Below are 57,671 nucleotides of genomic sequence, written 5' to 3'. Positions count from 1 at the left end.
ACAAGCATTTGGGTTGAGTTTTATACCCGGAACTTGGGTGGAGAGTATTCAAATAACAAAAGGAGCAGGGAGTGTAGTAAATGGTTATGAAAGTATAGCGGGACAAATAAATGCAGAATTAGTAAAACCAGCAACCGATGATAAGTTGTTTGTTAATCTGTATGGAGCTACTAGCGAACGTTTAGAATTAAATACCCATATAAATACTAAAGTGAGTGACAAATGGCATACAGGGTTGTACTTACATGGTAATACACATAATGAAGAACATGATGTGAACCATGATGGTTTTTTAGATATGCCTAAGTACCATCAAATTAATGTTATGAATCGTTGGCAATATACCAATGCAGAAAAAGGTTTTGTGAGTTTTATCAATCTTAAATTTTTAAATGATGAAAAACAAACAGGACAACTTGGTTTTAATCCAGATACAGATAAATTAACAACAAATAATCCTGTACTGAGTGGAGATGAGGTATGGGGAAGTGAAATTGATACAAGGCGTTATGAGATATCCGCTAAATTAGGCTATGTGAACCCAGAAATTCCATACCAAAGTTTAGGAGTTCAAACAGCATTTAGTAGCCATAAGCAAGATTCTTATTTTGGGTTTAATCAATACGACATTACTCATAATAGTTTATATGCCAATGCTATTTATAACTCTATTATTAGTGATTCCAGACACAAAGTAAAAACGGGAGTTAGTTATACCTACGATCATTATGATGAGTTTGTTAACACGATAGATTATGAAAGGACAGAAACATCTGTTGGTGCATTTTTCGAATACAATTACGATAATTTAGAGAAGTTAAATTTAACAGCGGGTTTGCGAGTTGATTATCATAACTTGCTAGGTACATTTGCAACACCTCGTTTTCATGCCCGTTATACACCTTGGGAAAAATCGGCATTAAGAGCATCTTTTGGACGCGGAAAACGAAGTGCTAATATTTTTGCCGAGAATCAACAACTGTTCTCAACATCGCGAGCCATTAATATTATAAACACGACAGGAAATATTTATGGTTTAGATCCGGAGATCGCATGGAACTATGGATTGTCTTATTTGCAAGGCTTTAATCTTTTTGGAAGAAAAGCAGATATTACTTTAGATTATTATAAAACCGATTTTGAAAATCAAGTGGTAGTCGATTATGAAAATCCACAAGAAGTGAGTTTCTATAATCTGGAAGGAGATAGTTATGCGAATAGTTTTCAGGTGGAATTAAATTATAATGTATTTGAGCATTTCGATTTACGAATGGCCTATAAATATTATGACGTTAAAACAGATTATAATTCAGGAAAATTGTCAAAACCATTAGTGCCAACACATCGCTTATTTGCAAATACATCGTATGAAACACAGAAACAAGAAGGAGGTGGCCAATGGAAATTTGATGCGACGTTTAATTGGTTGGGAGAACAACGTTTTTCATCAACAGAGGCAAATCCTATAGCGTATCAATTACCAGATAAAACACCAACACTCGCTACTTTAAATGCACAGATAACTAAAGTATTTTCTCCAAAATTTGAAGTATATTTAGGAGGTGAAAACATAACTAATGTGAGGCAGTCTAATCCTATATTAGGGGCTGACGACCCTTTTGGAGCGAATTTTGATACAACATTTGTATACGGCCCCATTTTTGGAAGTATGTATTATGCAGGATTTCGATTTAAGATTTAAATTCCTGCGAAGGCAGGAACCCATTTTATAAAATTAAATTTCAATATAAAAGATTCCCTCCTTCGAGGGAATGATAAAAAAACATGAATTATGAAAAAAATAATAACAGTATTAACAATATTAATAACAACAGTAACATTCGCACAAAACAAAAACGCTAGAGCCTCTATAGAGGTCGATGGTGTTTGCTTAATGTGTAAAACCCGTATTGAAAAAGCTAGTTTGAATACTAAAGGTGTTAAATCTGCGGTATGGAATGTGAAAACTCATGAATTAAAATTAATTTATGATGAACGTAAAACGAATATAGACACTATTCAATCTAAAATTCTTGCTGTTGGTCATGACGTTAAAGATATAAAAGCAACTGATGAAGCTTATGCTACGGTGCACCCATGTTGTAAATACCGAGATGAAGTTGTGCAAGATGAGCATAAGGGAGAAGAAAAGCACAAAGAAGATGATGAGCATAATCATTGAAATTCTATAACATTGAATGACAGTTTTTTATCTCATTCTTAATGTGATATTTTTAAAACTTCAATATAAATTAGGTTAATTTGTTGTTTAAAAGCGACAGATTAAAATATGTTAAAAAATAACAAAAGGGCATCTAAAAAGTAATTTTAGATGCCCTTTTTGCTGCAAACTCATTAATAGGAATATAGCTATTTTTTAATGAGTTTCATTGTTTTAATATTTTGTTCATTTATAACTCTAACAAAATAAATTCCAGCAGATAAATGGCTTAGGTTAACCGAAGCGTTGCTCCTGGAAACGTTGCCAGAAACAACCATTTCTCCAATAGTATTAAATATTTTATATGTCGTTGTTTCTGAATTGTTTATGGATATTTTTAAGTGATTAATAACAGGGTTTGGGCTTATGTTTATAACAGCGCTATTTTCGTTTTTATCGAGAGGCAATTTAGTATTAACGCTCTTGGAAAAACTAGAAGTATAGCTCCCAAAAACTTCAACTTCTGCTAAAGATAGAGCCGTATTTGTTAAATTAGTACTCACCCTGACCGTTCTACCAGACACCCCTCCGGTATTAATGGTAAAAGATTGATTAGGCGTACTGGTAAAGGTTTGATTATAAACGGTATTGTTATTATTGTCGGAAATAAGCACAGTAAAGTTGGACAATCTATTGGTGCAGCAATCTGTTCTGTTGTAAATAACTATATCGTTAATATGAGCTTGCTGAGCAAGTACGACCTGCCACCAAGAACCTGTAGTAGCAGAAGTGTGGGTTACAGAACCATTATTGTACACCCCATTGGTATTGCCATCAATAGCTCGGGAAGCCGCGCCGTTATATGCCGTAGTAGACTGAGAGGCTGTACCATATAAGGCCAGATTGTCATCAGTATCAGTGACTTCGGAAATAGAAAACGATTCCCAAGTACCATTACTGTTAGTAGAAACCATTTTAACAGCCCCACTATTATTTACTTGTAGCCTTTTATAGTTGGTAGGGCCATCGGGTAAAGTAAAGAAAAAGGTGTTATTAGAAGCCCCTTTGGTAAATTCATAATAAGTCCAACTGCCATTCCATGCAATCCCTTGCATATCTGCATTGGCAGAATTATCGGTACGTAATCTAGGAACAGAACCTCCGGCTGCACGTTGCACGTGCCAGTATCCATTCCCTTTGTCAACAAATTTCCATTCGACATCATCTCCTGTCGTATTGGTGCTTGTTGTATAAGGATCTTCGCTTTCTCCCGTTGCTGCAAGTCTTAAATTATGATGTGGTACGTCTATATAATAGGTTTTATTAGGGTCTGGAATAAAATTTTCTTCAGGAGATCCATCGGGAAAATATAAATCGATAATATCTTGCAGCGCCTGTTTACCTAAATTACCATACGATTCATCATATACCTGAGATAAAGCATAATACCAGCCGTTACCATGACGTGTATCAGCAGTACTTGACAAACCTCCGGGATATAAATCCAAAGCATGATCTAAAAGTTCTGCATTGTCGGCAGGAAGTATTTCTTTATAATAAAGTAATTGGTCGTAAATAAGCTTAGAAGGCTTTAAATCATTCGCTTCAATATCTGTTGCTAATGATTCAAAATCATCTGGTTGTACGCCCCAAAAATGAATCAAAGGTCTTACATCAACACCAGCTCCTTTAGACATTCGTAAAATTCGTGCGTCTGCAGATTCTCCGGTATGTGCCGTCGGATTAGGAGAAATAGCATGTTCTTCATTAACCAATTCCCAAAAATTTTCGAGAGATTCCCAACCAAAAAGATTTACCATTTCAACATATCTACCAAATCCTCGGTGCTGATATGCAACTTCGTGTCGGTAATTTCCAGAAATAATACTCATTGAGTTTCCCTGCCTAAAGTTTTCAGTAACCATCCACATTTTTGCTGCATCGTCTAAATTAGCGTTTAATGCAGGTGATAGACAGTTTTCAAAAGCCGTATTTAAATCTACCCCAAACTTTTTATTCATTACAGCTACATAAAAAAAGTTTACTATACCTTCTTGCTCTCCATAAAATTTTGATACATAAAACTGATGCCCCCACTCGTGAATATCTTGCCAAATTGTTGCAGTAGGGCCTTGTAAATATCTATGGTCGGATCCGTCTCCATTAGCAGTCGCTAAAGGGTTGTAGTTTGTATTGGACATTGGGTATCCGGGGAAATAAGCCCCTCCTCTAAACGTTCGATCTACTTGCATATAAATAGGGGGTTTGGCATCTGATAAATTAGTTTGTCTTGCCAAGAGTTCTAAACATGCATCTACGGCGTCATCCCATTCCTCCATCATTGTTTCAGGGTCATTAAAGTTATTGATCCAGCTGGTAGGAACTTGCAGTATGAATTTTTCACTTTCAAAATCTGCAAAAGCCCCCGGATAGTGACGTTGTGTGTTTTGCCAGTCCGATAGTGATGTTTTGTTGGCTTTTGTATTAGAAAAAAAAGGTGAGCGTACTACATTTTTTAAAGAAACACTAATCACACCTGCATTTGCCAGATAAGGCACTTCGATATATATGTTACCTCCCAAAGGGTTTCCTACGATTATTGTTGTACTGTTTATTGGATAGGACAAAGACACTCTATCCAGACGTGTTGCTGATGCTTTATTTTCCAGATTCCATGTATGTGCCCCTACACGAATGCCAAACCCATTATTGACTAAGGAGTTTGGTACGGTAATAGTTGCTAGGCTACCTGGTGCTAAATAACAACCAGTAGCTCTTACTGCATCAACTGCTTCTGCTCCAGAAGGTCTTCCTACGGTTGCTTGTTGGGTGGCATTGATGCTAACCTGAACCGTAGTATTGGAATTTGAAGGAGCTGCTACTGCTCCAGGAAAAAAATCGGCAGTTTTATATCCTTCATTTTCAAAAACACTTGTATAGTTTTTAAGGTTGTCGACGGTATACGAGTAATCAATAATAGATTGCTGTAAATAAAACATGAATTTTTCAAGTTCAAGGCCTGTTGCTGTTCTTGAAAAGGAACCTTGGGTTGTAGATCCTTGAACAAATAATGGGCCTTTTACTGTTTCAAATAATTCTACTACCTCAAAAGATTTTTCGATAACTGTAGAACTATAAGACAATACATCGATAATTGCTTCTAAAGCTGTTTGTTGGGCTTCTATCTCGGTTCCTGATAAAATTGAAGCTCCAGAAATATGATCTTCAATTGTATTTAAAATTGAAAGAAATTCAGTTTCGGTAAAAGCATTATTGTATGCTATCTTATTTGTGGCGATTTCGTTTTTGTATAATTTCAAAGCGTTTGCACTTGTACTTAAACATAGTGCTATTAGTAATATTGAAATTAGTGCGATGTTGTGTAATAATTTGTACATAATTTATTATTTTAAGTTTATTTTCCTTGGTATAGATGTAGATGAAGGCAATCTCTTCCTTAACTAATAGAGTTTAAACCTGCATTATCATTTGGGTCTATAATATGCTAGGTGTTTTTACAATTTTTTCTATAGGAAAAAACCGGTAGTATTAGAATATTATTGGGGTCACCTCTGCATTGATAAATTGTATTTACCTCATTACGACTTTTTAATACGTCTCTTGTATAATAATTACCTCTTGAATATATGCCAATAGAAGTTGTGTCATGAATATTGTATAGTGGGGTGTCTAAGTACTTAGAAGAATAATATTGTAACTGTGATCTGTTACCCCAATTACTGGTTTCATTTGAAGTAAAAGTAATAGTGGAATTTATGGTACTAATAGTAAATAGCTTAAACGTAAAAACGGAGCTGCTACTTGATAATTGACTGGATATATAGTCAGTAACATCTATATAATAAGCACTACCGTCTTTACTACCATAAGCAAAAGATGGTTTTATTGAAGGTATTGAATTCCATGTAACTGAGCTTTTAGAAAATTTTAGAAGAACGCTTCTTTCACTAGCTTCAGAAACTGTGTGCTTTATTTTTAATACGATGTGTAAATAAAAGCTTTGGTTCGGATTGGCTTTTTCTGTGTAGATGCCTATTGATGGGTGTGCTATAGAGCTTTGGCCAAAGGAAATAATAGACAACGAGGTCACAAAAATTGTACCTGTAATTGTTTCCGTATTCATAATTAGGTTTTAGTTTTTTCATAATTACTAGTTTTGGGATTTCAATTTTTTAGTTGTCTTAATTGTTGTCTTTTTTTGTGATAAATACTTTTTATAAAATGTTTAAGTTGTTTATGTTTAATACTATAAGTTGTTTAATTATTTTCATAGAAAAATACTAATCGATTAATAACAGGGTTCAAGCCTAATATTAATGTTATTCTCACTTTCTTAAGTGATAGATTACTGAAGCCTTCTACAGAGTTAACTGTATACGTGGTTGCAGATAGAATAAATGGAAAAATCAATGAAACCAACTAGAAAGAAAAAGCTCGTTGTTTTCGTTTTTCACATAAAGTAGGTTGTTGGTTTTTTGATTTGGTAAACCAAATTCACCTCTTTAAAGATATTAATAATTTATTGATTTTTTAACAAAAAAAGTAATAAAAATACTATTCATTCATGTTATTGATAAGATTATACTTATTTTTTTGTAATAATTTTGATAAAAAATAATTCTGTCATTATTGATAATATTGGTTTACGACGTTTTTAACTTCTTTGTTTTGTAAACAGCACTAAATGAGTCTTTTAGAGAGGAAGGGTTTTGTTTCAATTTTTTTATGACTTGTTAAAATATTTTTACCATAATTTAGTAGTTGTTTTTTTTGATAGATTCAAGAAATATAAAATGTATTTTTGTTAAAATTCAGCTAAATAGTTAATTTAACAAACTCTTATTGTGGTAAAATATTCTTGACTAGTTCTGATGCTGGTTTTTGCAACCGGTATGGTATTAAGTAAGAATAAACAATATGATGTTATTTTAGTTATAGAGAAGTCTTTTCTATCTTTTAATTTTATGCGTAGAAACTGTATCTCAATACAGAAGAGAATTAAACATATTATTTAAGATATAGTTGATGATTTTATAGAAAAGCTATATGCATAACAAAACCCTAAAATTAATATAAACCTATTAGAAGTTGATTAAAGCAAGTAACAAAGACAAAGAAATAGTAATAGATATATTAACATCGGCTTTTGAAAGTTATAAGGAAGATAGCTCTATCAACTTAATCGTAAAACAGGATGAAAAACGTGTAGAGCGTATGCGGGTTTTAATGGGGTATTTATTTGAAAGAGCCATGCTTTTTGGAGATGTTTTTTTATCAGACGATAAAGAAGCTTGTGTTTTGATTAAATATACTGAAAAAGAAAAAGTCACACTTAAAACTATATGGTTTGATATAGGCTTGGTATTTAGATGTATTGGGGTTAAAGGCTTGATAAAAGTTATTAAACGACAGTATATAGCTAAGCGACATTATCCAAAAGAAAATCATATTAGACCAATGATAATAGGGGTAAAAAGTGGGGTTAAAGGAAAAATAAAAGCAGGGAAATTAATGCTAAGTGTACTTAAATATCATTCAGCTAATAAACTGCCTGTGATTATAGATACAGTATCGGAATATAATTTGAGATTATACCAGAAAATTGGATTTAAAATAATTGAAAAGGAAACTTCATTAGGATTTCCAATCTATTTTTTGCGTATAAATTAATAGAATTTTTAAGACTCAGATATTTAAACTTCGAAGGATCTTAAAAGCAGATAAGAAGCCAAGTGAATAAAACAATATTTGAAATTACTAAAATGGACTGTCCTTCGGAGGAAAATATTATCCGAATGAAATTGGACGGAATTTCAAGTATTGCAAATTTAGACTTTGACATTCCTAACCGAAAGTTAACCGTTTTTCACAAAGGAGAAATAGACCAAATTGAAAAGTCTGTTATCGAACTGAATTTAGGTGGAAAAAGAATATCGACTGAACAGACCAGCCAAACAAATTTTAAAGAAAATACAAATCAAAAAAAGTTACTTTGGTCTGTACTTATAATCAATTTTACTTTTTTTATTATTGAGATGGCCACAGGCTTGATTTCAAAATCTATGGGGCTTATTGCCGATAGTTTAGATATGCTTGCGGATAGTTTTGTTTATGGAATTAGTCTTTTTGCAGTTGGTGGGACATTGATTAAGAAAAAACAGATAGCCAAACTTGCTGGGTATTTTCAACTCACACTTGCGATTATAGGATTTTTGGAAGTTTTAAGACGGTTTTTCGGAGACGAGAAACTTCCTGATTTTTCAACTATGATTATCATCTCGATTTTAGCTCTTATTGCAAATGGAATTTGTATTTACATTTTGCAAAAGTCGAAGAGCAAAGAAGAGATACACATAAAAGCGAGTATGATTTTCACCTCGAATGACGTGATTATTAATTTAGGAGTGATAATCGCAGGAGTTATGGTAAGTTGGCTGAATTCCAATAAACCTGATTTGATTATTGGAACAATCGTATTTATTTTGGTAACTCAAGGTGCATTTCGAATACTGCAATTAAGCAAATAAAAGCACTCACTATATAGTGATGTTATGCAATAACCCTACACTTTTGTTTTTAGTAGCGAAACGTAGCTATGCTATTTGAGTAAACTTAATTACGTAAGTATCTGGATTTTGGGTAATTCCGGGAAGGGCAATTGGATAACTATGTCCACCATCTAGAAGTTTGCCTTCTCCATGACTTCCCTGGACTGCATTAAACCCATTTAAACCTGCCATTTTTACTATCAATTTGTTTTCTGGTCTTCTTTCTAATAGTTCACAAGGGTAACTATCACCATTTGGAATCTGTATTTGTGCCATTATATTAATGTTTAATCCTTACTCTGTTTAATACAGGCTTTTCGGGTTCCGCCTTTGTAATTAAAAGAAAACATAGAAGTTGCTAATCGAAAACCTCTCTTTTGATTATGTTTCGAAATTATTTTAACAACTTAGTTTTTACTTTTAACAATTTAAAGATGGGGAATAAATAAAAGGAGATTTGAAAAAATGTAATGAGTAGCAATTTTAATGTCACAAATGATTGAATTTAGTGTACAAAAAAAGGTATAATAAGAAGAAATATGAGTGTAATAATGGTTTAATGCTCTAGTGATTGCCAGTTTGAAATAGAAGGAGCCAGAGTCTTAAAATAAAGGCTTTTATTATCTTAGAAAACGCCATAAAAAAACCTCAATCTGAATACATATCCCAGATTGAGGTTTTTTAATATAATTTGAGTGTTCGAAATTTTCGACTTACATCATTCCTGGCATACCGCCACCGCCCATTGGAGGCATAGCTGGAGCCGCTTCTTCTTTAATGTCAATTAAAGCACATTCGGTAGTAAGAATCATTCCAGAAACAGAGGCTGCATTTTCTAAGGCAATACGTGTTACTTTTTTAGGATCGATAATACCTACTTTAAGCATATCTACGTAAGCTTCAGATTTAGCATCGTAACCAAAGTCTTTTTTACCTTCTAAAACTTTGTTTATTACTACGCTACCTTCTCCACCTGCATTTTCTACGATGGTACGTAATGGCGATTCAATTGCTTTATTTACAATTTGAACACCAGTAGTTTCATCTAAATTATCGGTAGTAATTTTTTCTAAAACCGATTTTGCTCTAACTAAAGCAACACCACCACCTGCAACAATGCCTTCTTCAACAGCAGCTCTGGTAGCATGTAAAGCATCGTCAACACGATCTTTCTTTTCTTTCATCTCCACTTCACTGGCAGCTCCAACATAAAGTACGGCAACACCACCAGCTAATTTAGCTAAACGCTCTTGTAGTTTTTCTTTATCGTAATCGCTCGTTGTAGTATCTATTTGAGCTTTAATTTGGTTTACTCTGGCTTTAATGTCTTTAGCAATGCCGGCACCATTAACAATAGTTGTATTGTCTTTGTCTACGGTTACAGTTTCAGCAGTTCCAAGCATAGATAAATCTGCATTTTCTAAAGTAAATCCTCTTTCTTCAGAAATCACAGTACCACCTGTTAAGATGGCAATATCCTCTAGCATAGCTTTACGTCTGTCTCCAAAACCGGGTGCTTTAACAGCAGCAATTTTAAGACCACCACGTAATTTGTTTACTACCAAAGTAGCTAAAGCTTGTCCGTCTACATCTTCTGCGATAATTAATAACGGACGACCAGATTGTGCAACCGGTTCTAAGATTGGAAGAATTTCTTGTAAGTTAGAGATCTTTTTATCAAATAATAAAATGTATGGATTCTCTAAATCAGCAATCATTTTGTCAGCATCTGTTACAAAGTAAGGCGATAAATATCCTCTGTCAAATTGCATACCTTCAACAACATCAACGTATGTTTCCATACCTTTTGCTTCTTCAACAGTAATCACACCTTCTTTACCAACTTTTTCAAAAGCTTGAGCTATTAACTCTCCAATAGTGTCATCGTTATTTGCAGAAATGGCAGCTACTTGCTTTATTTTCTCAGAAGAGTTACCTACTTTTTGAGCTTGTTTTTCTAGGTTGGTAGTAATAGCATCAACGGCTTTATCAATACCACGTTTTAAATCCATTGGATTTGCGCCAGAGGCTACATTTTTTAAACCTTCTTTTACAATGGCTTGTGCTAAAACAGTAGCAGTTGTAGTTCCGTCACCGGCTAAATCGTTAGTTTTACTAGCAACTTCTTTTACCATTTGGGCACCCATATTTTCATGAGCATCATCAAGTTCTATTTCTTTAGCAACGGAAACCCCATCTTTAGTTACTTGGGGAGCCCCAAAACTTTTACTAATAATTACATTACGTCCTTTAGGGCCTAAAGTTACTTTTACTGCATTAGCTAATGCGTCAACACCACGTTTTAAACCATCGCGTGCTTCAATATCAAATTTTATATCTTTTGCCATTTTTAAAAATTTTGTTGTTATTCCCGCTAAGGCGAGAACCTGTTTTATTAAAATTTAGTTTTTTGATAGAATTCCCTCCCGATAGTTATCGGGATTCGGGGAATAAAAAAAGCAACTAATTATATAATTGCTAAAATATCGCTTTCACGCATAATTAAATAGTCTTTACCTTCCAGTTTAAGTTCGGTTCCAGCATATTTTCCGTATAAAACAGTGTCACCAACTTTTACAGTAATAGGTTCGTCTTTGGTGCCTTTTCCAGCTGCTACTACATTTCCTTTTTGTGGTTTTTCTTTAGCGTTATCTGGAATAATAATTCCCGATGCCGTTGTAGTTTCGGCTGCAGCAGGTTCAATAAGAACACGGTCTGCTAATGGTTTAATGTTTAATGCCATTTGTTTTATTTTTTAATTTATTAATTATTATTTTCTGATGCTTATGCGTTATACTAAAAATGTGCCAATACTTGAGAACTGACAAACTTGCAGACTGACCTAACGTATAGGCAGAAACAAAAAATGCCAACTTTTAAAGCTGGCATTTTTTGTTTCTTTTATTAAGTGAAATTATTCTTCTGTAGAATTTTCAGGTGTTGCTGTTGCAGGATCGTTAGCTGCTGGTAGTGGAGCAGGTAAAGCAGGTGCAGTTGTTGCTGCATCTTCATCTAAAGCTTTAGAGTCTATACTTTCCGCCCCTCTGTTAATGGCTAAATTAGAAGCTAATATTAAAGCTAATAACAGGGTTGCTAAAGTCCATGTACTTTTATCTAAAAAGTCTGTTGTCTTTTTTACACCACCTAGTTGTTGTGTGCCACCGCCACCAAAAGATGATGATAATCCACCTCCTTTAGGATTCTGAACCATAATTACCACAACTAGTAAAAATGCTACTACTACAATTAGTATTAAAAATATTGTAAACGTACTCATTATTCTGTATTATTTTGTTCTTGTAATTGTTCTATTGCTTTGATTTGGTCTGCAAAGAAACCACTTTTTTCTGGATATTTCAAACTTAAAATTTTATAAGATTGAATTGCTTTTTTATAGTTTTTCTGTTCTACATAGATACGTGCTAAGGTCTCAGTCATTAAGGCTTCAGGTTGTATCATTTGCGTTTTTGCAATATTGCCTTTTTTAATTGTAGCTTTAAAAGGATTTATTTTCGGGTTTGTTGTAATAAATTTATCAATAAGCTCAAACTTTTTATCCTTGTCTAAAACATCTGGAGATGTATCCTTTACGGGTTCTGTTTCTATGAGATCTTTACTTTTGTCCTCGCCTCTTTCAATGGGTTTATAATGTGCTAATTTTAACCATTCGTTAAAGGAATGTGTTTCTGCTTTATCAAATTGAAGAGGTTTACCAAGACTTAATATATCGTTAATGGATATCTCTTGTGTTTTTGTTTCTTTAGTAACGTTTTCTATAGTTTCAGATTCGTCTAAAGTAAAATTTGCTGTTTTTTCAAAACGATCTTCTTTAGGTTGAAATAACGATGGATCCAACACGCCCACAGTGTCTTTAATCTGTCGTTTTAAAGAATGGTCTACCTTAACACTTTTATTTATCGAAATATCTTCTACAGTAACATTAATGTCTTTTAAGTGTGCTGTATTTTGTTTTATAGATTGCGAAATTTCATTTTGAATGAATGCTTCCGATGTAATGAAATCAAACAAAATACTCCTGTCTGTTGTATAAGCTGCCGTAATTTTAAGTTCTTGATTGTACTTAAAACTGCTTACGTTTTTTAAACCTTTAAGATATACGGCACGAGCCGATTGAAAATAAGGAAACTCATTGATAACAGATTTTATGGCATCTGTTTGTTGATGCGTTATGGTTTGCGGATGCTGCAATATGTTTACGAAATCTGTAGAGTTCATTAGGCTACCATTTGGCTAAAGTTGCATTAAAAATATCTTGTGTTAAACGTTCAAAAATTTCTTCGTGAGCTGTTGTTTTTATTGTACCAACTAGTTGAGAGCTCCCGGGGTAATCATAAAAAAATGAAAAACTTTGCTCCAAATCATCTTCTGTTTTCTTTCTGTTAAAAAAACGTACCTTAACACTAATCGTTAATCTGTTTTGAGCAGCTGTGTTCTCAGATGTTGAGGTAGTTGGCGAGATTCTATAATTAGTTATTTCTCCCTCGTAAACTAAATCACCATTTGAAGTAACAAGGCTGAGGTTGGTTTGATTTTGTATTAAATCTTCAAGAGCTAATTTAAAATCTCTTTCTAAACCAGGTTCTATTAATAATGAGGTATTCTCAAAACGATTGACTTGAAATGTTTTAACATTTGCAGGAATGGATGCTCCTGTAAATGAATAAAAACCACAATTTGTAAGTGTTAGTATAATTGACAGTAAGGATATATATTTAGCTATTTTCATGTGTTTTTACTTCATTTAATTTTTCAGTCTACCATTTAGCAGTTAGTGTAGCATTAAAGACATCATGTGTTATGCGTTCAAAAATTTCACTAATAGCTTCGTTTTTCAGATTTCCTATAAGATTTTTGTTTCTGGGATAATCATAAAAAAACGAAAAAGTTTGTTCAAAATTACTGTCTTTTTTTAATTTATTAAAAAATCTAACTCTTATACTTATATTTAATCTGTTTTGATCTGTTGTATTCTGAGATGTAGCGTTAATTGGTGAAATTTTATAATCTGTAATTTCTCCTTCATAAACCAAATCGCCATTAGATTTTACTAGACTTAATTTTGTTTGATTTAGTAATAATTCTTGCAAAGATAATGTGAAATATCTACTTATATCTGGCTCAACTAAATCGGCAGTATTACTAAAATTATTAATTTGAAATGTATTTGCATTTCCTATATTAATATTATCTAATGAGTATTTTGCTTTGCACCCAAAAACTATTACCGATATACTAGCACTAAGAATAATTAATTTGAAAAACGTCATCTAATAGTTATAAATACTTTTGTTACACTCCGGCTTGTACTCAATAAGGCATATTAGGTGTGGCACTTAGTTGATATTTGCAAAACGAATAGTTCGTAGTTTTGTTGTAATTTGGACTAAAAACTGCAACTGACCACTACTAACTAACCTAAAGATCATACTGCTTAATTTTTCTATACAAAGTACGTTCACTAATACCAAGTTCGGCGGCAGCTAATTTACGCTTTCCGTTGTGACGTTCGAGCGATTTTTTTATTAATTCTAATTCTTTGTCGTGTAATGATAAGGTTTCTTCTTCTTCAATCTCTTCAGCAAAATGGTATTTGTCTTGAATATTTACTATTTCAATGTCACTAGGTGTATGTTCCGGAATAGAGATCACATCATTGTTTTCGATGGGTTCTTTAAAGCTCGTATCATTGTCGTCATCGTTACCATAAATTTTCTGAATTAAACTTTCGTTATTTTTCTCAACATCTTTTGTGTTACCATTTTTCATGAGCTCCATGGTAAGTTTTTTTAAGTCGTTTAAATCGCTTTTCATATCGAAAAGGACTTTGTACAAAATTTCCCGTTCACTACTAAAATCACTTTCAGATTTTGATGTTTTAATAACTGCTGGTAAATTAGTATTCGCACTAGGTAAATAGTTTTGAAGTGTTGAAGCACTTATAGTACGATCTTGTTCTAAAACCGATAATTGCTCTGCGATATTGCGAAGCTGACGAATATTACCGCCCCATCGATGCTTTGTTAGCATTTGTACGGCAGGATCTGTTAGTTTAACAGTTGGCATTTTATATTTAAGAGCAAAATCACTGGCAAATTTTCTGAATAATAAATGAATATCTTCTCGACGCTCTCGTAATGGGGGTAAATGTATGTCTACCGTGCTTAGTCTATAATATAAATCTTCACGAAACTTTTCCTTATCAATGGCCTCAAACATGTTTACGTTAGTTGCGGCTACAATACGAACATTGGTTTTTTGTACTTTACTAGATCCTACTTTTAAAAACTCTCCATTTTCCAGAACACGTAATAAACGTACTTGAGTGGTTAAAGGAAGCTCACCAACTTCATCCAAAAAAATAGTACCACCATCGGCTACTTCAAAATAACCTTCTCTAGTTTGAGTGGCTCCTGTAAAGGCTCCTTTTTCGTGACCAAAAAGTTCACTGTCTATAGTTCCTTCGGGAATAGCACCGCAGTTTACAGCAATATATTTATTGTGTTTTCTATGAGATAATTGGTGTATTATTTTGGGAATACTTTCTTTACCAACCCCACTTTCTCCAGTAACTAAAACCGAAATATCGGTGGGAGCTACCTGAATCGCTTTTTCAATAGCACGATTTAAAGATGGTGTATTACCAATAATGCCAAAGCGTTGTTTTATAGATTGAATTGATTCCATTTAATTATTTTCTTTGTCATTCCCGCAAATCCCGATAACTCCCGATAGCTATCGGGACGGGAGGGAATCTTTTTAATTTTTATTGCTCAATATATTCAGAAACACCTGTTTCTTTTTTACCATTTAACCACTCCCAATGGAGTGTGAGTTTAATTTTATTATGTTTAGCTAAGCTTATATTAGCAATTGCCTTTCCGGCCTTTAATTCATTTTCTGTTGTTATGCATTGGTATAGCATGTTGAGCTTGTTCTCTTCTAAACTAGCAATTATTTTTCCATATTTAATGGTGCCTCCATAATAATTTGCTGTAACCAAATGGCCTTCCTGTTTATACTTAAATATGGTTTCAGAACTCACTTTCCCGTTTTCAGAATTTTCTGTTAACGAAAATATTTTGTTGTTAAAATTGAATTCTGTCATCTGCATTTAATTGTTTTCAGAATATCCAATTGCTTCACCGATAAGTGTTGCGCTGGTACAGCTTGTAGTTTTTACCATGACCAAATCGCCAATTTTGTAATGAGCTTTTGGAAAAACAACCACCGTATTTTGTGGGTTTCTTCCAGACCATTGTTGGTTCGATTTTTTAGATTCTTTTTCAATTAATACTTCCACAACAGTGTTTAACTGAGCTTCGGTTCTTACTCTGCTATGTTCTTGCTGAAGCGCAACCATCTCTGCAAGTCTTCTTTTCTTTACAGGTTCTGGTATATCGTCTTCCATTTTACGTTCGGCCATAGTTCCCGGACGTTCAGAGTAGGTAAACATATATCCGAAATGATATTTTACATAATCCATCAAAGACATAGTGTCTTGAAAATCTTCTTCAGTTTCGGTAGGAAAACCAACTATCATATCCTGACTTATGGCACAATCTGGAATGATTTGACGAATGTTATCAATTAAGGATATGTATTCTTCTCGCGTGTGCAGGCGATTCATTTCTTTTAAAATACGATCGCTACCACTCTGTACAGGTAAGTGAATATGGTTGCAAATATTATCGTATTTAGCCATGGTTTTAACCACATCTAATGTTAAATCTTGTGGATTTGATGTTGAAAAACGAATACGCATTTTTGGCTGTGCTTTAGCACATAATTCTAATAACTTTGAAAAGTTTACAGATGTTGCTTTTTGAATTTCGCTAGCTTTTTCAAAATCTTTTTTCAATCCACCACCGTACCAAAGGTAACTATCTACATTCTGACCCAATAGCGTAATTTCTTTAAAACCTCTGTTCCATAAATCATTTACTTCTTCCAAAATACTTTGTGGGTCTCTACTGCGCTCACGCCCACGTGTAAAAGGAACGACACAAAAAGTACACATATTATCGCAACCACGTGTAATTGATACAAAAGCGGTAACACCATTTGTGTTTAAGCGTACCGGTGAAATATCGCCATAGGTTTCTTCTTTTGAAAGAATGACATTAATAGCGTCGCGTCCTTCGTCAACTTCAGCTAAAAGGTTTGGTAAATCTTTATAGGCATCCGGACCAACAACCAAGTCGACAATTTTTTCTTCCTCAAGAAACTTTGTTTTTAATCGTTCTGCCATACAACCCAAAACCCCAACTTTCATTTTTGGATTATGTGTTCTTTTTACAGCGTTGTATTTCTCTAAACGCTTACGTACGGTTTGTTCTGCTTTGTCTCGAATGGAGCAGGTGTTTACCAAAACCAAATCGGCATCTTCTAAATTCTGTGTTGTATTAAACCCCTGATCTGCCATAATAGAAGCTACAATTTCGCTATCGCTGAAATTCATAGCACACCCGTAACTTTCAATAAAAAGTTTACGGTTGTTACCTTCTTTTTGGTCTAAAACAAGAGATTCACCTTGTTTATTTTCATCTATAATTTTCTCCATAGTATATCGAAACTGATAGCAGTCAATAAGTATGCAAAGATACAATTTATTTGTATTTTATGACAAAGTGGCAGTTTAATTTTTTTTGATTTTGAGAAATACTAAACAGCGTTTACGCAACCAAAATGTACTTTTAGTATCTATTTAAAAAACAAAACATTAAAAATGCTTTTTATTATGAAAAAGATTTTCTTTGTTGTTTCTGTTATGTTGTGCTTTTTGAACATGCAATGTGCAGATGATGATTCCATTACTTCAGACCCGGATAATTTATTAATAGGTAATTGGGTAGACCCGATATACGATGGTGAAAAAATAACATTTGAAAGAGCAGTGTCCTTGCCTGAAGAGGGTTACGGAATTTTATTTAAAGAAAATGGTGATTTTGTAGAGCGTTCTTCTGGTTGGTGTGCAACACCTCCATTGTTTTTTTTCGATATTGATGGAATATGGCAATTAGATGATACACTTATAAAAATAACGAAAGATAATTACCCTACAAACTATGGTTGGCGTATTGTATCAATTACTGCGAACGAATTGGTTGTACAAAGGGAACTGACAGATCAGGAAAAGGATTATAGGGAACTAATGGATTTATTTGATGAGATTTATAAGTTGTCAATAAGTGTTGCTTGTACCGATGCTAACGACTGGACTTTTACCGCTTACGGTGCTAAAGCCTGTGGCGGACCTAAAGGATATATAGCTTATTCTACAAAAATAGATACAGCAAGTTTTTTACAAAAAGTAGAAACTTATACAAATTTAGAAAAAGCTTATAATATAAAATGGGGTATTGTTTCCACATGCGATTTACCGAAACATCCGGTAGGGGTAATATGTGAAAACGGACATCCTGTACTGGAATATTAATTTAAAATAAGTTTTACCATGATAAAGAAGACTCTTTTTACTGTTTCGGTGATATTATGCTTTGTAAATATGCAGTGTGAAGATAATGATACTAACCTTCCTAATGAGTATTGTGATAAGGCAACTGTTATAAATGAGGATCTTTATAATAATCTGGTTTCTGATCATTTTGACTTAATTGATGCAGACATAAATAATGATTGTATAGCTATAAAAATAGCTGCTTCTGGTTGCGATGGTAGTACATGGGAGTTACATTTAGTAGATTCAGGTGCTGTTGCAGAGTCTTCACCAGAACAACGTTATCTCAAGCTTCAATTATTAAATACCGAATTATGTGATGCCTATTTTGAAAAGGTGATTTCATTTGATTTAACACCACTTCAAATTAGTGGAAGTAATGACATTATATTACATCTTGAAGGTTTAGAATCTTCATTAAATTATACATATTAAAATAAAATTATTTACTATGAAATTAAGATATCTTTTTTTGCCTCTGGTTTTTATAAGTGTATGGTCTTGCGATAAAAAAGATCTTGATTTTGAGCTTGTTCAAGTAGCCATTCCGGAGCTAATGACTAAAACCGATTTTAGAAATTCTATAGCTGTTACCGTACCTAAAAACATGGAAGAGGTTGGTAAGATTTATGCTTATAAAGATTACATTTTTGTTAGCGATATTAATGAGGGAGTACATGTTATTGATAATTCTAACCCAGTTTTACCAAAAGCAATTAAATATATTAATATTCCCGGAAATGAAGATATTTCTGTAAAAAATGATTTTTTATATGCAGATAGTGCAACAGATTTGGTGGTTTTTGATATCTCTGATATTAATTCCATTTCTTTGGTTGAGAGATTGGAAGATGTGTTTAATGTTTATGATTATAATATCCCTGTTGAAGCTGAGGCTGTTGACTATAGTAAAATAGATCTGGAAAATAATATTATTGTAGGCTGGACAGTAACTACCGAGAGACGCAAGAAAGTAGATGACCAATTTATTGATATTGCGTTACAGGACGGGATTGTTTTCTCTGCAGCAGAATCAGTTACGGGGCAAGGAGGTTCTTTAGCACGTTTTCAAATAGTAGATAATTATTTGTATACCGTTGGAAATTATGAAATGGCTATATTTAATATTCAAAGTTTGTCATCACCAGTACTGGAAAATACACAAATTGCAGGGTGGAATATAGAAACCATGTTTCAGGCAGACAGTTATTTGTATTTAGGAAGTACTAATGGGATGTATATTTATAATATAGAAAACCCATCGTCGCCAGAATATATTTCTGAGTTTACGCATTGGGAAGGTTGTGACCCAGTGGTTGTTGATGGAGATTATGCGTATTTAACTTTGCGTGGAGGAAACGAATGTGGGCAGTTGGAAAGTGTTTTAGAGGTGATTGATATTAGTAATAAATCAACACCAACATTAGCGGGTCGCTACAATTTAGAAAACCCTTATGGGTTAGGCATTAAAGACAATACTTTATTTGTATGTGATGGTACTTCTGGGCTAAAATTATTTGATAAAGCAGATCCACTACAAATAGAACTAACAAAAGCATATAGTAACATTCAGTCTAAAGATGTTATTCCGTTAGAAAATAGCTTACTTATGGTAGGGGGTGACATTTTGTATCAATATACATATGTAGCCGATGGTGTAGAATTAATAAGCTCGTATTCATTAAAATAATATTATCGGTATTGTGTATTGGATACGAATTTTACGAATTCTCACTAATTAACCTGTAAATTGGTAAATTTTAAACCTAAGCAGGTTTTTGGTTTAGTCAAGTATTGACGTAACCATAAGGCAATCGATTCGTGTAAATTCGTGCAATTCGTGTCTAAATTTATTATTCATAATAGAGATTAATATCTGTAACCAAACAATTAAGCTATCATGTGGTTTTTTTGTGATATATACTGGCTATTTTTGAAAAATCAATTACCTTTAAATCCACGAACCTTTTTAACCAACCAAAATGCATACCTTAAACTCTCTATTACAAAAAATAAGTCATGCCAAATCTTTAGATTTTGGTGATATTATTAATAACTCTATAGAATTATTTAAAAAGGTATGGCTTAAAGGGTTTTTAGTTATTTTGTTTCTAGGAATTGCAGCTTTCATAATAAGTTTAGTCTTTCAGCTTATTGGACTTGCGCCTAAAGCCTTTGATATTAATAACGGTTTTGACATAGAATCGTTTTCAGATTTTTATTTTCAAAATATACTTTACAGTATACCCCAAAATATTTTAGTTAGTACTTTAACGTTAGCTTTTGTTGCTGCTTTTTACAGAATTTGTAAGCAAATAGATTCTGGAGAAACAGCAAATGATGACTATTTTTATTTCCTTAAAAAAGAATACTTCACAAAGGTTTTTATGTTGGGGATTATTTACACTTTAATAGCAGCAGCTGCACAACGATTGTTTCTTATACCCTATATATATGTATTTGTTCCTTTGTCTTATTTTGCGGTTATTTTTGCTTTTAATCCGGATTTAAGTGAAACAGAAATAGTGAAAGCAAGTTTTGCGTTAGGGAATAAAAAATGGTTAATCACTTTTGGGACTATGTTTGTTATGTTGATTATAGGGGGGTTAGGAATATTAGGCTGTGGCATAGGGATACTATTTACAATATCTATTGTTTACTTACCTTCATTTTTAATTTATAAAGATGTAGTAGGTTTTAAGGCGCATAGTGAGATAGACAAAATAGGACTTAATGATGATGATGATGATGATTCTGATTATTAATAGTTGATGAAATTTCATAAATAAATTTTTATTTTTATATAAGAAAAACGGCTTTTAAAGTGTTAAAAGCCGTTTTTTTTGATTAAAAAATGAACAGATAAGCTGTAAAATGCAGCAGATAAACTTTTTTTCATATACATTTGTAGCTTCAAAAATTGAAGTATGGCGAAGAATTTAGTGATAGTTGAGTCACCAGCAAAAGCAAAAACCATTGAAAAATTTTTAGGAAAAGACTTTAAAGTAGAGTCTAGTTTCGGACATGTATCCGATTTGCCTTCCAAAGAATTAGGAGTAGATGTAGATGGTGATTTTAAACCAAAATATGAAGTTTCTAAGGATAAAAAGGCTATTGTAAAAAAACTAAAGGACTTGGCTAAAAAAGCAGAATGGGTTTGGTTAGCAAGTGATGAAGATCGAGAAGGAGAAGCTATAGCATGGCATTTGGCAGAAACTTTAAAATTAGATAAAGAAAAAACAAAACGTATTGTTTTTCATGAAATTACGAAAACTGCTATTCAAAAAGCAATTGCAAACCCAAGAGGTATTGATTATGATTTGGTCGATGCGCAACAAGCCCGTCGCGTATTAGACAGAATAGTTGGATACGAACTGTCGCCTGTACTCTGGCGAAAAGTAAAAGGAGGTTTGTCGGCAGGTCGAGTGCAATCTGTTTCAGTAAGGTTAATTGTTGAAAAAGAACGTGACATACAAGGGTTTACGCCTGTAGCTTCATATAGGGTTGATGCTGAATTTTCAAACGAAGATGGGCAAACTTTTAAAGCAAAGCTTCCAAAGAATTTTTCAACCAAAGAAGCAGCACAAGAATTTTTAGAAAAGAATAGTACCGCTAGTTTTAAAGTTTCAGATTTACAAAAGAAACCTGCAAAAAAATCACCAGCGGCACCATTTACAACATCTACATTACAACAAGAAGCATCACGTAAATTATATTTTTCGGTAAGTAAAACTATGACGATGGCGCAACGCCTTTACGAAGCAGGTTTAATTACTTATATGAGAACAGATAGTGTTAACTTATCTGACGAAGCACGACAAGGTGCCCAAGCAGAAATAGAGAGTGCTTTTGGTTCAAAATATAGCAAGCCAAGAAATTATAAAGGAAAAACAAAAGGCGCACAAGATGCGCATGAGGCTATACGTCCTACGAATTTTTCAACACATTCGGTAGATATTGACAGAGATCAAGCACGCCTATATGATTTAATTTGGAAAAGAGCCATAGCATCACAAATGAGTGAAGCAGAATTAGAGCGTACCAATGTAAAAGTTAGTGCATCTACACATAATGAATTATTTACAGCAAATGGAGAAGTTATCACTTTCGATGGCTTTTTAAAAGTATATTTAGAAGGAACCGATGATGAAGATGTTGAACAAGAAGGCATGCTTCCGGCAATGAAAACCAATGAAACACTTCTTAATAACTATATAGCAGCAACAGAGCGCTACACACGTCCACCGTCAAGATTTACAGAAGCTTCACTTGTTAAGAAGTTAGAAGAGTTGGGTATTGGACGTCCGTCAACATATGCACCAACAATTTCAACAATTCAAAACAGGAATTATGTAGAAAAAGGAACTGTAGAAGGTGAAGAAAGAAGCTATACACAATTAAGACTTCAAAATGGCCAAATAAGTGATAAAAAATTAACTGAAAAAATTGGTTCAGATAAAGGGAAACTAGTGCCAACAGATATTGGTATGATTGTCACCGACTTTTTGGTAAATCATTTTGAAACTATTTTAGATTATAATTTTACAGCTAAAGTAGAAGAGAATTTTGATGAGATAGCAGAAGGAAATGAAGATTGGACTAAAATGATGAAATCATTTTATAAAAACTTCCATCCAAAAGTAGAAGATGTAAAAGAGAATGCAGAAAGAGAATCTGGAGAGCGTATTTTAGGAACCGATCCGAAATCTGGAAAACAAGTTAGTGTTCGTTTAGGTAAGTTTGGACCCATGGTGCAAATTGGTACTGTTGATGATGACGAAAAACCACAGTTTGCTAGTTTAAGTCCAGACCAGCAATTAACAACCATTACCTATGAAGAAGCTATGGATTTATTTCAGCTTCCAAAAAGTTTAGGAACTTATGAAGGTGAAGATATTATTGTTAATAATGGTCGTTTTGGGCCTTATGTTAAGTTTGGGGATTCATTTGTTTCGTTACCAAAAGGTGTAGACCCTTTAAGTGTCGAACTTGATGATGCTATTGTTTTAATTAAAGAAAAACAAAAAGCAGATGCTCCTATATATATGTATAAAGAGTTACCTGTGCAAAAAGGGAAAGGACGTTTTGGACCATTTATTAAATGGAACAATATGTTTATTAACGTAAATAAAAAATATGATTGGGATAACTTATCCGATGAAGATATTGTTGAATTAATAGAAACAAAAATTCAAAAGGAAATAGATAAAGTAATTCACAATTGGGAAGAAGAAGGCATTCGTGTAGAAAAGGCACGTTGGGGCAGACATAATGTTATAAAAGGAAAGGTTAAAGTAGAAATTGCTAAAACAGTCGACGTTTCAGAAATGACTTTAGATGAAGCAAAAGCAATTATAGAAGCCAATGCTCCAAAGAAAAAAGCAACCAAGAAAAAAGCACCGGCAAAAAAGAAGTCGTAAAGCATAAATACATACCAGATGTTTTATACCAAACTATTAGGTAGTGAGAACAGCATATAGCGAATAAACAAAGAGAAGAATCATAATAAAATGAATTTTAATTTTTTAACGCCTGTTTCAGATTTAGTTTTAGCTCATAATGAGTTGCTTTCGTCTCAAGCTTTAGGAAAAAAAATAAAAATTCATTCTGCACAAAATGGCATTCCAGATTTAGATGATGTAGATATTGCTATTCTAGGTGTATTAGAAAACAGAAATGATGTTAACTATATAGGAGAAGAATTTCAATTGGATGATATTCGAAAATCTTTATATGGTCTTTTTTCCGGAAGTTGGAATACAACGATAGCAGATTTAGGAGATATAGATAAGGGGGAGAGTGTAGAAGATACCTATTTTGCATTAAAAACAGCAATAAGTATTTTAATAAAAAAAGATATTATACCAATTATAATAGGTGGCTCACAAGATCTTACTTATCCTAATTATAGAGCGTACGATAACGTAATACCTATGGTTAATGTCGTGAATGTAGATAGTAAGTTTGATTTAGGAGACTCCAACAAGCCCATAAAAAATAATAGTTTTGTTGGTAAGATAATTTTAGACCAACCTTATAATCTGTTTAATTATGCAACCATTGGCTATCAAACTTATTTCAATTCGCAAGAAGAGATAGATTTGATGGATAATCTTTATTTCGAATCTTATAGACTGGGACAAGTATCTAAAGATATTACTATAGTAGAACCAGTATTAAGAGATGCTAATATTGTTAGTGTCGATTTAACTTCGATAAAAGGAGCAGAAGTTAGTTTAAATCAAAAGTATTCGCCCAATGGGTTAGATGGAAAAGAGATTTGTGCTATTTCACGTTATGCAGGTATAAGTAATAAGGTAACGTCTTTTGGTATATATGAATACAAGCCATCTAAAAATGATGAAATGACATCCATGTTAGTTTCTCAAATAGTTTGGTATTTCATAGAAGGTGTCAATTATAGACTAGATGACGATGACTTTTCTGAAGATAAAAACTATCAAAAGTTTATCACTTTAGTAGATTCACAGGAATTAGTATTTTACAAAAGTAATAAGACAGGAAGGTGGTGGATTGAAATCCCTTTTTTAAACGAAGTAAATAATAAATTGAAAAGACATACGTTATTACCATGCATGCATCAAGATTACTTGGATGCTTGCAATAACAAGTTGCCAGACCGTTGGTATAAAGCATTTCAAAAGAATTGTGTTTAGAGCTAAATAAGATCAAATGTTTATTTCATCGGTGAAATGTTATTTTTTTACGACGAAATGTATTTTTTTTGTTGAAAAAGTTGTTTTTTAAAAAATATATAAATATGTTTACGCTCTTAAAATGAAGCTTAAACTAATTAACCTCGAGTTTTCTATGGATATGAAGAAATTTATATTATTAATCGCAGTAATAACAATGCTATCCAGTTGTGGCTCTAAAGATAGAGGCGAGCTGGTAGGCGTACAAGGAAAAAAATGGCACCCAGAAAAGCCTTATGGAATGCAACTCATTCCTGGGGGGGCATTTATTATGGGTAAGGCAGACGATGATCTTGCTGGTGTACACGATGCACCTGCAAAGACAGTTACCGTAAGAGCCTTTTATATGGACGAAACAGAAATAACAAATAGCGAATATCGTCAATTTGTTCATTGGGTTAGAGATTCCATAGTTAGAATGAAACTTGCTATATTAGCCGATGAAGTTGGTAAAATTCCAGATGATGGAGGAATTGGTGAGTATGCATTTAAAGATGCAGATACAGCTAATATGTCTGTTTACGAAAAGTATATGTTCGAAAACTATACAGGTTTAGGGCCTACTGGGTATGAGGGAAGAAAAATCAATCATGATGTCGATTTGGTTTTTGATACCGCAGAATATCCAGATGAGTATTATACAGAAGTTATGGACACGATGTATCTTCCTTTAGAAGAATCATATAATGGTCAACGTACCTGGGATGTAAAGAAATTCAAGTTTCAATACAATTATATGGATATTCGTGAAGCTGCAAGAAACAGAGGTATTAAACGTAAAGATGCTATCGTAAAAGAAGAAATTGAAATATATCCAGATACGACTGTTTGGATTAGAGATTTCGCTTATTCTTATAACGAGCCAATGCATAACGATTATTTTTGGCATGATGCTTACAGTGCTTATCCAGTTGTAGGAGTTACTTGGAAACAAGCAAAAGCATTTTGTGAATGGAGAACCATAAACAAAAATTCGTACCAAAAATCTAAAAAGGGATCGAGTCCTGTAAACAGATTTAGATTACCTAATGAAGCAGAGTGGGAGTATGCAGCGAGAGGTGGTCTCCAAGCGGCAACTTACCCATGGGGAGGACCTTATACTAAGAGTGATAGAGGTTGTTTTATGGCAAACTTTAAACCTGTAAGAGGGGATTACGCTGCAGATCAAGCATTATACACAGTAGAAGCAAAATCTTACGATCCTAACGATTATAATTTATATAATATGGCAGGTAACGTGTCTGAATGGGTAAATGCATCTTATGATCCTTCATCTTATGCATACACATCAACAATAAACCCTAGTGTTAACGATAGTGAAAACAAGCGTAAAATTGTAAGAGGTGGTTCGTGGAAAGATGTTGCGTACTTTTTACAAGTAAGTTCCAGAGACTATGAATATGCAGATTCTGCAAGAAGTTATATAGGATTTAGAACAGTACAGGATTACATGGGGACACAGGTGACAAAAAATTCTAATAAGAAATAAGAATAATCAAATCATAACAATAATAAATACTATTAATTAACCTACTTAAGTATTCATACTTAAAATTAAAAAAACCGAAATTATGGCAAAGTCAAAAGCAAGTAAAAAATTCATGAACATGGCTTATGGATTAGGAGCAGCAATTGTAATCGTTGGAGCACTATTCAAAATTATTCACTTTGAAATAGGACCTTTAACAGGTAACGTTATGTTAACTATAGGTCTAGTAACAGAAGCAATTATTTTTGCACTATCTGCATTCGAACCAGTTGATGATGAATTAGATTGGTCTTTAGTATATCCAGAATTAGCAGGGGGACAAACAGAAGCAAAAGAAGAAAAAAATCCACAAGGACTGTTAGCTAATAAATTAGATGATTTATTAAAAGACGCTAGAATAGATGGCGAATTAATGGCTAGCTTAGGAGAAAGTATCAGAAACTTCGAAGGAGCAGCAAAAAATATGACTTCTACAGTAGATTCTGTTGAAGCAGCTAAGAAATATGGTGAAGAATTATCATTAGCGGCAGCGCAAATGGAATCACTAAACAGCTTGTATAAAGTACAGTTAGAAAGTGTTAACAAACAAGCTTCAATTAATGAAGAGTCTATTGAAAATGCAGCTAAATTAAAAGAGCAAATGCAATCATTAGCATCAAATTTATCTTCGTTAAATGGAGTATACGGTGGCATGCTGACTGCGATGAATAAGAGCTAATTAGGGGGACAACCCAAATTTTAATAATTAACCAAAACCTAATTAGACATGGCAGGAGGAAATTTATCACCAAGACAGAAAATGATTAATCTGATGTATTTAATATTTATAGCGATGCTAGCTTTAAATATGTCGAAAGAAGTGCTTTCTGCATTCGGATTAATGAACGAGAGACTAGTAGAGTCTAACAAATCAGCAAAAGAACGTAATCATAGTTTTGTTGAGAATTTGAAACTTAAAGCTGAAGAGCAGCCAGATAAATACGAACCTTTAAAAGCAAAAGGAGAAGCATTAGATAAGCTGGCAACAGATTTTGATACCTATCTTGAAGACTTAAAAAGTAAGATGATAGCAACAGTTGATGATCCTTCAGAATATGAGATCATGGATAAAGGCGATTACCTTGACCAAAATTTCTTTAAAGGAGATAAACTTAAACCAGCTGGGGAAGAGTTTTTAACACAAATTAATACTTTTAGAGATGGTGTTGTAGAGTTGCTTAAGGACGAAAAAGGTATGGAAGATATCGTTAAAGATGTTAAAGACAAGTTTAAAACAGATCCTATTCCAAGAGGAGCTGGAAAGCAAGACTGGTTAGACTACCATTATAAAGGATTTCCTTTAGTAGCTTCTTTAACTAAAATGACACAGCTTCAAGCAGATATCAAGACAACAGAATCTGAAGTATTGTCTACTATGATGCAAGGTACTCAAGCAGTTCAATTATCTATGACAAATTATACCACATTATTAGAAACATCTAAATCTGCTTATTTTAATGGTGAGCAATTTGATGGACAGATAGTGTTAGGTCGTAAAGATTCGTCTACAAAACCAAATAAAGTAGAATTAACTTTAGATGGTAGACCACTTACTGAAAAGCAATATACTATTGAAGATGGTAAAGTAAAACTTAAAATCAGCACTGGAGGTGTAGGTGAGCATAGAATTAAAGGAGATTTAATCTTCTTAGAAGATGGTGTTGAGACTAAAGTTCCAGTAGATCAGTCATTTGCTACAGTTTCGAAACCAAATGCAGCAACAATTTCTGCAGATAAAATGAATGTAGTATATAGAGGTGTTAAAAACCCAATGACAATTTCGTTTGCAGGTATCCCAGATAATAAAGTATCTGCGAGTGCTCAAGGTTTATCAAGAGCTGGAGGTAGCAGATATATCATGGATGCAACCAGAGTTAAAGGTAGAGAAGTAACCATTAATGTAACTGGAACATTACCAGGAGGACAAAAGGTAAGTGACAGAGCAAGTTTTAGAATTAAGGATTTACCAAAACCAACAGGAACCGTTAGAGGTGAAGATGGTGCTGTAAAAATGCAAAGAAGTGCTCTTGAAATATCTACTATTGGTGCAAAATTTGATGATTTCGATTTTGAATTACCATTACGAGTTACTGGTTTTAAATTTAAAGTTCCAGGACAACCAACAATTACCGTTAGAGGTAATAAGTTAGATAGCAGAGCAAAAGCAGCATTACGAAAAGCTAAGCGTGGATCTGCAGTTCAGATATTTAATGTTGAAGCTAAAGCCAAAGGTGTTAGCGTGATACTTAAAAAAGTATCTCCAGTTTTTGTTGAGTTAACAAACTAGTAGAGAAAAATTAAAATAAGAAGATGACATATCCATAGCGATAGCTAGAAAAATGAATTCTAAAACTGTTGTTATGGATATTGCACCTGCCTATTGACAGACACGTGCGACCATTGAGAAATAATAAATATAAGAACATGAAATTAAAAAGTTTTTTATTAACCGTTACAGCTGTTTTTACAGTGTCGGGTATGTTTGCACAAGCAAATATATTAAACGCTAAGAGTCCTGAAGAAATTGGCGTAAGAACAGAAGCTCAAAAGGAAGTAGACAATGATAAACCTTTAGAGTATGGTTATGTAGATGATAGAGATATTCTATTTTCTAAAATGACATGGGAAAAAATTATTCTTGACGAACGTGCAAATTTACCACTGTATTATCCAACAGATACTAATAATATTGGTAAAGATAGACGGTCGCTATATCATGTTCTTATGAAGAATATAGAAAACGGAAATATAGAAAATATATATGACGATTCTTATTTTACAACTAAGCGAACTTTAAAAGATATTGAAGCCGCTTTAGTTAAAATTGATACGACCGAATTGGGTATTGAGCAATTAAATGCAGGAGAAGAGTTATCTCCAGAATATATTAACAGAAGAGATATCTCGGCAGCAGATATTAAAGAATACCATATTAAAGGACTTTGGTACTTTGATAAACGTCAAGCTGAAATGAAATACAGATTGTTAGGTATAGCACCTGTTGCTCCAGATGTGAATTTTATTGATGAGCCAGAGCCAGATTTAGTACCTTTATTCTGGGTGTTTTTCCCAGATGCTAGAGAAGTGCTACATGAAGCAAAATCATTTAATAATGAGAACAGTTCTATTCCTTTCTCTTTCGACCATGTCTTAAATGCTAGACGTTTTCATGGCTATATATTTAAAGAAGAAAATGTTCATGGAGATAGACAAATTAATGAATACGTTTCAGAAAATGCTTTAATGCAATTATTAGAATCTGAAAGGATTAAAAATAAAATTAGAGATTTTGAATTGGATATGTGGACATATTAATTCGTAATATCAATTAAAATATACTAAACGCTCACTTTTTAAGTGAGCGTTTTTTATTTTCTAATTATCTTCGTGCTTATCATGAAAGTAGATTATATTGTAGTAGGAATTGGGCTAGCTGGCATTAGTTTTTGTGAGCAATTAAAGAAATATAATAAAACATTTGTAGTGTTTGATAATGCGTCACAGCTATCTTCTATTGTAGCTGGTGGTTTATATAATCCTGTGGTGTTAAAGCGTTTTACTTCCGTTTGGAAAAGTAAAGAACAATTAGAAATAGCATTGCCTTTATATGCACATTTAGAAAAAGAGCTGCATGTAAAACTAGATTATAAAATTCCAGTCTATCGCAAGTTTGCATCACTGGAAGAACAGAATGATTGGTTTATGGCTTCAGATAAACCTATACTTTCAGATTACCTTTCAGAAAAAATCATTAAAAATAAAAATAATGCGATTGAAGCAAATTTTGGATTTGGAGAGGTTTTAGATACCGGAAGAATAGATGTAAAAACAATGATTGAAGCTTATAAAGCAGATTTGTCGAAAAAAGAATTACTGTTTGAAGAAGCGTTTAACTATAATGCTGTTAAATTAGAAGGAGATGTGGTACAATATCAAAATATAACGACAACTCATATAGTGTTTTCCGAAGGGTACGGTATTAAACAAAACCCTTATTTTAATCATTTACCACTAGTACCAGCAAAAGGAGAGTTGCTAATTATACATGCGCCAGATTTAAAAATAAACTACGTTTTAAAAGCAGGTGTTTTTTTAATTCCGTTGGGTGCCGATTTGTACATTGTTGGAGCTACTTACGAATGGAAAGATTTAAGTAATGTTATTACTCAAGTAGCAAAAGAAACGCTCTTAAACAAGCTTGAAAAGCTTATTAGTTGTTCTTTTAAAGTAGTGAATCAAGTAGCAGGAATTCGCCCAACAGTTAAAGACAGACGCCCATTAGTTGGGCAACACCAAATACATAAAAACCTTTTTGTGCTTAATGGTTTAGGAACACGTGGTGTTATGATAGGGCCTTATGTAGCCAAACAGCTTTATAACTTTATTGAAAATAATGTTGCTTTAGAACCAGAAATTGATATTAACAGGTTTAAACTAAATGCTCAGTCAATATAGCTCTCCTTCTTTTTAAGGAGGAGTGGATTTAATTTCAATACATTGAAATTAAAGACGAGGTGGTTGTATTGTAAAACTTTTTTGCTGGCTAAACTCAAAGAGAAACTTATATTTATATTTTTATTGCATTAGGCTAGAGATTGAAATATCGATACTATCGGGATGTTTGGGCTCTTCGAAAGGCCCGACCCTTGTGATAACGCAAAAACTATTTTTTAGCAAACGACTTATCGTAGCTTATAAAAAAGTTAATCCAAATATTTCTGGAAAGCCTTAAAATAATAGGCATACACACAATTAAAGTAGCAATAATTGATATAAATATAACATGGATACTTGCTTTAAAAACAAAAAATGAAATAACAAAAGCAGCTGTTGCAAATGCTATACCAACGGGGTAGCTTACATACATAGAGCCATAAAAAAAGGAAGGCTCTATCTTATATTTTGTTTTACAATTGCTACAATGTTCATGCATACTTAAAGCCTGGGAAAGTATATAAGGGTTTTTGTTTTTAAACATAGGTTCTTCATGGCACTTTGGGCAGGTACCTGTTAAAATACTATATAATTTTGTTCCTTTTTTAAACATATAATTTAATGTATTTTTGCAAGCGCAATAGAAAATAACGTCTCGATTATAAACCGAGAATTTTATTAAAATTGTTTTTCGCGTGTTACACTAAGTATACTATACCAAGAGTGGTCGAGGTATCGAAGTGATAGTGAAAATATAGAACAAAAATAAGCCTTTAATAATTAAAGTGCTGTAATATAAGTTACATTTCTATGATGAACATTCATAATTTATCGATTTCATTTCAAGGAGAATACCTGTTTGAAGACATTACATTTAAACTGGGTAATGGAGATAGAATAGGCCTTATTGGGAAAAATGGAGCAGGTAAATCCACGATGCTTAAAATTTTATCAAAAGAAATGGAACCCGATACCGGGCAAATTGCCGCAGATAAAGAACTTAAAATTGGGTTTTTAAAACAAGATATCGATTTTGTTTTTGGACGAACAGTGCTAGAAGAAGCTTACGAAGCTTTTACAGAGATTAAAGAGTTGGAAGCTAAAATGGAGCACATTAATACACAATTGGCAGAGCGTACCGATTACGAAAGTGAAGGCTATAATCAATTGATGGTTGATATTAATGAGTTTCAGCATCAATATGACATTTTAGGCGGTTATAATTATCAGGGCGATACCGAAAAAATTCTTCAGGGATTAGGGTTTAAACGCCCAGATTTTAATAAGCTAACCGATACCTTTTCTGGAGGATGGCGTATGCGAATAGAACTGGCTAAATTATTGCTTCAAAATAATGATATCCTGTTATTAGATGAGCCTACAAACCATTTAGATATTGAGTCTATTATTTGGTTAGAAGGGTTTTTAAAAAATTATCAAGGGGCAGTAGCTATTGTATCGCATGATAAAATGTTTTTAGATAATGTTACTAATAGGACGATTGAGATTTCCTTAGGTAGAATTTATGATTACCCGAAGCCCTATACAAAATATTTAGTGCTACGTAAAGAGTTAAGAGAGCAACAATTAGCGTCTCAAAAAAACCAACAAAAACAGATTGAACAAACAGAGAAGCTCATAGAGAAGTTTCGTGCCAAAGCATCAAAAGCGACCATGGCACAATCGCTTATTAAAAAGCTTGATAAAATTGATAGAATTGAAGTTGACGAGGATGACAATAGTGCAATGACACTAAACTTTCCCGTATCTATAACGCCAGGTAAAGTGGTAGTAGAAACTGAAAATATTTCAAAAAACTATGGTGATAATCAAGTTTTAAAAAATATTAGTTTGCTTATAGAGCGTGATAGTAAAACGGCTTTTGTTGGACAAAACGGACAAGGAAAATCAACGCTAGCTAAGATTATAGTTGGAGAGATTAAGCATGAAGGTCATTTAAAACTGGGGCATAATGTACAGATAGGCTATTTTGCTCAAAATCAAGCAGAGTATTTAAATGGAAATAAAACTGTTTTAGATACTATGATTGATGCAGCAAACGAAACAAATAGAAGTAAAGTACGAGATATTTTAGGATCCTTTTTATTTCGTGGTGACGAGGTCGAGAAATATGTACGTGTTCTATCCGGAGGAGAACGAAACCGTTTAGCATTAGCAAAACTAATGCTACAACCGTTTAATGTTTTAATAATGGATGAGCCTACAAATCATTTAGATATAAAATCTAAAAATGTATTAAAAGAGGCTTTAAAACAATTTGAAGGCACTTTAATTTTGGTGTCTCACGATAGAGATTTTCTTCAAGGGTTAACCAATCTAGTATATGAGTTTAAAGACCATAAAATAAAAGAATACTTAGGTGATATAGATTATTATTTAGAACAGCGTAAAGTTGAAAGTCTACGTGATGTAGAAAAAAGAACGGTCGTAAAGGATGTTGTGATACCAAAAGAGAAGAAGCATCAATCTTACAAAGATCAGAAAAAGTTAAAGTCTTTAAATAATAAATTAAGTCATGTTGAAGCTCAAATCAATCAATTAGAGCGCGATATAAAAGCAATAGATTTAGAGCTCGAAATTAATTATGAAGCTGTGACTTCAAAATCAGATTTTTTTGATGATTATCAAAAAAAGAAAACCGAATTGAAAGATTTTATGGATAAATGGGAAGAGATTCAGTTGGAAATTGAACAGTTTACAGATTAATATTTGTTAAAATTTAATGCATTTAGTCGAATAAAATAGTTTTTCGTCGATATATTTTCTATTTTCGTAGTAAGTTAATCCCAAATCTATGCAAAACATGAAAACTTTAAAATTTTTAGTAGTATGTTTTTTTGTAACTATCTATTCGTTTGCTAATATTTCCCCAACAGAAAAAGAAGCATTAATTGCATTATATAATAATACTAAAGGAACTGAGTGGAATGCTAAATGGGATTTAGACACCACAGTAGATACGTGGTATGGTATTAAAATAGAAGATAGCAAAGTCATAGAAATTAACTTACCATTTAATAATCTGCAAGGTGAGTTACCACAAGAAATAGGGAGCTTAAAACATTTGAAAAAAATAAATTTAGGCTTTAATAAATTAACAGGGAAATTACCTTTAACAATAAAGAATTTAAAAGAGTTAACATCTTTAGAATTATTCATGAATAGTTTTGAAGGTGATATTCCTTCAGAATTAGGAGAATTAAAAAAACTTGAAGCTTTGAAGCTTTATAGTAATAAATTTACAGGTAATATTCCTGAATCACTAATGAGTTTAACTAATCTAAAAGAACTTTTATTGGGAAGTAACTTTTTAACTGGTAACATTCCAAGTGAGATTTACGCACTATCAAAATTAGAGAAGTTAAGTTTTATGGATAATAAAATGGATGGTGAGATTCCGGAGGAAATTGCACAGCTAAAAAACTTAGAAGAATTGCTATTATCTACAAATCAATTTACTGGCGATTTGCCAATGGAGCTCATGAACTTAACTAAGTTAAATACTATGATGGTTAGTGATAACAATTTAAATCAGGAATATATTAGTGTTTCTGGTAAAAACCCACCTAGCTTAGTGCATATGGAAATGCAAAGTGCTACAGCGACTATGGACATTGAAAAAGAATAATTAAATTTTTGAAAATTATTAGTTTTAAAAAGCCAACAAAATAATGTTGGCTTTTTTTAGTTTAATTATTTATGCTAGAACATTTTTTTACTTGTCCACATTGCTGGGAAACCATTTCTATGTTGATTGATAATTCTATTTCTAAACAATCTTATATTGAAGATTGTGAGGTGTGTTGTAACCCAATTCAAGTATCCGTTCAATTTTTTAATTCAGAGTTAGTAGATTTTCAGGCAACTAGCATCGAACAATAACATTTTCTAATTTTATTCTTGTAGAAACATAAAAAGGATTGTATATTTGCAGTCCGAAATAATTTGGTCGGCATTATGAACCGAAAGTTAAAAGCTAAGTAAATTATTTTAATATTATACCGCGGGATAGAGCAGTAGGTAGCTCGTCGGGCTCATAACCCGAAGGTCACTGGTTCGAGTCCAGTTCCCGCTACAACCAATAACCTCTTCATTTTGAAGGGGTTATTTTTGTTTATGAACGTTTTTTCTTCTTGAAAAATCTTCATTTTTTAGACTTACGTACAGTTTTTATTAAAAAAATCCGATAATAGAGATTTTTCTCTACAAATAGGATTATTCTTCGTTGTTTGTGAATTTTATGTAAACATTTAATATATAGGTGTTTATATGTCACATCTCGTGAATGATTTTGTTATGTGGAAATTGAGTCCTTCGGGTTAGATTACCCGAGAGAGCTGAATATAAATTTTGAACAAATTTATCTTGAGATTAGATTAATTTTAAATAGTTTTAAGGGAGAATATTTTTCAAATACTCTAAGAGTAATCAGATCCATGAATTTGAACCTCAAATGGAAGATTTGGTCACCATTTTTGAGACAGTTAAGACTATAAAGAAAAGCACTATTAAAAAGGCGATATGATAAAAACAGTACAACGATTAGAATTTGAAAATGTCTTTGGAGATGAGGATCAAAAAGATATTCTTGACTATTTAAAAAGGGTATCACAGTTTTCTTTGCTTAACATTATTGGTTTTAGCAATACTAGACCACAGCCCAATTTTGATAATTTTTTTAGTAATCGAGATGTTCAATGGGATATTATACAGAGAGTCACAAAATATGGTAAAGAAAATCAGATTCCTGAACCACCAGAAGTCGTGTCTAGAGAGACAAGTTTAAAACTTGCGGAAATTATTCTAGCTAATCGAGAAGCTATTTTAAACGATAATGTAAATGATGATAAAGATGCTGATGAGCTTAATCTTTTTAAAGCATTTCTTATTGTCAACAAGGAAGTGAATGAAAAGCAAAACTTTGGTGATGCAGAAGATAACATTAATAAAATGGCTGACATTTTAATCACAATGTCATTTTCTTCTGCTGATATTGGGGTTTATTCTAATATAGATTTAGAATTTGGGAAGGTATTATATACTACGATTGTAAAGTTCGAGCATTTAATCGAATTCCTACAATCAAATGAAGAATATATATATTTAGGCGAAGCTGTTTGTGCATATTTTGATGAAGAAAACCTAGAAACGTTAAATGAACAAGTGAAATTATTATTTGGGACGTTATTGAAATTGAAACATAACAATAGTTATAAGCTGGTTCTTGACAAGCAAAAACACATTAGATTTTTAAACACACTTGCATCTGCTGAGATAGAAGAATCAGAGGATTATACAAATTTGAAGAATTATCCTGTCTATAAAATTAATGATAATACATTTTCGATTATAGACTATTTCTATGTAGTAGATAAGTTCTTCAAGAGTGTAAGATTTATTTTGAAAGATGCTTATAACAGTCACCATAACTTACCGAAAAAAGATGGCTCTTTCTTTAGTTTTTATAACACAAAGTTTTCCGAAGAGTTTCTTATGAAACGAGTTTTAGATGATGTTTTTCATTGGAAATACATGGTAAAACGACAAGAAGCTGCAACAAAAGATAATGAACCTGATTATTATACGCGTCATAATAATAGGATTTATCTTTTTGAAAATAAAGATATTCTTGTTGCTGCGGGTATAAAAAGTTCAGACGATATAGATGAAATCAAAAAGTTATTAAAAAAGAAGTTTCTTAAAGATGGTAGTCGTGCAGTAGGGATTGGTCAATTGGTGAAGTCTATAGAACAAATCGTAAAAAATCAATTTCCTTTTGATGAATATGCGAATAACAAAAAGAACCTTACCATCTATCCAATATTACTTGTAAGTGATAGGGTTTTTGAAATAATGGGAATGAACTATATTTTAAATCAATGGTACATAAAATTAGTAAAGGAAAAATTAGGAGAACAATATAATCCTGGTCTTATTAGAGACTTAACCTTTATTGATATGGATACTTTAATTTATTGGTTGCCTTATCTGAAAAATAAAGATCGTTATTTTAAAGATATCATTGATACGCATCATAAGTCTATGAAAAAGGTTGCCAATATTAATAATCCAAATATTCAAGAGGGTATGCGTCAAGCTAATAAATCCTTTTACAATAGATTATCGCCTATGAGTAACCGGCTTAACAAGTATAAATTTCCATTAAATTTACTTGTAGATAAGTTCAGAGACGTTTTTCCCGAGTAATACTTCAACATTATATGTATTGAGAAGATAAATACACTTTTTAAGATTAGTATATCTATTCTATTTTGAAACTAAGAACCTGCATGTTTAAGGAATGCCCTGAAATCTCTAAATTGGTTTGAAAGAAGAGAGAATTACTTTATGGAATAGAAGGCTGAGTCAAAATTTTTGCAAGGATTGTTTAGGTATAACTCCCAAACTTTTTATAACTCCAAATTCACCAAAATATGATAAAGAACTAGCTTTTCTTTGTTTCTATTATAAGAGGTTCTGAAAACTTTAATCTCAGGTGCTTTAACATAAACTTTAGACAAATCTTCAGAATCAATTATTGTGATTCCCGGCATATCAAATTCCTTTATATATTTAAAGTATTTATCGGCTAGATTATTAAAATTTTTAGCCTCACAGTAGATTCCAATATATTTTTCTTTTAAACCATTGGGATCATAATTTAGTATTGCTTTTTTTAAATGTTTTTTGATAATAGAAGTTGCGAGAGAGTTCAAATTAAACCCTTCAAATATGGTAATGGGAGTGCCTTCTATTTCTTCGATTAAAATATCTAGTTCTCCAATACCTTTACCGGTTTCAGATTTACCTCTCCTTGATTGTTCTTGTGAAATAAAACCACGTTTTATAAGATAAGGCTTAAGTAAAGTATTTAAATAAGTGTTCCGTTCATCTTCGTTCATCTTTTGGAGGGTTATATGTCTTGTTTGTAATTGTGAAAATGCATCAATAAAATCCCGTATTAATAGCCTCTTAGTCTGTTTTGATTTGTATCCGCTTAATATTTCTTTTATTTCGACTCTTTCTGCACTCACTTGACAATCGATATAAGATTTTCCCAAATCTAAAAACTTATATAATGTTTTTTTATCAAATGTATAAGGAGATAAGCTTGAATAACATAAATTGCAATTACAAGCTAACATTTCTCTTAAATCCTCTTTTTTTAATTTTAAATCTTTATGTATTTGATTTAGTTCATGAAGAATTATATTAAATAAGTTAGCCCTAATCTGTCCAGTAACATATAAATAAATTCTTTTTTCAATTCTGTTAGAGTGAATTAAGGCTTTACTATATTCAGTTTTAAAAACAACACCATATTTCCAAAAATTGTTGGACTCTATATAGTTGTTTAATTTACAAATAATCCTCTCTATAATACCTGAAGGCATAAAATCATAATTTATCTGAAATTTCAAAGATTCCGGTGTTTTAAATTCATTTAAGAAGTTGTTACCTTCAATATTTGGAGAAAGTAATGCAGGTATCACATAAGAATTTTTGGAACCAATTACTTTAAAGCAAATATCAAAGTTTTCCATAAATAAAAGAATTTCGTGATGCTTGCCTCTAGGATATTTTTTACCATCCAAATATATTAATAAATCATCTGCGTTAAATAACCCATCATTTTTTTGAACTTCTAAGGTGTGAATTAGTTGGTAAATTGCTTTTGTTAACCAATGTGGGTTAATTATGACAATATTATTTAAACGAAAATCACGTCTTAAATGAATTATGTCGCCAATATCATTTAAATATCCGCTTAGAAAATTGACCAATGAATTATCCTCTACTTTACATATTTCTTTAAAACAATCATATGTGATGTAATCTTTTTTTAAATTTTTTAATTTAGACCTGATATCATCCCAAGATGATGGAAGTCCATCTCCAATATGAGGAAGTTCAGAGATATTTTTTTGTATTTTTTTGATTAAATTATGAATACCTTCTTTAGTAATACAAGAAACCTTGTAAAAGTCAATAATATTTTTAAATTTATCTCTATAACTTGTCTCATCAATATTCTTAACTCTAATATCAGATTTATTCATAACAATAATTACCGGACTATCATTACTGACTCTTTGTATTATGTTTAGCCAATAATCAAAGCTTTCTTCCTCATTGTCCGCTCTAGGTTCCCATATAAATAAGTATAGAGACCTTTTGGTTAAAAAAAATTGATGAGTGGAATACATGATTTCTTGCCCTCCAAAATCCCAAACGTTAATTTTTAGTTCTTTACGAATAAAAAAATTATCATCTATTCTAGAAGGTTCATCTGATATTCTTAGTTCAACTTTAAATTCATCATCAAAGTTTTCATAATGATTAGATAGAGGTTCATAAATTACATTATTTTCGAATATTCTCTCTTCTTCTTGATTCTCATAATCGTATTCAAAATCTCTTACATAGATATTATCAAAATCTTCATTCTTATTGTAAAAAGGATCTCGGGCAGGGAAATAAATATCTTTTTCTATTGTATTGATATTAATACCGTGAGTTGTTGTTTCTTGACCAATCTCAACTTCATATTCTGGATTTTTTAATAACTTCATCAAAGTTGTCTTTCCAACATCACCTTTTCCAACGATTAGGAGCTTGGCTTCAAATAATTTTTTTACATTCCCTCGTTCTTTTATTGAGTCAATGTAAAATTTGACGTATGATAAATTTTTTTCCCAACTTATTTCAGGAGGAAGACCTTCCAGAAATGGATTGTTATGATAAATTATTTCGGTATCTTCATCTAAGAAATCAATTATACTTGGAATATAGTTTAAGATGTTGTTAGATATATTAATTTCTTTATAAGAATAATAAGCACCATATTCTAGATCTATTTCTGTAAGATAATTGTAGCTAATATTTAGTATTTGAATATTAGTTAGTTTTAATAAATCTTTTGGGAATTCGCTAAAATTATTGAAACTTAAATTAATATCGAACAAATAAATCATATCCGATATATCAATTGGAATTTGACTTAGATGCAAGCCACTTAAATCTAGATATCTTAAGTTCTTTTCTTTTGCATTCTGAATTCGTTTAATTGCTGTATCTATATTTTTACTCACTTTGGAATAGGTCTAATAGTCGAAAACTAATTTGATTTTTAATGTACTTAAATATAAATCTATTTTTAATGCGTTTATCCAATGCTTTTAAATAAATATGAAAAATATTCATGAAGCTTGTAAAACTATAACTGTACGTAACACTTACGTACAGTTTTTACGTATCTATTTGTGCTTATTTGTTGGTGTTTGCGTACGCAACATTTTTTAATAAACTGGTTTTCAGAACGGTAAAACAAGTTCTTTTAGACTCATAACCCGAAGGTCACTGGTTCGAGTCCAGTTCCCGCTACTAGAAAAATCAAGGCTTTTGAGAAATCAGGAGCCTTTTTTTATTTCTCTGTACAACATATGTGCAACATTTTGATTATAAAATTTGACATCAAGTAAATTTGCTCACCTTCAATAGCGCCACTTTCTTTTAGCCCTGTTACTAATTTATCTATTTCATTCTCTAAATCATCGAAATACATATAATACAGTTTTGTCTACACAAATATTTATAATAGCCTTATAAAATTATTATTTAACAAGTTTAAGACATAACTTCCTTTTGCATTTCCCCTTTGATCGAATTTTCGCTGCCCATAAGAATGAAAAGGAGAACTCTCTAATAGTTTGTCCAATTTTTGAAATGGAATAAACCATACGCCAGTCATTGGTTTAACTTCTATTATCTTTCCATTCTCAAACTTGATTGCTTGCCAATCAACAGCGAAATATATTTCAATATCTGGATATTTTTCTTTGTATCTATGTCTATCTTTTCCGTTAAAAACAACAGTATATTGTGGGTCATAATTAAAACGTGTCTGCGCTTGAAAAAAAGGTGTGTTCTGGGTTTTTAAGTCTGCTAGTAGGTTCGTTGAAGTGTTTAGTAAATCAGGAGCATAAGGATTATTCTCCTTTTCCGGATTTATTATTAGGTTTAAACTTTTCCCAAACTTATCCACAAAAACTTTTTCTTTTGATGCTCCAGTTTGACACCATACACCCTTATCTTGTAAATCATGTTGTTCAATAACATTTCCATTTATATCAAATAATTTGTAGGCCATAACTTTAATTGTATTTTGACAGAAAAGGTAACAAAATTAATTTGAAAATTACTCTTTTTATCTTTTTTAAGAATTATTATAAAAAGGTTTCTTTTTTAAAAGGAATTATACCATTTCTGATTTAAAAATACTCAAAAAACATTTTAGAGAATAAAGAATTAGCTGCGATAGATATTGCCCTATAGGTTTAATGCCTTTAGATACTAAAACTCGCTTTTGTTAGGTCATCAATCCAAAACGCGTTTCATCTTGAAAGTAAAGATTAACACTATCGTAATTATCTTTATTTAGACTGTCTCTAATATTACTGAACAGACGAGGCAGTTTTTTTAAAGGCCTCTACAGCCTGTTCATCTTTTCTGTGATGTTTTACCTTGTTTGATTAGTAACAAGGCTTTGGGTCTCTGATGTTGCAGAAGTTGGCTCTGATTATTTAGTAGTGATTTTAGTTCAGACTCACTCTCTTTTATTTCTATATCTATTTGTTTTGCTATGTACTATATACAATTTATTGAGTAAATTAAAAAAAGAAATGGTGTGATTATTAGTTATCCGTTATTCAAAATTCTTCATAAATTCAAATGAGGTGAAGTATTTACTGAATTGTGGTCTTGATTTAACTTCATCAAGTACGTTTATCAAATCTTCTGTAGCTCCACGACCTACCATTCTAAATACAATGGTACCCTTGTTAGTTAATAAAGGTATAATGTTTTTTACAAATGTGCCATGATTTTTAATCCAATGAAGCGCTTCATTTGAAAAGATCAAATCAAACTTTTCTTCTAATTTTATAAATCGGGCATCGATGCATTTGAACTTTAAATTGTGATTTGTCGAATGAGGATGTTTTTTTCTCTGCAAGTTTTATCATGTCTATGGATCTATCTATTCCTAGCACATGACCTTTATCTATATTTTTAGCTATTCCCTTTGTAAGTGCACCATCTCCACAACCAAATATCTAATACCCGTTCATCTCCATTGAGGTTTATAGATGATTATTTCTTTCCCCATTCTTTTTGATTAGCAGAATTAGTTTCATAGTCCTCAGCGTTCCAATTATAATTTTTGTTCATGTTCTTTTGTGAGTGTTTTTAGTATTCTACTAGTTCTATTTCAACTCCATTTGGGTCATAGAAGTAGATTCTTTCTCCAGGCTCATAATTTTCATCGATATGAATATTTACATTTAACTCCTTAAGCTTTTCTCTAAAAGGAATTAGACTTTCAACTTCAAATGCAAAATGATTTATGCCATTTATACCATAGTTGGGTTGGTAGTTTCCTTTTTCTTCTGCTTCAAAAAATGACAAATATATTTCTCCAATTCCTAAGTGACAACATCTTACCTGACCAACTTCAGCAAATGCTGTTCCTTCCCACGTTTTTTTAAATCCAAATAATTGATGGTAAAAATCATAACTTTTCTCAAGGTTTGATACGGTAATATTGATATGCTCTATTCGTTTAATCATGATGTTTCTTTTCTGTGGTACATTCGTTTGAAACCCCATTTGAATTTCAAATGGGGTTGTTTAATTTTGGGGTATAGTAAAGACTAAATTATGGTTTATTAATGTAACTTTCTAATACCTTGCCTCCGAATTTTTTTATTAAATTTTGAGCAATGTCAATATTTAGAGCCTGTTCAAAACCCATTATATTCATCTTAATCATTTCATCGTTTTCGGAGGTGAAATAAGTATCCCATTGTAAAATGGTTTGTTCTCCTTTATCTTCTAAGGTGATAATACCTAATGATTGCTGTAAACCTAATATATTTGGCTCTTCGGCTAAAGAGACAAGACCTTTGTTTGGTTCATACCATTTAACAGTTTCACTATGAGTAGTTACTTCTCCTCCTTCTTCCATTGGGAAAAAATGACAAGTATAGTTTGTACATTTATTATCGGCATCGTAGTCGGCATCCAGTTTTTTAAGACCTGAACTATATTCTGGCATACGTTCTAATTTCCCAACTAATGCCCAAACTTCATTAACTGTGGCATCTAGCTCCAGTCTTATTCTATTTCTCAATGGGCTCTTTACAAAATCACTTGCTTTTGGGTAAATTGATGTTGTTTCTTTTTCTGTTTGGATTGTTTTTTTTTCATTCATTTTTACTTTGTTTTGACCATTACAACTCATCATTAATAAGATTGCAGGTACCATTAATAATTGTTTCATTTTATATCTTTTAAGTTAACTTGAAACAAAAATAAATAGAGGGAGTGACAGCCCTATGTCAACTAGGTTGGGGTAATTCATTAATATCTTTTAATAGACTGAAATCTTGTTGAGAAGTAATAGTTGATTTTAAAATTCTATCTAGCCTAAATTGCTTATTACTAAGATGAACAATCATCACGTTTTGTAAAAGAATTATAATAAAACATAGTTATAAATAACATTATAGTGTTTTTATAGTAGTTAGATAAAAAATCTGAGTCATTATATCTACCGGGTTTTTGCGTAAACACTAATTCATAATATTAATATTGTAAAAAACCTAAATCTTTCAAATACCATAGACTAGTGCTTAAACAAATCCATATTATTTTTTATCTAAAACTTGCAGCAGTTGTTGTTTTTGTGGGGAGAGGGTATCAATATCTCTTTTTTGGAGCACCGTTTAGAAGTCTTCTGTGGGATGAGAGTTTATTACAACCTATTGTTGATACTTTTTTTAATAGCTCTTGGAATGAGTATGCAACAAGCATAAAAGTTGATAAATGGATATCTTTTAGTATTATGATAAATGGCATTGTTTTATTTCTAGGAGCATTAGCGAGTGTCTTTATTAAAGAATCCAATAGAAAATTTTTGAAATTCCCTATTCTGTTGGGAGGTATATCATTAGGCTTTCTAGCCTTCTTAACGATGAAAGAAAACTCATATCAAGTGGCGCAATTTTTTGAATTATCTATTCAAATAGGAGTGCCTTTTTTGCTTTTATATGTTACAAGACCTAATATGTCATTTCAATTTTTTATGATCGTATTAAAACTATTGGTCAGTCTTACATTTATTGCACATGGCCTTTACGCTATTGGTTATTATGAGATACCGGGTCATTTCATAGATATGACTATTAATAGTTTTGGTATTACCGAAAATAGAGCTGTACTAATTATGAAAATAGCAGGAACGTTAGATTTTTTAGTGGCTATTTTAATTTTTATTCCTAAGGTGTCCAAATACGCCCTCATTTACGCAGTTATATGGGGCACGTTAACTGCGCTGGCAAGGTTTGTAGCTGCTTATAATCCACAATTCATAGCTGCGTCCTTTCATCAAACGGTGTATTTGGTTTGTTATAGACTTTCACACGGAATTATACCATTATTAATTTTAGTAATTCAGAAAAAACAAGCTCAAAAAGAGAGAAGAAATCTAAAGCTTAATTTTTTATAATATGAAAAAGTTGTTATTATTTATAGTTATTATTTCGCAAGTGATTGCATATGGAAACAATGATAAATATAGGCTTATAATTAATGATGACCCAGCTACCACGATAACTATAGGATTTAACCAAATTTCTGGCACATTACCAACAGTACATTATGGTTTAATCGATTTTGGAACCGATTACACCATGTATCCATATAGCCGTACTGAAGATAGAAGTATTATTTATAGAGGTATGGACAATCGATTTGTTAGATTGACAGGGTTAATACCAAATACAAACTATTATTTTGTAATACATGATAGCGAAGGCACTAGCGAGCGGTTTTGGTTTAAAACGGCATCTAATGATCTTAGTAGATTATCTTTCATTGCAGGTGGAGATTCTAGAAACAATAGAGCCCCAAGAATAGACGCCAATACATTAGTCTCTAAATTGAAACCCCACGCCGTTTTATTTGGAGGCGATATGACCAGAGATGATACCAATTCTCAATGGCAATTATGGATGGACGATTGGCAATATACAACTGCAGATAATGGTAGAATGTTTCCTGTAATTGCAGCTAGAGGGAATCATGAAGATAGCTCAAATGTCATCTATAATTTATTTGATACACCTTCTCAAGACAGTTATTATGCGATAACTTTTGGAGATAATTTAATTAGAGCCTATACATTAAACACAGAAGTTTCTGTATCAGGAGATCAGTTAACTTGGCTTCAAAATGATCTAGAAGCAAATCCTAATACTCGTTGGAAAATGGCTCAGTACCATAAACCTATGCGTCCCCATACCTCAGGTAAATCAGAAGGCAATACCGAATATAATGCTTGGGCACAATTATTTTATGATAAAGGTGTGCGTTTGGTGGTGGATTGTGATTCTCATACAGTAAAAACAACGTGGCCTGTAGAGCCTTCCTCGGCTGCAGGTAACGATGAAGGTTTTATTCGTAATGATTTAGATGGTACTGTTTATGCAGGTGAAGGATGTTGGGGAGCCCCATTAAGAGTTAATAATGATGATAAGTCTTGGACTAGAAATTCAGGATCCTTTAATCAGTTTAAACTCATCTTTATAGATAGTAATGAGATTGAACTTAGAACGATTGTTGTGACACCCAATGCTTCTGAGGTAGATGAGGTTTCCGATAGCAATCCATTTACATTGCCAGATAATCTAGATATTTGGAACCCTTCTGAAGGTGATGTTGTTAAGATTATCCACACATCTATCTTGGGTGTAGAAGATGTTACTACTCTAGCAGAAGTCATAATATCCTCCAACCCATTTAACGACACATTAGAGATTATGATACATTCATTTTCAAAGGAATATTTAACAATCGAGATATTCGATATTAAGGGAGCTAATCTTTATAAAGAAGTTTTCTTGAATAAGAATCAAAGAAAAGTAATTCGACCAAATATCGAAAGCAATGGTATTTATTTCTTGAGACTTACCTCTAACAAAAAGAAACAAAGACTCGTGACGAAGAAAATAATTAAATTATAATCAGTTTCATATCTATGATAACGCGTAGATGTTTTTTCACTTTTAGATGAATTATTTCAGCGTCTTTACTGAAAGAATCTCTAAAAAAGGAGTTTTATATAACATTATGCAAAGCTAGTAGTATCTATATGGTATACGAATTATGTCAAGAAAGTATATGTTAATTTAATTTTACATCATAATTATTTAATCATTACTAAAGACATCTCATTATGAAACAAAAACTACTATTTACGTTAATTTTAATTACTTCAATAACAGTAATTAACGCTCAGACAGTTCTATTCGAAGAAGATTTTGAAAGTTATGCAGACCAGACAGGAATACAAGGTATAGATGCAGTGAACGTTGGAGATTATCCAGCTAGTACCTCCTTTACTATTGATAGTGAAGATCTAGATTTTAGTGACAGTTCAAGTGATTATATAGTTATTTCAAATGACCAGTTAGAGTTAAGAGATTTGGAAGGAGAAGGAGTTATTACCTTTGATGCTGTAGATATTTCTTCGCAAACAGGAAATGTAACCATTAATATTGGAACAGTAGATTTTAATATGAGATCTGCAACTTCTGAATGGGAAACCGATGATTATCTTGATGTCTATTATTCATTAGATGGTGGCGATAATTTTGTTTTAGTACCTAATCACATGGGGAATGGAGATGCAGTTAGCACGTTTATTCTTACTACAACTCCTGCTGAAGGAGCAAGTTTTAATTTTACTTTTTCTGAAGTTATTGATCCCGTTGCCGCAACGTCTTTGATTCTTGAAATTAGAGCTTTTAACGATAGCGGAGATGAAGAGTTTATATTAGACGACATTACTGTGTCTAGAGGAGGAGTCAATTTATATACTCAAGATTTTTCTGGTTTTACAGATCCATCAGGAGCCATAGGCTCAGGGTCTAATCTGAGTAGTAATTCTGGAGACTATCCTACCGTACCTTGGACATTAACTCTTGGTGATGCTGAACAATTAGAAAATTCTGGAGATTTTGTTAGAGTAGGAGATGAGAGTGGCAATAAAGTATTACATTTTAATGATCTTGGCGATAATCAACCTGTAAATTTTGATTTAGATGCTATTAATATTACTGGAGAATCTGATATTACTTTTGGTTTAGATATTAATTTTAGAGAAACCACTTATGAGTCTGAAGATTTTATTGACATATTCTATTCTTTAGATGGTGGTACTACATTTACTTTAGCTCAAGATGATGGTAATGGACATACGTATAGCGGCTCTACAATAGATGGATTTGGCACTAATGAAGATCAAGAATTTGTTCAAACATTATCAGGATTAACAAGTACTAATTTTATTTTAAGACTAGTAGCAAGTAACGATAGTACTAGCGAAGATTATCAATTAGATAACATAAAAGTCGTATCTGGCACGACACTTAGTACAAATGAAAATACATTAACTGGGGTTTCAATTTATCCCAATCCAGTAAAAGGTGGCTTATTAAATATAAAACCTCAGGATAAAGGGAATACAGATATAACATTATATGATATATCTGGGAGAGAAGTTTATAAAACAATATTACCATTAAACAATGTTATCGATATCTCAAACATCCAATCAGGATTATATACTTTAATAGTAGTTCAAGATAACAAAACCTTAAAAAAGAAAATAGTAAAGTAAAAAACTTGCTAATTATATAAGTAGCGATACATGTAAACATGTTTCTAAAGTAAGTTAGATAATTAAAATATAAATCAATTATGAAGGCAGGATTATCATCATAAAACCATGAAATTAAACCACATAAATTTATATTTACGCTGAATATTTTAATATTATAAAACCTAATACATGATGTTTAATAATACGTTAAAAACACTAGTTTTTATTTTTTTCGCCTTGTTATTTGCTTTAACAACAAGTGCTCAACAAAGAGGAAATGGTAACCTATCGGGGGTTGTTGTTGACGAATCTGGTATTCCACTTCCAGGAGCAGAAATTTATACTAAGATAAATAGTGGGTTTGTAGGAGCAACAAGTGATTTTGACGGAAAATTTATTGTCACTAATATTCCAGTAGGAAATCAAAGTTTAATTATAAAATATTTAGGATATAAAGAAAAAAGTATATCCATTACTGTAATCGAAAAAACAACAACAGATATTGGTAAAATACCATTACAACCTGATGTTGAAAGTTTAGACGATGTTATTGTAAATGCAAGATCAAAAGGACAAGTAAGATCATTAAATATTCAAAAAAACTCTGATAACATTGTAAACGTTATTTCATTGGAACAAGCAAGTAAATTTCCCGATTCTAATATTGGTGACGCATTAAAAAGAGTTTCAGGTATTTCGATACAAACAGACCAAGGAGAAGCCAGAAGTGTTAGTGTTCGTGGGTTAGGTTCTGAGTCGACAACAGTATTGGTAAATGGCGATAGAATTTCAGCTACTTCTTTCAATTCTCGATCTGTTGAAGTTGATTTAATCCCAGCCGATGTTATTCAAAATATTGAAGTTACTAAGAGTGCTTCTGCAGATTTAGATGGAGAGGCAACAGGCGGAGTTGTTAATTTAATAACCAGAGCAGCATATAGTAAAGATCTTAAATTTAGTTTGAGATCAAATTACAGTATCACACCCACTTGGGATAAAATAAACTACAATACAGCTATTGGTATCTCAAAAAAGTTCCTTAATGAACGTTTAGGAGTCGCTTTTAATGGGTCGTCAGATAGTAGATCATTCCAATCTAATAATATAGAAATAGATTGGGATTTTGCAGATACAGGAGAAATTGATAATCCTAATGATGATACAAGATTTCTAAATGAATTAGAAGTAAGACGGTATTGGGTAAGAAGAGATAGAAAAAACTTAAATTTAGGCTTAGACTATGAGTTTTCTAAAAACTCATTAATTGGTTTAAAAACGTCTCTGTCTTTTAGAGATGATTTTGAAAACAGGTACCGAACAAGGTATACTAGTATTGATTTTCCTCAAGAATTTACTCCAGACGGTATAGCCATTTCAGAAGGACTTGTTCGAACAGATACAAGAGGAGGAACCAGTGAAGGCAAACCCAATAATTATCGTTTAGACAGAAAAAATGTTTTTAATAACAAACTTTATGGAGAACATGTTATTGGATCTGTTGAAGCAGATTGGAGTTTATCTTATTCTAAGGCCAAAAAAAGAAGAACAAGGCGGTCTATAGATTATCGTGTAATAGAAGGAGAATCAACTTTATTCATCGATGCACGAAACCCTAATCGACCAAGAGTCACTTCAGATATTGAAAATTTTAATGAAAGTGCTGTTTTAGGAAGTATTTCTGAGACATTTCAGAACCTTGATGATGATGCCTTCAAAGGAAGTGTAACACTTAAAATCCCATTTAAAAACGGGTATTTAAAAACAGGTGCTAGATATAGAAGAAATGGACATTCAGAAGATAACAGAAATTTTGATATTGCCCCTATAACTGGAGATATAAATGATTTTGAAGATATAGAGAAAGAAAACTATCATACGAATAGTAGTGAGTTAAATAGCTATGAAGGATTTGATTCTCCAAGTAGAGAGTTTGTAGGAAGCTTAGATATTAATAACCCATTATTGTTTACAACAACAGAAGATTTTGAGTATAATTTTAATAACAGTTACGATGTTGTAGAAAAACGTTCTGCTGCATATATTCAGGGTAAATATGAATTTTCTGAAAATTTCTCTGTAAGAGGAGGGGTTCGTTGGGAACTTACACAAGGAGATTACAACGCTTATGTCTATAATGAAGTAGAAGATGTTATTACCCCAAACAACGTCAATATAGAGTATGATAATCTGTTACCAAGTATAGATTTTAAATATAAAATAAAATCCAATTTAATTGCACGTTTAGCCTATGCAAAAACACTAAATAGACCTACTTACACAAGACTTTTACCAAGAGTCGGGTTTACTGGTGGAGATGCAGACGATATTACCGATAATACTGTTTTAAGATTAGGAAACCCCGATTTAAAACCTCGTATTTCCGATAATTTCGATTTTAGTTTAGAGCTTTATTTGAGAAAAGCTGGGCTTGTATCAGTAGGTGTTTTTCATAAAGAACTTAACAATTTTATTGGGTCAGTTAGTTCATTTGAAACACTCGTAGATGGTAGAGTGCTTGATATTAGACAATTCCAAAACCTTGGCACAGGTAGAATAACAGGTGTAGAATTGGTTTTTCAAAGAGGCTTGGATTTCCTGCCTTGGCATTTTAGAAATTTAAACTTTTATGGTAATATTACCCTGTTAGATTCCGAATTATCAAACTTCACGACAAGTTTAAGTAATACAGTAAGTACAAATTTAAGAGGCAATGAAAAGAGAAATTTAGCAGATACGGCAGATTTTACTTATAATGTGTCTTTAAGTTACAAGGCTAAAAAGGTTGAAGTAACAGCTTCATACAACTCAACCTCAGAATTTATTGATAGCTATGGTATTATTGCGATCCAAGATGAATATGAGGATGAAAAGTCGTTTTTAGACCTTAATGCCAGTTACAGTATAAACTCCAATTTAAATATTTTTTTAGAAGCGAAAAACCTAACCAATCAAGCCTTACGCGAATATGTTGGGGAAAGACAAATTTTGCAAAGAGAAGAATATTATGGCGCTCAATATGTACTTGGGTTTAATTACAAATTTTAAAATGAAAAAGAAAATACTAAATAGCTTCATAGTCTTGTTTTTTGCGAGTTCGATGGCCATAGCACAAACTACCGATGGTCCGTATTTGTTTTATAAGAACGATAGCATTAATACAATAAACATTGTTAATGTTGTTCCTAAGGACACCCTCAATAAAGATTTTGATATTCAGTTTAGACAAGTTCAAAATCTAAAAAAAAATGAAGTGCTATCTTTTACAGTCGTACCTTTTTCATCTAATAAAAATGACGCTTTTAAAGTACAAACACAAACACAATTTGTAAAGCAAAAATCGATATATCCAGAGCCTAAAAAACTTGTTGCCATATCAGATATAGAAGGTAATTTTTATGCTTTTAAAAAAATATTGATTGGTGCTAAAATAATGAACAACAACTACGAATGGATTTTTGGAGAAGGTCATTTGGTATTTGTTGGTGATATTTTTGACAGAGGTAACAATGTAACACAGTGCTTATGGCTTATTTATGAATTAGAACGTCAAGCTGAGTTAAATGGAGGGAAAGTGCACTTCGTCATGGGAAATCATGAAAATATGAATTTAAGAGGTAGCACAAAATACGTTAAGGATAAGTATCTAGACCTTTCTAAAAAATTGAAATTGCCTTATAAAGAAATGTTTGGGAACAATACAGAATTAGGACAATGGTTAAGAACTAAAAACACAGTTGTGAAAATAGGATCAACTCTGTATGTTCATGCAGGTATAAGTATAGATATTATAAACAAAAAATACACTTTGGATGATATTAATGGTATTGCGAAAAAATATTATGGCAACCCTAATAGAAAAGAAATACAAGAATCTTCATTAGTATTTGATACCAAAAGAGGCCCATTATGGTACCGAGGGTATTTTAAAAATGATATAGGAAATAAAGGAATCTCAAAGATTCTTGAGCACTTTAATTCAGAAACCATTGTGGTAGGTCATACGGTACAAAATAAAATTAAAACGTTCTTTAAAAATAGAATTATTGCTATTGATTTAAAACATCCTAGAAACTCTAGAGATGGTGTAGTAAAGGTCTTATTGAAGGAGAATGATATTTTTTATATTGTTGATGAAAATAACAATCATGAAAAATTATTTTAATAATGATCATAAGGGTTCTTTAATTATTTTTATCTTTAGTTCCTAACTCAATGTCATTCTAAATGATTAATTCTCTCTTTAAATTAATATTTAGCCTAACTTTCTTTACGCTCTATTTAATCCTATGCCATACAAGCCAATTATATGCTCAAGAACAAAAAGATATTAAACAAAATATCATAAGTAAAGGAGATGAGTGGAGTTATCACGATGAAAATTATTTAGATAATAAAGATTGGATTGAACAACAATTTCTTCCAGTATCCGACTGGAAAACAGGTAAAGCACCGTTAGGCTATAGTATGGACGATTTAGGTACCATTATAGGCTTTGGGAAAGACTCTGTAAATAAAACGCTTACGTCTTATTATCATAAAACATTTTTCATAGAAAGGGCATCAGATTTTTATGCTTATAATCTAAATATAAGAAGAGATGATGGCGCTATTGTATACCTAAATGGTAAAGAAGTGTGGCGAACTAACATGCCTAATATTAATAAAATAGAGAATACAACAAAAGCAGCAGAAAGGGTAGAAGGAAGTAGTGAGCATGAATTTCATAATAAAGTTTTATTTCCAAATAATTTCTTAAATGGCATAAATATTATTGCAGTAGAAATTCATCAAATAAAAGGAAGGACTTCAGATTGTGTTTTTGATTTAGAATTATCTGGAACCAATGATATAAGTTATTTAAAAGCGTTTTTATCCAATCAAGACAACCAAAATATAGAACTTAAAAATGAAATAAAAGACCTCAATTATAAAATTGAGATTGAAAAACAGGATAAAGAACTAAATAGCTTAAAAACAAGAAAAACTATAATAGATATCATACTTATTATTGCCATAGTAGTGTTACTAATTGGAGCTATATTTATAATACTATTAATTAAAGATAAAATTAAAGCTAAAGACAATATCCGAGATTTAAAAGAATCAGTCATGCTTAAGGAGAAAGAATTATTAAACCTGTCTTTAACTAATATTCAAAGTAAACAACAATTAGAACTCATACACGAAGATTTAAACGCGATCATAAAAAAGAATGAAACCCTTGATAATAAAAATGTGGTATCTGGTTTAAAAACCTTAAACAAAATGATCGATCAGAATTTAAATCAAGAAGATGAGTGGTTAGAATTACAAAGACATTTTAATTTAGTGCACTCAGGTTTTTTTGATCGCTTAAACAAAGAATACCCTTCATTAGCACAAAGCGAACTAAGACATTGTAGTTTGATAAAACTGCATCTTTCAACTAAAGAAATAGCAAAGTACCTTCATGTGAGTCCAAAATCTGTACAAGCTTCAAGGTATAGGATAAAAAAGAAAATGCAGCTTGACGAATCTGAAGATTTAAAAAGCTATTTACTAAACTATTAAGCCGCTAATGTACCGATACATAAAAGGCATTTCTTATAAGTTTTAAAATAAAATTCTTTATCTAAACCTGTTTTTTTACATAATTTTATAAGACGAGTAGCTTAATAGTACTAAAATAAAAACTGATAGGAGTTATATAACCTACATGGCAACCTTGTTATCTGCATTTAGTTCGACATTTGTAATTGACTCACTAAAATATCAATACAATATGAAAAGTAATAAAATACAATTAGGATTTATAGCAATAGGCGTATTCTTTTTTGCTTCAATTCTGTTTTCTTGTACAGACGACAATAATGATTTTGTCCCAATACCTGTTATATTAGATTTTGCTCCCGATGCAATTACTCTAGGAGATACAATTAATTTGATAGGAGGTAATTTTAAGCAAAATATATCTGAAAATGAAGTAAATTTTTCAAGTGCATTAAATGGAACGTCATATACTATTGATGCTGTTGCAAAAGTGTTAGAAGCACAAACTAATGTGCTAACAGTTATTGTTCCTATTAATGCAATATCCGGTCCTGTTACTGTAACAGCTGGAGGAAAAACAGGAACAAGTAATATATTAAATATAGACGTCCCAAATTTAACTATAACATCTATAAACCCACCTGCTGCTAACAGAGGAGATACCGTAACACTCTCTGGTGTAGATTTTGGAGATACAATAGATGATAATACCGTTTTATTTGGTACAGAAGCCGCAACAATTGTATCTGCTTCATCAACTGAAATAGAAGTTATTGTACCAGAAAGTCTTTCAGTTGGCCCCTTAACAGTAACATTAACTGTTGCAAGTATAAACCAAGAAACTACTATAGACTTTGAAGTAACAGATATTGTTTCAGTAACCGTGACATCATATAATCCACCAGCAGAAAGCGTAGGTGCAGAGATCACCATTTTTGGAACAAATTTTAGTGAAATTACTTCAGAAAACGAAGTGTCTTTTAACGGTACAAATGCAACTGTTACTGCCGCTACATCAAATGCGCTAACAGTTATTGTGCCAGATGGTGCTACAACTGGACCTATAAGTGTGACTATTGATGGAGAAACCGCAGTTGGTCCAGATTTTACCATCTTATTTGGTTTTACAGAATTGCTTACAATACCTGGCGTAGATACCTCGGCAGACTTTACTAGAGTATTTTGGGTAGATAATTCGGTTGTATATATCACTGGAGAAGATGGAATTTTAATAAAATCTACCGATGCTGGTGCAACTTGGACCTCAATAACGACACCATTAACTGAAAATTTATACGATTCTTTTTGGATTAATGAAATGACAGGGTGGCTAGCACAAAGCGATGGAACAATTCATTCAACAACCGATGGCGGAAGTTCTTGGAACAGTTGGGTAGACGTGGGAGGCATAGCCAATGGAGTAGCTATAGGAGCTTTTTCATTTGTCGATGCCAATACAGGTTGGGCTTCTGGAGATAATGGAATTATCTTAAAAACGACTGATGGAGGTGCTAGTTGGTCTCTACAAGCTGCTGGTCTTTATAACTCTGTAGATTTTGATAATATTTATTTTATGGATGAAAATAAAGGATGGGCTGTTGGAGAACTTGGTACAATTATAAGTACAACTGATGGTGGGAACACCTGGATCGACCAAACAATAACTGAGTTGCAAACTGCCGGAACTGATTTAAAGAGAATTACGTTTTCAGATGCTATGAATGGTTGGTTAGCTGGAGAAGATCTAGAAATATACAACACTACAGATGGAGGAGCTACTTGGAATCCTGTGGCAATTTCTGGTACTTATTCTGATGATTTAAATGATTTAGTCATCGTTAACGATCAATTAATAATAGCTGTAGGAGATGATGGCGGAATAGTTAGAAGTGTTGATGGTGGAGTATCTTTTACTGCTTCAGTATCATCTTTTACTGACGAAAACTTTGATGGCGTAGGAGCTTCACCAGATGGTACAAAAGTTATAGCTGTTAGTGATTTAGCAACTATACTTAGATAATTCAAGAAATTTAAATAATCTAAGGTTCGTATTGAACCAGATTTCTCTAATTATATAAATTATTTGGTTCGACATTTTTCCCATATGTTCTACTAATAAAGAAAAGGGTTTCAAGAAATTGAAATCCTTTTTTACGTAATGGGTATCACATAGGTATAGTATTTCGCTTTATTTCTTCTTAGTTTTTTCAAGTGAAAATTGTCTTAATCATAATGTATATAGGTAATATGGGATTTGGTGCTTAAAAATGCAACTAAGTTGCATTAGTGTGTATTATAAATTATATTTGCAACTAAGTTGTATTAATAAAATTTAAATGATACTGATAAAACAAAAACCTGATACTTTTGGAACTCTCGCAAGTTCATTATGTCTTATCCATTGCGTTGCTACTCCATTTCTTTTTATAGCTCAAACCTGTTCAACAACTTGCTGCGAAGCAACGCCCATATGGTGGCAATCTATTGATTATATTTTCTTAGTTATCTCTTTTTTTGCAATTTATTGGTCTACTCAAACAACTTCTATTAATTGGATTAAACCTTTAATGTGGTTAAGTTGGATTTCATTATTAATAGTAGTTGTGAATGAAAAATTAAAATGGTTTCCATTAGCTGAAGCTATTATTTATATTCCTGCATTTGTTTTAATTATACTACATCTTTATAATAAAAAATACTGTAAATGCGGTACAGATACATGTTGTACAAATGAAAAATAAAGAACACATTGAAATAACTGGAGATAATCATTTTTCATCAAGCATAAAAACACCTTTACGTGCAGATGCATTCGAAAAATCAGATGATGAAAAAATAAAAAGCATAGCACATCATTTTGAAAAGATAATGCAAGAAATGGGACTCGATTTAACAGACGACAGTCTATCTGGTACGCCTTATCGCGTTGCAAAAATGTATATAAAAGAGTTATTCTACGGGTTAAATCCAATTAATAAACCAAAACTTTCAACATTTGAAAATAAGTACGGTTATAAAAAAATGCTTATTGAGCAGAATATCACAATTGATTCTGCTTGCGAACATCATTTTTTACCCATAATAGGACATGCCCATGTAGCATATGTTCCTAAAAATAAGGTGATTGGATTGTCGAAAATTAATCGTTTGGTCGATTATTACGCTCGTCGTCCACAAGTTCAAGAAAGACTAGTTCTTCAAATTCTTAATGATTTGCAAGATGTACTGGAAACAAAAGATGTAATTGTTTCGGTAACAGCTAAGCACCTTTGTGTTTCATCAAGAGGAATAAAAGACCAAAGTAGCTTTACTACAACTTTAGAATACGGAGGTTGTTTTACAGAGATTGCAACCCGTAATGAATTCCTGAAAGTTATTGCACAACAAGCAATATAAAAATGAGATTAAAAGTGTTAGATTTGAAATTACTTTTAGAAAAATATGGAAGCTATCATTACAATTGTTGGTTTTTTAGGAGCAGGGAAAACTACGCTTTTAAAACATTTAACGAACAGTTATATCGATAAAGGTTGGAATCCTTTTATTGTTCTAAATGATTACGAGAATGCAAATCTTGATGCTACGCAACTTACTGATAAGATTGACCCAAAATGGATTAAACCTCTTACTGGTAGTTGTATTTGTTGCAGTGGGATAAATGAGCTGAGAAATTATGTAAATCGAATACCTCAACGAACAAACGGTATTACCCTAATTGAGGCAAATGGCACTTCGGATGCCTGTTCTCTTTTGGAGTTTCTTGGTGTTGGATTACATGATAGATTTTTACCGCCCATACAAGTATCAGTTGTAGATGTTAAAAACTGGCAAAAACGCGGAGAGCACAACGAACTGGAATCAAATCAGATTCAGGTATCATCACTAATTGTCCTTACACATATTAAAAAAATATCAGAGAGTAGACGATTATTAGTTGTTAAAGAGCTAAAGGAACGCAACCCTTTCGCAAAAATATTAACCATGGATGCTATTGATATTACCTTGCTTCCTGAACTCTTACCATCTAAAAACACCGCTAAAAAACTAGAACACCAAAAAGCACATTGGTCTTCATGCTCTACCGATTTACCCACTTTACCAGATATAAATTGTATTTACAATATTTGTGCTATGCTGCCTAAAAGTATTCTTCGGGTAAAAGGCTGTACTAAAATCGGTCAAGAAAAAAAGTATACTTATTTTGAACGAAATCCCGATGGTGAAGTATTTCTTAGGCCGTTTAATGGAGAACCAATAACTGGTGCAAAACTTCTAACTATTGGCCCAGGTAGTGACCCTTCTATTTTAGAAAAAACTATCAAAGAAAGTTTTGTGACAGCAAATTTACGTCTACCAATAAAAACTAATAATTAACGTGAATCTTGGATAAGAATTAATGCAAGATTTATTAGCAAAAAAGGCTGATTTTGAGTAAATTAAAGTGTCAAATTTTAGTTTAACCTCAAAAAACAACCTTTATGCTTAGAGATAAAATTACAGAATTCTTCGTAG

General features: G+C 32.1%; 46 protein-coding genes, 1 tRNA gene and 1 pseudogene (1 of these 48 running past the window's edge). 30 read left to right on the top strand and 18 right to left on the bottom strand.

Annotated features, from left to right (window positions below; translation table 11 throughout):
• Nucleotides 1-1,702 carry the 3' portion of a TonB-dependent receptor gene (locus Q4Q35_RS00690; protein ID WP_303275992.1) on the top strand. It extends 557 nt beyond the left edge of the window, so only the last 1,702 of its 2,259 coding nucleotides appear in the window; its start codon lies off the left edge, out of view; the stop codon is at nucleotides 1,700-1,702.
• 90 nt (nucleotides 1,703-1,792) lie between these two features.
• Nucleotides 1,793-2,182: a heavy-metal-associated domain-containing protein gene (locus Q4Q35_RS00685; protein ID WP_303275991.1), complete on the top strand. Its 390-nt coding sequence runs from the start codon at nucleotides 1,793-1,795 to the stop codon at nucleotides 2,180-2,182.
• Nucleotides 2,183-2,370: 188 nt separating this feature from the next.
• On the opposite strand, the gene Q4Q35_RS00680 is transcribed toward Q4Q35_RS00685, so the two are convergent.
• Both Q4Q35_RS00680 and Q4Q35_RS00675 read right to left on the bottom strand, forming a co-directional pair.
• Entirely contained in the window at nucleotides 2,371-5,559 is a 3,189-nt protein-coding gene (locus Q4Q35_RS00680) for a galactose-binding domain-containing protein (protein ID WP_303275990.1), read from the bottom strand.
• A 107-nt stretch (nucleotides 5,560-5,666) separates the two neighbouring features.
• The gene (locus Q4Q35_RS00675; protein WP_303275989.1) at nucleotides 5,667-6,305 is read right to left on the bottom strand and encodes a CBM96 family carbohydrate-binding protein; all 639 of its coding nucleotides are present in this window, start codon (nucleotides 6,303-6,305) and stop codon (nucleotides 5,667-5,669) included.
• Between the two features lie 965 nt (nucleotides 6,306-7,270).
• On the opposite strand from Q4Q35_RS00675, the gene Q4Q35_RS00670 reads away from it, so the two are divergent.
• The gene (locus tag Q4Q35_RS00670) at nucleotides 7,271-7,852 is read left to right on the top strand and encodes a GNAT family N-acetyltransferase (protein ID WP_303275988.1); all 582 of its coding nucleotides are present in this window, start codon (nucleotides 7,271-7,273) and stop codon (nucleotides 7,850-7,852) included.
• 62 nt (nucleotides 7,853-7,914) lie between these two features.
• Complete coding sequence (locus Q4Q35_RS00665; RefSeq protein ID WP_303275987.1) at nucleotides 7,915-8,709, top strand: cation efflux transmembrane domain-containing protein; 795 nt, start codon at nucleotides 7,915-7,917, stop codon at nucleotides 8,707-8,709.
• Between the two features lie 66 nt (nucleotides 8,710-8,775).
• Here Q4Q35_RS00665 and Q4Q35_RS00660 read toward each other — a convergent pair whose 3' ends face one another.
• The 10 genes from Q4Q35_RS00660 to miaB form a co-directional block, all read right to left on the bottom strand.
• Entirely contained in the window at nucleotides 8,776-9,006 is a 231-nt protein-coding gene (locus Q4Q35_RS00660; RefSeq protein ID WP_303275986.1) for a hypothetical protein, read from the bottom strand.
• Between the two features lie 437 nt (nucleotides 9,007-9,443).
• Entirely contained in the window at nucleotides 9,444-11,078 is a 1,635-nt protein-coding gene (gene groL, locus Q4Q35_RS00655; RefSeq protein ID WP_303275985.1) for a chaperonin GroEL, read from the bottom strand.
• Nucleotides 11,079-11,197: 119 nt separating this feature from the next.
• Nucleotides 11,198-11,473: a co-chaperone GroES gene (locus Q4Q35_RS00650; protein WP_135877259.1), complete on the bottom strand. Its 276-nt coding sequence runs from the start codon at nucleotides 11,471-11,473 to the stop codon at nucleotides 11,198-11,200.
• Nucleotides 11,474-11,644: 171 nt separating this feature from the next.
• Nucleotides 11,645-12,007 carry a preprotein translocase subunit SecG gene (gene secG, locus Q4Q35_RS00645; protein ID WP_303275984.1) on the bottom strand — a complete coding sequence of 121 codons (363 nt, stop codon included), beginning with the start codon at nucleotides 12,005-12,007 and terminating at the stop codon, nucleotides 11,645-11,647.
• Nucleotides 12,007-12,966: a DUF8458 domain-containing protein gene (locus Q4Q35_RS00640; RefSeq protein ID WP_303275983.1), complete on the bottom strand. Its 960-nt coding sequence runs from the start codon at nucleotides 12,964-12,966 to the stop codon at nucleotides 12,007-12,009. The genes secG and Q4Q35_RS00640 overlap by 1 nt, the downstream gene beginning before the upstream one ends.
• A 4-nt stretch (nucleotides 12,967-12,970) precedes the next feature.
• A complete protein-coding gene (locus tag Q4Q35_RS00635) occupies nucleotides 12,971-13,477 on the bottom strand; it encodes an LptE family protein (RefSeq protein ID WP_303275982.1) in 507 nt (168 codons plus the stop codon).
• Between the two features lie 28 nt (nucleotides 13,478-13,505).
• Nucleotides 13,506-14,018 carry an LPS assembly lipoprotein LptE gene (gene lptE / locus Q4Q35_RS00630; RefSeq protein ID WP_303275981.1) on the bottom strand — a complete coding sequence of 171 codons (513 nt, stop codon included), beginning with the start codon at nucleotides 14,016-14,018 and terminating at the stop codon, nucleotides 13,506-13,508.
• Between the two features lie 148 nt (nucleotides 14,019-14,166).
• Nucleotides 14,167-15,435 (bottom strand): sigma-54 interaction domain-containing protein, encoded by a 1,269-nt coding sequence (locus Q4Q35_RS00625; RefSeq protein ID WP_303275980.1) that lies wholly within the window; start codon nucleotides 15,433-15,435, stop codon nucleotides 14,167-14,169.
• Between the two features lie 79 nt (nucleotides 15,436-15,514).
• Nucleotides 15,515-15,856, bottom strand: a complete 342-nt coding sequence (locus tag Q4Q35_RS00620) for an avidin-fold protein (protein WP_303275979.1) — start codon at nucleotides 15,854-15,856, stop codon at nucleotides 15,515-15,517.
• Nucleotides 15,857-15,862: 6 nt separating this feature from the next.
• Nucleotides 15,863-17,311 (bottom strand): tRNA (N6-isopentenyl adenosine(37)-C2)-methylthiotransferase MiaB, encoded by a 1,449-nt coding sequence (miaB, locus tag Q4Q35_RS00615; protein ID WP_303275978.1) that lies wholly within the window; start codon nucleotides 17,309-17,311, stop codon nucleotides 15,863-15,865.
• Nucleotides 17,312-17,488: 177 nt separating this feature from the next.
• On the opposite strand from miaB, the gene Q4Q35_RS00610 reads away from it, so the two are divergent.
• The 11 genes from Q4Q35_RS00610 (at nucleotide 17,489) to Q4Q35_RS00560 (ending at nucleotide 30,907) form a co-directional block, all read left to right on the top strand.
• On the top strand, nucleotides 17,489-18,187 hold the full coding sequence (locus tag Q4Q35_RS00610) for a hypothetical protein (protein ID WP_303275977.1): 699 nt from the start codon (nucleotides 17,489-17,491) through the stop codon (nucleotides 18,185-18,187).
• Between the two features lie 18 nt (nucleotides 18,188-18,205).
• Nucleotides 18,206-18,643 carry a hypothetical protein gene (locus tag Q4Q35_RS00605; RefSeq protein ID WP_303275976.1) on the top strand — a complete coding sequence of 146 codons (438 nt, stop codon included), beginning with the start codon at nucleotides 18,206-18,208 and terminating at the stop codon, nucleotides 18,641-18,643.
• A gap of 16 nt (nucleotides 18,644-18,659) precedes the next feature.
• Nucleotides 18,660-19,898: an LVIVD repeat-containing protein gene (locus tag Q4Q35_RS00600; RefSeq protein ID WP_303275975.1), complete on the top strand. Its 1,239-nt coding sequence runs from the start codon at nucleotides 18,660-18,662 to the stop codon at nucleotides 19,896-19,898.
• A gap of 292 nt (nucleotides 19,899-20,190) precedes the next feature.
• A complete protein-coding gene (locus tag Q4Q35_RS00595; RefSeq protein WP_303275974.1) occupies nucleotides 20,191-20,973 on the top strand; it encodes a hypothetical protein in 783 nt (260 codons plus the stop codon).
• 162 nt (nucleotides 20,974-21,135) lie between these two features.
• Nucleotides 21,136-23,628 carry a type I DNA topoisomerase gene (topA, locus tag Q4Q35_RS00590; protein WP_303275973.1) on the top strand — a complete coding sequence of 831 codons (2,493 nt, stop codon included), beginning with the start codon at nucleotides 21,136-21,138 and terminating at the stop codon, nucleotides 23,626-23,628.
• Nucleotides 23,629-23,718: 90 nt separating this feature from the next.
• Complete coding sequence (locus tag Q4Q35_RS00585) at nucleotides 23,719-24,885, top strand: formimidoylglutamase (protein WP_303275972.1); 1,167 nt, start codon at nucleotides 23,719-23,721, stop codon at nucleotides 24,883-24,885.
• A 160-nt stretch (nucleotides 24,886-25,045) separates the two neighbouring features.
• Nucleotides 25,046-26,413: a T9SS ring complex lipoprotein PorK/GldK gene (gene porK, locus Q4Q35_RS00580; RefSeq protein WP_496559750.1), complete on the top strand. Its 1,368-nt coding sequence runs from the start codon at nucleotides 25,046-25,048 to the stop codon at nucleotides 26,411-26,413.
• A gap of 82 nt (nucleotides 26,414-26,495) precedes the next feature.
• A complete protein-coding gene (porL, locus tag Q4Q35_RS00575) occupies nucleotides 26,496-27,131 on the top strand; it encodes a type IX secretion system motor protein PorL/GldL (RefSeq protein WP_303275971.1) in 636 nt (211 codons plus the stop codon).
• Nucleotides 27,132-27,179: 48 nt separating this feature from the next.
• Nucleotides 27,180-28,739 carry a type IX secretion system motor protein PorM/GldM gene (gene porM / locus Q4Q35_RS00570; protein WP_303275970.1) on the top strand — a complete coding sequence of 520 codons (1,560 nt, stop codon included), beginning with the start codon at nucleotides 27,180-27,182 and terminating at the stop codon, nucleotides 28,737-28,739.
• Between the two features lie 137 nt (nucleotides 28,740-28,876).
• Nucleotides 28,877-29,767, top strand: coding sequence for a type IX secretion system ring subunit PorN/GldN (porN, locus tag Q4Q35_RS00565; protein ID WP_303275969.1), 891 nt, complete (start codon nucleotides 28,877-28,879; stop codon nucleotides 29,765-29,767).
• A gap of 81 nt (nucleotides 29,768-29,848) precedes the next feature.
• Complete coding sequence (locus Q4Q35_RS00560; protein ID WP_303275968.1) at nucleotides 29,849-30,907, top strand: NAD(P)/FAD-dependent oxidoreductase; 1,059 nt, start codon at nucleotides 29,849-29,851, stop codon at nucleotides 30,905-30,907.
• Nucleotides 30,908-31,115: 208 nt separating this feature from the next.
• On the opposite strand, the gene Q4Q35_RS00555 is transcribed toward Q4Q35_RS00560, so the two are convergent.
• Nucleotides 31,116-31,499 carry a DUF983 domain-containing protein gene (locus tag Q4Q35_RS00555; protein ID WP_303275967.1) on the bottom strand — a complete coding sequence of 128 codons (384 nt, stop codon included), beginning with the start codon at nucleotides 31,497-31,499 and terminating at the stop codon, nucleotides 31,116-31,118.
• A gap of 197 nt (nucleotides 31,500-31,696) precedes the next feature.
• Between Q4Q35_RS00555 and Q4Q35_RS00550 the strand changes: the two genes are divergently transcribed.
• The 5 genes from Q4Q35_RS00550 (at nucleotide 31,697) to Q4Q35_RS00530 (ending at nucleotide 37,114) form a co-directional block, all read left to right on the top strand.
• Complete coding sequence (locus tag Q4Q35_RS00550; protein WP_303275966.1) at nucleotides 31,697-33,613, top strand: ABC-F family ATP-binding cassette domain-containing protein; 1,917 nt, start codon at nucleotides 31,697-31,699, stop codon at nucleotides 33,611-33,613.
• A gap of 97 nt (nucleotides 33,614-33,710) precedes the next feature.
• Nucleotides 33,711-34,535, top strand: coding sequence for a Two component regulator three Y domain protein (locus Q4Q35_RS00545; protein WP_303275965.1), 825 nt, complete (start codon nucleotides 33,711-33,713; stop codon nucleotides 34,533-34,535).
• A 71-nt stretch (nucleotides 34,536-34,606) separates the two neighbouring features.
• Nucleotides 34,607-34,789: a CPXCG motif-containing cysteine-rich protein gene (locus Q4Q35_RS00540; RefSeq protein WP_303275964.1), complete on the top strand. Its 183-nt coding sequence runs from the start codon at nucleotides 34,607-34,609 to the stop codon at nucleotides 34,787-34,789.
• A gap of 120 nt (nucleotides 34,790-34,909) precedes the next feature.
• Nucleotides 34,910-34,982 (top strand) — tRNA-Met (locus Q4Q35_RS00535).
• A 446-nt stretch (nucleotides 34,983-35,428) separates the two neighbouring features.
• A complete protein-coding gene (locus tag Q4Q35_RS00530) occupies nucleotides 35,429-37,114 on the top strand; it encodes a hypothetical protein (protein ID WP_303275963.1) in 1,686 nt (561 codons plus the stop codon).
• Nucleotides 37,115-37,317: 203 nt separating this feature from the next.
• On the opposite strand, the gene Q4Q35_RS00525 is transcribed toward Q4Q35_RS00530, so the two are convergent.
• The 5 genes and pseudogenes from Q4Q35_RS00525 to Q4Q35_RS00505 form a co-directional block, all read right to left on the bottom strand.
• Nucleotides 37,318-39,999, bottom strand: coding sequence for a COR domain-containing protein (locus tag Q4Q35_RS00525; protein WP_303275962.1), 2,682 nt, complete (start codon nucleotides 39,997-39,999; stop codon nucleotides 37,318-37,320).
• Between the two features lie 500 nt (nucleotides 40,000-40,499).
• The gene (locus Q4Q35_RS00520; protein ID WP_303275961.1) at nucleotides 40,500-41,057 is read right to left on the bottom strand and encodes a hypothetical protein; all 558 of its coding nucleotides are present in this window, start codon (nucleotides 41,055-41,057) and stop codon (nucleotides 40,500-40,502) included.
• 555 nt (nucleotides 41,058-41,612) lie between these two features.
• A pseudogene (locus Q4Q35_RS22450) lies at nucleotides 41,613-41,958 on the bottom strand (class I SAM-dependent methyltransferase).
• A 196-nt stretch (nucleotides 41,959-42,154) separates the two neighbouring features.
• Nucleotides 42,155-42,535: a VOC family protein gene (locus Q4Q35_RS00510; RefSeq protein ID WP_303275959.1), complete on the bottom strand. Its 381-nt coding sequence runs from the start codon at nucleotides 42,533-42,535 to the stop codon at nucleotides 42,155-42,157.
• 88 nt (nucleotides 42,536-42,623) lie between these two features.
• Complete coding sequence (locus Q4Q35_RS00505; protein ID WP_303275958.1) at nucleotides 42,624-43,247, bottom strand: SRPBCC family protein; 624 nt, start codon at nucleotides 43,245-43,247, stop codon at nucleotides 42,624-42,626.
• Between the two features lie 348 nt (nucleotides 43,248-43,595).
• Here Q4Q35_RS00505 and Q4Q35_RS00500 point away from each other — a divergent pair, with 348 nt between their 5' ends.
• From Q4Q35_RS00500 to Q4Q35_RS00455, 10 genes are all read left to right on the top strand, one after another.
• Nucleotides 43,596-44,474 (top strand): hypothetical protein, encoded by an 879-nt coding sequence (locus Q4Q35_RS00500; protein WP_303275957.1) that lies wholly within the window; start codon nucleotides 43,596-43,598, stop codon nucleotides 44,472-44,474.
• A 1-nt stretch (nucleotide 44,475) separates the two neighbouring features.
• A complete protein-coding gene (locus tag Q4Q35_RS00495; protein ID WP_303275956.1) occupies nucleotides 44,476-45,990 on the top strand; it encodes a fibronectin type III domain-containing protein in 1,515 nt (504 codons plus the stop codon).
• Between the two features lie 212 nt (nucleotides 45,991-46,202).
• Nucleotides 46,203-47,648 carry a T9SS type A sorting domain-containing protein gene (locus tag Q4Q35_RS00490; protein ID WP_303275955.1) on the top strand — a complete coding sequence of 482 codons (1,446 nt, stop codon included), beginning with the start codon at nucleotides 46,203-46,205 and terminating at the stop codon, nucleotides 47,646-47,648.
• A gap of 171 nt (nucleotides 47,649-47,819) precedes the next feature.
• Nucleotides 47,820-50,675 carry a TonB-dependent receptor gene (locus tag Q4Q35_RS00485; RefSeq protein ID WP_303275954.1) on the top strand — a complete coding sequence of 952 codons (2,856 nt, stop codon included), beginning with the start codon at nucleotides 47,820-47,822 and terminating at the stop codon, nucleotides 50,673-50,675.
• Between the two features lies 1 nt (nucleotide 50,676).
• A complete protein-coding gene (locus Q4Q35_RS00480; RefSeq protein WP_303275953.1) occupies nucleotides 50,677-51,792 on the top strand; it encodes a metallophosphoesterase in 1,116 nt (371 codons plus the stop codon).
• Between the two features lie 62 nt (nucleotides 51,793-51,854).
• A complete protein-coding gene (locus tag Q4Q35_RS00475; RefSeq protein ID WP_303275952.1) occupies nucleotides 51,855-53,180 on the top strand; it encodes a helix-turn-helix transcriptional regulator in 1,326 nt (441 codons plus the stop codon).
• A 211-nt stretch (nucleotides 53,181-53,391) separates the two neighbouring features.
• On the top strand, nucleotides 53,392-55,179 hold the full coding sequence (locus tag Q4Q35_RS00470; protein WP_303275951.1) for a YCF48-related protein: 1,788 nt from the start codon (nucleotides 53,392-53,394) through the stop codon (nucleotides 55,177-55,179).
• 316 nt (nucleotides 55,180-55,495) lie between these two features.
• Entirely contained in the window at nucleotides 55,496-55,900 is a 405-nt protein-coding gene (locus Q4Q35_RS00465; protein ID WP_303275950.1) for a MerC domain-containing protein, read from the top strand.
• Complete coding sequence (gene folE, locus Q4Q35_RS00460) at nucleotides 55,890-56,555, top strand: GTP cyclohydrolase I FolE (protein ID WP_303275949.1); 666 nt, start codon at nucleotides 55,890-55,892, stop codon at nucleotides 56,553-56,555. Before Q4Q35_RS00465 ends, folE begins: the two co-directional genes overlap by 11 nt.
• Before the next feature lie 45 nt (nucleotides 56,556-56,600).
• The gene (locus Q4Q35_RS00455) at nucleotides 56,601-57,533 is read left to right on the top strand and encodes a GTP-binding protein (protein ID WP_303275948.1); all 933 of its coding nucleotides are present in this window, start codon (nucleotides 56,601-56,603) and stop codon (nucleotides 57,531-57,533) included.
• Nucleotides 57,534-57,671 lie beyond the last annotated feature (138 nt).

This window comes from Flavivirga aquimarina (assembly GCF_030540835.1).
Lineage (GTDB): Bacteria > Bacteroidota > Bacteroidia > Flavobacteriales > Flavobacteriaceae > Flavivirga > Flavivirga aquimarina.
The sequence above is the reverse complement of the archived record's forward strand: the minus strand, read 5'-3'. Positions and strand labels throughout refer to the sequence as shown.

Excerpts from the sequence above, each read along its gene's own strand:
- Q4Q35_RS00685 (WP_303275991.1), top strand. The coding sequence starts at position 1,793 with ATGAAAAAAATAATAACAGTATTAACAATATTAATAACAACAGTAACA.
- Q4Q35_RS00680 (WP_303275990.1), bottom strand. The coding sequence starts at position 5,559 with ATGTACAAATTATTACACAACATCGCACTAATTTCAATATTACTAATA.
- Q4Q35_RS00675 (WP_303275989.1), bottom strand. The coding sequence starts at position 6,305 with ATGAATACGGAAACAATTACAGGTACAATTTTTGTGACCTCGTTGTCT.
- Q4Q35_RS00660 (WP_303275986.1), bottom strand. The coding sequence starts at position 9,006 with ATGGCACAAATACAGATTCCAAATGGTGATAGTTACCCTTGTGAACTA.
- groL (WP_303275985.1), bottom strand. The coding sequence starts at position 11,078 with ATGGCAAAAGATATAAAATTTGATATTGAAGCACGCGATGGTTTAAAA.
- Q4Q35_RS00650 (WP_135877259.1), bottom strand. The coding sequence starts at position 11,473 with ATGGCATTAAACATTAAACCATTAGCAGACCGTGTTCTTATTGAACCT.
- secG (WP_303275984.1), bottom strand. The coding sequence starts at position 12,007 with ATGAGTACGTTTACAATATTTTTAATACTAATTGTAGTAGTAGCATTT.
- Q4Q35_RS00640 (WP_303275983.1), bottom strand. The coding sequence starts at position 12,966 with ATGAACTCTACAGATTTCGTAAACATATTGCAGCATCCGCAAACCATA.
- Q4Q35_RS00635 (WP_303275982.1), bottom strand. The coding sequence starts at position 13,477 with ATGAAAATAGCTAAATATATATCCTTACTGTCAATTATACTAACACTT.
- lptE (WP_303275981.1), bottom strand. The coding sequence starts at position 14,018 with ATGACGTTTTTCAAATTAATTATTCTTAGTGCTAGTATATCGGTAATA.
- Q4Q35_RS00625 (WP_303275980.1), bottom strand. The coding sequence starts at position 15,435 with ATGGAATCAATTCAATCTATAAAACAACGCTTTGGCATTATTGGTAAT.
- Q4Q35_RS00620 (WP_303275979.1), bottom strand. The coding sequence starts at position 15,856 with ATGACAGAATTCAATTTTAACAACAAAATATTTTCGTTAACAGAAAAT.
- miaB (WP_303275978.1), bottom strand. The coding sequence starts at position 17,311 with ATGGAGAAAATTATAGATGAAAATAAACAAGGTGAATCTCTTGTTTTA.
- Q4Q35_RS00610 (WP_303275977.1), top strand. The coding sequence starts at position 17,489 with ATGAAAAAGATTTTCTTTGTTGTTTCTGTTATGTTGTGCTTTTTGAAC.
- Q4Q35_RS00605 (WP_303275976.1), top strand. The coding sequence starts at position 18,206 with ATGATAAAGAAGACTCTTTTTACTGTTTCGGTGATATTATGCTTTGTA.
- Q4Q35_RS00600 (WP_303275975.1), top strand. The coding sequence starts at position 18,660 with ATGAAATTAAGATATCTTTTTTTGCCTCTGGTTTTTATAAGTGTATGG.
- Q4Q35_RS00595 (WP_303275974.1), top strand. The coding sequence starts at position 20,191 with ATGCATACCTTAAACTCTCTATTACAAAAAATAAGTCATGCCAAATCT.
- topA (WP_303275973.1), top strand. The coding sequence starts at position 21,136 with ATGGCGAAGAATTTAGTGATAGTTGAGTCACCAGCAAAAGCAAAAACC.
- Q4Q35_RS00585 (WP_303275972.1), top strand. The coding sequence starts at position 23,719 with ATGAATTTTAATTTTTTAACGCCTGTTTCAGATTTAGTTTTAGCTCAT.
- porK (WP_496559750.1), top strand. The coding sequence starts at position 25,046 with ATGAAGAAATTTATATTATTAATCGCAGTAATAACAATGCTATCCAGT.
- porL (WP_303275971.1), top strand. The coding sequence starts at position 26,496 with ATGGCAAAGTCAAAAGCAAGTAAAAAATTCATGAACATGGCTTATGGA.
- porM (WP_303275970.1), top strand. The coding sequence starts at position 27,180 with ATGGCAGGAGGAAATTTATCACCAAGACAGAAAATGATTAATCTGATG.
- porN (WP_303275969.1), top strand. The coding sequence starts at position 28,877 with ATGAAATTAAAAAGTTTTTTATTAACCGTTACAGCTGTTTTTACAGTG.
- Q4Q35_RS00560 (WP_303275968.1), top strand. The coding sequence starts at position 29,849 with ATGAAAGTAGATTATATTGTAGTAGGAATTGGGCTAGCTGGCATTAGT.
- Q4Q35_RS00555 (WP_303275967.1), bottom strand. The coding sequence starts at position 31,499 with ATGTTTAAAAAAGGAACAAAATTATATAGTATTTTAACAGGTACCTGC.
- Q4Q35_RS00550 (WP_303275966.1), top strand. The coding sequence starts at position 31,697 with ATGATGAACATTCATAATTTATCGATTTCATTTCAAGGAGAATACCTG.
- Q4Q35_RS00545 (WP_303275965.1), top strand. The coding sequence starts at position 33,711 with ATGAAAACTTTAAAATTTTTAGTAGTATGTTTTTTTGTAACTATCTAT.
- Q4Q35_RS00540 (WP_303275964.1), top strand. The coding sequence starts at position 34,607 with ATGCTAGAACATTTTTTTACTTGTCCACATTGCTGGGAAACCATTTCT.
- Q4Q35_RS00530 (WP_303275963.1), top strand. The coding sequence starts at position 35,429 with ATGATAAAAACAGTACAACGATTAGAATTTGAAAATGTCTTTGGAGAT.
- Q4Q35_RS00520 (WP_303275961.1), bottom strand. The coding sequence starts at position 41,057 with ATGGCCTACAAATTATTTGATATAAATGGAAATGTTATTGAACAACAT.
- Q4Q35_RS00510 (WP_303275959.1), bottom strand. The coding sequence starts at position 42,535 with ATGATTAAACGAATAGAGCATATCAATATTACCGTATCAAACCTTGAG.
- Q4Q35_RS00505 (WP_303275958.1), bottom strand. The coding sequence starts at position 43,247 with ATGAAACAATTATTAATGGTACCTGCAATCTTATTAATGATGAGTTGT.
- Q4Q35_RS00495 (WP_303275956.1), top strand. The coding sequence starts at position 44,476 with ATGAAAAAGTTGTTATTATTTATAGTTATTATTTCGCAAGTGATTGCA.
- Q4Q35_RS00490 (WP_303275955.1), top strand. The coding sequence starts at position 46,203 with ATGAAACAAAAACTACTATTTACGTTAATTTTAATTACTTCAATAACA.
- Q4Q35_RS00485 (WP_303275954.1), top strand. The coding sequence starts at position 47,820 with ATGATGTTTAATAATACGTTAAAAACACTAGTTTTTATTTTTTTCGCC.
- Q4Q35_RS00480 (WP_303275953.1), top strand. The coding sequence starts at position 50,677 with ATGAAAAAGAAAATACTAAATAGCTTCATAGTCTTGTTTTTTGCGAGT.
- Q4Q35_RS00475 (WP_303275952.1), top strand. The coding sequence starts at position 51,855 with ATGATTAATTCTCTCTTTAAATTAATATTTAGCCTAACTTTCTTTACG.
- Q4Q35_RS00470 (WP_303275951.1), top strand. The coding sequence starts at position 53,392 with ATGAAAAGTAATAAAATACAATTAGGATTTATAGCAATAGGCGTATTC.
- Q4Q35_RS00465 (WP_303275950.1), top strand. The coding sequence starts at position 55,496 with ATGATACTGATAAAACAAAAACCTGATACTTTTGGAACTCTCGCAAGT.
- folE (WP_303275949.1), top strand. The coding sequence starts at position 55,890 with ATGAAAAATAAAGAACACATTGAAATAACTGGAGATAATCATTTTTCA.
- Q4Q35_RS00455 (WP_303275948.1), top strand. The coding sequence starts at position 56,601 with ATGGAAGCTATCATTACAATTGTTGGTTTTTTAGGAGCAGGGAAAACT.